46 protein-coding genes and 3 pseudogenes are annotated in these 49,511 nt (G+C 62.7%); 22 read left to right on the top strand and 27 right to left on the bottom strand.

The features are described 5' to 3' along the window. Positions 1-55 precede the first annotated feature (55 nt). From ACYP5B_RS30050 to ACYP5B_RS30020, 7 genes are all read right to left on the bottom strand, one after another. Complete coding sequence (locus ACYP5B_RS30050; protein ID WP_459572087.1) at positions 56-979, bottom strand: LysR family transcriptional regulator; 924 nt, start codon at positions 977-979, stop codon at positions 56-58. Positions 980-1,025: 46 nt separating this feature from the next. Then, positions 1,026-1,709 carry a TetR/AcrR family transcriptional regulator gene (locus tag ACYP5B_RS30045; protein ID WP_400097967.1) on the bottom strand — a complete coding sequence of 228 codons (684 nt, stop codon included), beginning with the start codon at positions 1,707-1,709 and terminating at the stop codon, positions 1,026-1,028. Positions 1,710-1,830: 121 nt separating this feature from the next. Beyond that, on the bottom strand, positions 1,831-3,480 hold the full coding sequence (gene actP, locus ACYP5B_RS30040; protein WP_459572086.1) for a cation/acetate symporter ActP: 1,650 nt from the start codon (positions 3,478-3,480) through the stop codon (positions 1,831-1,833). Next, positions 3,477-3,839 (bottom strand): DUF485 domain-containing protein, encoded by a 363-nt coding sequence (locus tag ACYP5B_RS30035; RefSeq protein WP_267602488.1) that lies wholly within the window; start codon positions 3,837-3,839, stop codon positions 3,477-3,479. Before ACYP5B_RS30035 ends, actP begins: the two co-directional genes overlap by 4 nt. Before the next feature lie 49 nt (positions 3,840-3,888). Next, positions 3,889-5,112, bottom strand: a complete 1,224-nt coding sequence (locus tag ACYP5B_RS30030; protein ID WP_459572085.1) for an FAD binding domain-containing protein — start codon at positions 5,110-5,112, stop codon at positions 3,889-3,891. 2 nt (positions 5,113-5,114) lie between these two features. Further along, the gene (locus ACYP5B_RS30025; RefSeq protein ID WP_400097972.1) at positions 5,115-5,603 is read right to left on the bottom strand and encodes a VOC family protein; all 489 of its coding nucleotides are present in this window, start codon (positions 5,601-5,603) and stop codon (positions 5,115-5,117) included. Positions 5,604-5,756: 153 nt separating this feature from the next. Then, positions 5,757-6,914: an FAD binding domain-containing protein gene (locus ACYP5B_RS30020; RefSeq protein WP_459572084.1), complete on the bottom strand. Its 1,158-nt coding sequence runs from the start codon at positions 6,912-6,914 to the stop codon at positions 5,757-5,759. A 227-nt stretch (positions 6,915-7,141) separates the two neighbouring features. Here ACYP5B_RS30020 and ACYP5B_RS30015 point away from each other — a divergent pair, with 227 nt between their 5' ends. The 4 genes and pseudogenes from ACYP5B_RS30015 to ACYP5B_RS30000 all read left to right on the top strand — a co-directional run bounded on the left by ACYP5B_RS30015 (position 7,142) and on the right by ACYP5B_RS30000 (position 9,767). Further along, the gene (locus ACYP5B_RS30015) at positions 7,142-7,792 is read left to right on the top strand and encodes a DsbA family oxidoreductase (protein WP_459572083.1); all 651 of its coding nucleotides are present in this window, start codon (positions 7,142-7,144) and stop codon (positions 7,790-7,792) included. Positions 7,793-7,850: 58 nt separating this feature from the next. Next, entirely contained in the window at positions 7,851-8,492 is a 642-nt protein-coding gene (locus tag ACYP5B_RS30010) for a DsbA family protein (protein WP_459572082.1), read from the top strand. 375 nt (positions 8,493-8,867) lie between these two features. Further along, positions 8,868-8,999 (top strand): annotated as a pseudogene (locus ACYP5B_RS30005) (IS5/IS1182 family transposase); the annotation flags it as partial. Between the two features lie 444 nt (positions 9,000-9,443). Next, positions 9,444-9,767: an H-NS histone family protein gene (locus tag ACYP5B_RS30000; RefSeq protein ID WP_459572081.1), complete on the top strand. Its 324-nt coding sequence runs from the start codon at positions 9,444-9,446 to the stop codon at positions 9,765-9,767. A gap of 133 nt (positions 9,768-9,900) precedes the next feature. On the opposite strand, the gene ACYP5B_RS29995 is transcribed toward ACYP5B_RS30000, so the two are convergent. The 3 genes and pseudogenes from ACYP5B_RS29995 to ACYP5B_RS29985 all read right to left on the bottom strand — a co-directional run. Next, entirely contained in the window at positions 9,901-10,470 is a 570-nt protein-coding gene (locus tag ACYP5B_RS29995) for an ankyrin repeat domain-containing protein (protein WP_459572080.1), read from the bottom strand. A 617-nt stretch (positions 10,471-11,087) separates the two neighbouring features. Then, complete coding sequence (locus ACYP5B_RS29990) at positions 11,088-11,738, bottom strand: dienelactone hydrolase family protein (RefSeq protein ID WP_400094566.1); 651 nt, start codon at positions 11,736-11,738, stop codon at positions 11,088-11,090. Positions 11,739-11,878: 140 nt separating this feature from the next. Continuing rightward, positions 11,879-12,168, bottom strand: a pseudogene (locus ACYP5B_RS29985) (tyrosine-type recombinase/integrase); the annotation flags it as partial. 247 nt (positions 12,169-12,415) lie between these two features. Here ACYP5B_RS29985 and ACYP5B_RS29980 point away from each other — a divergent pair. Next, a complete protein-coding gene (locus ACYP5B_RS29980) occupies positions 12,416-13,195 on the top strand; it encodes a GntR family transcriptional regulator (RefSeq protein ID WP_400094567.1) in 780 nt (259 codons plus the stop codon). A gap of 582 nt (positions 13,196-13,777) precedes the next feature. Here the strand turns inward: ACYP5B_RS29980 and ACYP5B_RS29975 are convergent. From ACYP5B_RS29975 to ACYP5B_RS29955, 5 genes are all read right to left on the bottom strand, one after another. After that, entirely contained in the window at positions 13,778-14,827 is a 1,050-nt protein-coding gene (locus ACYP5B_RS29975; protein WP_459572079.1) for a YncE family protein, read from the bottom strand. Positions 14,828-14,885: 58 nt separating this feature from the next. Beyond that, the gene (locus ACYP5B_RS29970; RefSeq protein WP_459572078.1) at positions 14,886-15,590 is read right to left on the bottom strand and encodes an energy transducer TonB; all 705 of its coding nucleotides are present in this window, start codon (positions 15,588-15,590) and stop codon (positions 14,886-14,888) included. 21 nt (positions 15,591-15,611) lie between these two features. After that, entirely contained in the window at positions 15,612-16,022 is a 411-nt protein-coding gene (locus tag ACYP5B_RS29965; RefSeq protein ID WP_459572077.1) for an ExbD/TolR family protein, read from the bottom strand. A 13-nt stretch (positions 16,023-16,035) separates the two neighbouring features. After that, positions 16,036-16,686, bottom strand: coding sequence for a MotA/TolQ/ExbB proton channel family protein (locus tag ACYP5B_RS29960; protein ID WP_318233777.1), 651 nt, complete (start codon positions 16,684-16,686; stop codon positions 16,036-16,038). A gap of 92 nt (positions 16,687-16,778) precedes the next feature. Next, positions 16,779-19,484, bottom strand: coding sequence for a TonB-dependent receptor (locus ACYP5B_RS29955; RefSeq protein WP_459572075.1), 2,706 nt, complete (start codon positions 19,482-19,484; stop codon positions 16,779-16,781). A 507-nt stretch (positions 19,485-19,991) separates the two neighbouring features. On the opposite strand from ACYP5B_RS29955, the gene ACYP5B_RS29950 reads away from it, so the two are divergent. The 4 genes from ACYP5B_RS29950 to ACYP5B_RS29935 all read left to right on the top strand — a co-directional run bounded on the left by ACYP5B_RS29950 (position 19,992) and on the right by ACYP5B_RS29935 (position 24,610). Continuing rightward, entirely contained in the window at positions 19,992-20,651 is a 660-nt protein-coding gene (locus tag ACYP5B_RS29950) for a response regulator (protein WP_459572074.1), read from the top strand. Continuing rightward, positions 20,644-21,981, top strand: coding sequence for an ATP-binding protein (locus ACYP5B_RS29945; protein ID WP_459572073.1), 1,338 nt, complete (start codon positions 20,644-20,646; stop codon positions 21,979-21,981). The genes ACYP5B_RS29950 and ACYP5B_RS29945 overlap by 8 nt, the downstream gene beginning before the upstream one ends. 241 nt (positions 21,982-22,222) lie before the next feature. Beyond that, positions 22,223-24,178 (top strand): PhoX family protein, encoded by a 1,956-nt coding sequence (locus ACYP5B_RS29940; RefSeq protein ID WP_459572072.1) that lies wholly within the window; start codon positions 22,223-22,225, stop codon positions 24,176-24,178. A 171-nt stretch (positions 24,179-24,349) separates the two neighbouring features. Beyond that, complete coding sequence (locus ACYP5B_RS29935; RefSeq protein WP_459572071.1) at positions 24,350-24,610, top strand: hypothetical protein; 261 nt, start codon at positions 24,350-24,352, stop codon at positions 24,608-24,610. Between the two features lie 502 nt (positions 24,611-25,112). On the opposite strand, the gene ACYP5B_RS29930 is transcribed toward ACYP5B_RS29935, so the two are convergent. The 10 genes from ACYP5B_RS29930 to ACYP5B_RS29885 all read right to left on the bottom strand — a co-directional run bounded on the left by ACYP5B_RS29930 (position 25,113) and on the right by ACYP5B_RS29885 (position 35,684). Then, a complete protein-coding gene (locus ACYP5B_RS29930) occupies positions 25,113-26,183 on the bottom strand; it encodes a porin (protein ID WP_459572070.1) in 1,071 nt (356 codons plus the stop codon). Between the two features lie 339 nt (positions 26,184-26,522). After that, a complete protein-coding gene (locus tag ACYP5B_RS29925; protein WP_459572069.1) occupies positions 26,523-27,887 on the bottom strand; it encodes a 3-hydroxyacyl-CoA dehydrogenase in 1,365 nt (454 codons plus the stop codon). Between the two features lie 8 nt (positions 27,888-27,895). Beyond that, positions 27,896-28,693, bottom strand: a complete 798-nt coding sequence (locus ACYP5B_RS29920; protein WP_459572068.1) for a crotonase/enoyl-CoA hydratase family protein — start codon at positions 28,691-28,693, stop codon at positions 27,896-27,898. 51 nt (positions 28,694-28,744) lie between these two features. Then, entirely contained in the window at positions 28,745-29,713 is a 969-nt protein-coding gene (locus ACYP5B_RS29915) for a PDR/VanB family oxidoreductase (RefSeq protein WP_400094573.1), read from the bottom strand. Positions 29,714-29,763: 50 nt separating this feature from the next. Beyond that, a complete protein-coding gene (locus ACYP5B_RS29910) occupies positions 29,764-31,047 on the bottom strand; it encodes a Rieske 2Fe-2S domain-containing protein (protein WP_459572067.1) in 1,284 nt (427 codons plus the stop codon). Positions 31,048-31,071: 24 nt separating this feature from the next. Next, complete coding sequence (locus ACYP5B_RS29905) at positions 31,072-32,055, bottom strand: tripartite tricarboxylate transporter substrate-binding protein (RefSeq protein WP_400094575.1); 984 nt, start codon at positions 32,053-32,055, stop codon at positions 31,072-31,074. A 37-nt stretch (positions 32,056-32,092) separates the two neighbouring features. After that, a complete protein-coding gene (locus ACYP5B_RS29900; RefSeq protein ID WP_459572066.1) occupies positions 32,093-33,331 on the bottom strand; it encodes a Rieske 2Fe-2S domain-containing protein in 1,239 nt (412 codons plus the stop codon). 2 nt (positions 33,332-33,333) lie between these two features. Next, a complete protein-coding gene (locus ACYP5B_RS29895) occupies positions 33,334-34,338 on the bottom strand; it encodes an amidohydrolase family protein (protein ID WP_459572065.1) in 1,005 nt (334 codons plus the stop codon). 5 nt (positions 34,339-34,343) lie between these two features. Then, positions 34,344-34,745, bottom strand: a complete 402-nt coding sequence (locus tag ACYP5B_RS29890; RefSeq protein WP_400094579.1) for a RidA family protein — start codon at positions 34,743-34,745, stop codon at positions 34,344-34,346. A 12-nt stretch (positions 34,746-34,757) separates the two neighbouring features. After that, positions 34,758-35,684, bottom strand: coding sequence for a GntR family transcriptional regulator (locus ACYP5B_RS29885; protein ID WP_459572064.1), 927 nt, complete (start codon positions 35,682-35,684; stop codon positions 34,758-34,760). Between the two features lie 298 nt (positions 35,685-35,982). Between ACYP5B_RS29885 and ACYP5B_RS29880 the strand changes: the two genes are divergently transcribed. Genes ACYP5B_RS29880 through ACYP5B_RS29820 form a run of 13 tightly spaced genes read left to right on the top strand, consistent with a single transcriptional unit; the run spans position 35,983 to position 48,668 of the window. Beyond that, the gene (locus ACYP5B_RS29880) at positions 35,983-38,133 is read left to right on the top strand and encodes an acetate--CoA ligase family protein (protein ID WP_459572062.1); all 2,151 of its coding nucleotides are present in this window, start codon (positions 35,983-35,985) and stop codon (positions 38,131-38,133) included. A gap of 9 nt (positions 38,134-38,142) precedes the next feature. Then, positions 38,143-39,351, top strand: a complete 1,209-nt coding sequence (locus tag ACYP5B_RS29875; protein WP_400094584.1) for an acyl-CoA dehydrogenase family protein — start codon at positions 38,143-38,145, stop codon at positions 39,349-39,351. Between the two features lie 14 nt (positions 39,352-39,365). Beyond that, the gene (locus tag ACYP5B_RS29870; RefSeq protein WP_459572061.1) at positions 39,366-40,493 is read left to right on the top strand and encodes an acyl-CoA dehydrogenase family protein; all 1,128 of its coding nucleotides are present in this window, start codon (positions 39,366-39,368) and stop codon (positions 40,491-40,493) included. 43 nt (positions 40,494-40,536) lie between these two features. Next, a complete protein-coding gene (locus ACYP5B_RS29865) occupies positions 40,537-41,517 on the top strand; it encodes a tripartite tricarboxylate transporter substrate-binding protein (RefSeq protein ID WP_459572060.1) in 981 nt (326 codons plus the stop codon). Between the two features lie 42 nt (positions 41,518-41,559). Continuing rightward, positions 41,560-42,723, top strand: a complete 1,164-nt coding sequence (locus ACYP5B_RS29860) for a thiolase domain-containing protein (RefSeq protein ID WP_459572059.1) — start codon at positions 41,560-41,562, stop codon at positions 42,721-42,723. 5 nt (positions 42,724-42,728) lie between these two features. Continuing rightward, a complete protein-coding gene (locus ACYP5B_RS29855) occupies positions 42,729-43,172 on the top strand; it encodes a Zn-ribbon domain-containing OB-fold protein (protein ID WP_459572122.1) in 444 nt (147 codons plus the stop codon). 26 nt (positions 43,173-43,198) lie between these two features. Next, entirely contained in the window at positions 43,199-44,404 is a 1,206-nt protein-coding gene (locus ACYP5B_RS29850; RefSeq protein ID WP_459572058.1) for a CaiB/BaiF CoA transferase family protein, read from the top strand. 16 nt (positions 44,405-44,420) lie between these two features. Further along, positions 44,421-45,419 carry a DODA-type extradiol aromatic ring-opening family dioxygenase gene (locus tag ACYP5B_RS29845; RefSeq protein WP_400094591.1) on the top strand — a complete coding sequence of 333 codons (999 nt, stop codon included), beginning with the start codon at positions 44,421-44,423 and terminating at the stop codon, positions 45,417-45,419. Positions 45,420-45,451: 32 nt separating this feature from the next. Then, positions 45,452-46,108, top strand: coding sequence for an RraA family protein (locus tag ACYP5B_RS29840; RefSeq protein ID WP_400094592.1), 657 nt, complete (start codon positions 45,452-45,454; stop codon positions 46,106-46,108). Between the two features lie 4 nt (positions 46,109-46,112). After that, positions 46,113-46,775: an RraA family protein gene (locus ACYP5B_RS29835; protein ID WP_318233801.1), complete on the top strand. Its 663-nt coding sequence runs from the start codon at positions 46,113-46,115 to the stop codon at positions 46,773-46,775. A 2-nt stretch (positions 46,776-46,777) separates the two neighbouring features. Continuing rightward, positions 46,778-47,440, top strand: a complete 663-nt coding sequence (locus ACYP5B_RS29830) for a 4-carboxy-4-hydroxy-2-oxoadipate aldolase/oxaloacetate decarboxylase (protein WP_400094594.1) — start codon at positions 46,778-46,780, stop codon at positions 47,438-47,440. A gap of 6 nt (positions 47,441-47,446) precedes the next feature. Continuing rightward, entirely contained in the window at positions 47,447-48,217 is a 771-nt protein-coding gene (locus ACYP5B_RS29825) for an enoyl-CoA hydratase/isomerase family protein (protein WP_400094595.1), read from the top strand. A 22-nt stretch (positions 48,218-48,239) separates the two neighbouring features. Beyond that, positions 48,240-48,668 (top strand): PaaI family thioesterase, encoded by a 429-nt coding sequence (locus ACYP5B_RS29820; protein ID WP_459572057.1) that lies wholly within the window; start codon positions 48,240-48,242, stop codon positions 48,666-48,668. Between the two features lie 48 nt (positions 48,669-48,716). On the opposite strand, the pseudogene ACYP5B_RS29815 reads toward ACYP5B_RS29820, so the two are convergent. After that, positions 48,717-48,824: pseudogene (locus ACYP5B_RS29815) on the bottom strand (IS6 family transposase); the annotation flags it as partial. A 179-nt stretch (positions 48,825-49,003) separates the two neighbouring features. Continuing rightward, positions 49,004-49,511 (bottom strand): amidohydrolase family protein (locus ACYP5B_RS29810; protein WP_459572056.1); only part of this gene is annotated, 508 nt, incomplete at its 5' end.

The raw sequence follows: 49,511 nt of genomic DNA, 5'->3' as shown, positions 1-49,511 counted from the left end.
CGCAACGTTGCGTTGCGCTGGCGGCAAGGGGGAAGGGGGAAGGGGGAAGGGGGTGTCAGCCGCCTGCTTCGCTCCGGCCGGTCGGGCCGGGAATCCGCGAGAGAAAGTCGAGGAAGGCGGCGATGCGCCGCGAGCCGCGCTGGTTGGGCAGGTAGAGCGCGGTGATGGCCGAGCTGGCGCGGTTGGGGTTGACGGTCCAGTCTTCCAGGAGGGCGGTCAGCCGCCCGCCCTGGATATCGTCGTCGACCAGCCAGTCGGGCAGCAGGGCGATGCCGCCGTCGGCCAGCGCCAGTTCGCGCAGCACTTCGGCGTTGTTGCTCTTGAAGGTGCCCGGAACGGGCACCTGGATCTCCTCGGTGCCGCGCAGCAAGGTCCACACCTGCTGGCCCGCGCCGTAAGTGAAGCGCAGGCACGCGTGCCCAGCCAGCTCCGCAGGTGCGGTGGGGATGCCGTGCTGCTGCAGATAGCCCGGGCTCGCCACCAACCTGCGCCGGAACGTGCCGATCTGACGCGCCACCACCTCGTCGAGCGTCGCGGCGCTGCCCAGGCGGATGGATAGATCGATGCGTTCGCCGAGCAGGTCGACAATCTCGTCGGTCAGCGTTACCTCCAGTTCCAGCTTCGGATACTGCGCGATCAGGCTGCCGAGGAACGGCGCGATGCAGCGGCGCCCGAACGCCACTGGCAGCGACACGCGAAGCTGGCCCACAGGTGTATCGCCGCGGTCGGCGATAAGCGCATCGGCTTCCGCCACCGCGTCGAGGATCTTGCGCGCCCGCTGGTAATAGGCAGCGCCGGCTTCGGACACCGTCACCTGCCGCGTCGACCGGTTCAGCAGCACGGTGCCCAGCTCCTCCTCCAGGCTGTCCATCATGCGGGTCACCGATGACGTGGCCAGGTTGACCCGGCGCGCGGCGGAGGAGAACCCCTTGGCGTCGACCGTCTCGACGAACAGCTTCAATGCCAGCAGCTTGTCCATAGGTAAGACTCCAGCGGTAAGGGGTGTCGTCTATCCCTGCAGGGGCTCAGTTGCCAGGCTTGTCGGGCGCGCGCAGGGAACGCATGACAGCAGGCGCGCCGTGGAGAAACATGTCCACCTTGCGGCGGATCACGGCGCCGATGTCCGCGGGCACCTTGAGGCCATAGACCCATTTGCGCACGCCGAGATAGAAGATGGCCGCGTGCAGGCCCCAGATCATCTCGACCTCGGCGTCCAGCTCGGCCGCATTGCGCGGCTCTGGGATGCCGTACGCGGCGCGCACCTCGGCCAGCACGGGCAGGAAGACCTTGCTGCGCAGCTTGTTGAGGTACTTGTTGTTGATGCCTTCCCGCGTGAGGCCGGCAAAGATGAAGACCCGGATCCATTCCTCGCGCAGGATCACGGAGGCATAGTCGAGGTAGAACGCATACAGACGTTCGGTCAGCGGCGTGGCGCGATCGGCGATCTGGCGTTCCCAGTCGGGCCGCCATTGGAACACTTCGCTGTAGACCCGATCGATCAGCGCCTCCTTGCTGGAGAAGTAGCGGTACAGCAAGGGCTGGGTGACGCCAATCTGCTTGGCGAGATCGCGCGTGCTGCCGGAGAATCCGTTGCGCGTGAAGTGTTCGATGGCCTTCTGCACGATCTGCTGCTCCCGTTCTTCGGGGAGCAGCCGTTTTGCGGTCTTGGCCGGGGCAGCGGGCTCCGGCGGCGTTGCGTCTCGTTTCATTCGATCACCTGTGACAGGCACGTCCCTTGCGGGGCGCTTGCGGCATTGTACCAATCGGGTGATAAATTGCGAGACGCGGCCGGGCTGCCGGCAGTGCGGCCGGCAGCACAGGGCACGGGACCTACCGTGGCTTGACCAGCCCGAGCTCGCAATCGACCAGCTGATTGTTGAAGGCGCCGCGTTCACGCGCACCGCGCGCAGACCGATCGGTGACCGAGAACACGTAGATGCCGGCAAAGGCCACCAGCATGGAGAACAGCGCCGGATATTCGTAGGGGTAGATGGCGCTCGCATGGCCGAGCACCTGCACCCACACTGTCGGGCTCAGCACCGTCAGCACCACCGCGGTCAGCAGCCCGAGAGAGCCGCCCACCACGGCGCCCCGCGTGGTCAGTCCGCGCCAGTAGATCGACAGCAGCAGCACCGGGAAATTCGAGCTGGCGGCGATCGAAAAGGTCAGGCTGACGATAAAGGCAATGGTCTGCTTCTCGAACAGGATGCCTAGCAGGATGGACAGCACGCCGAGCACCAGTGTGGTCATCCGGGAGACACGCATCTCCTCCTTGTCGGTGGCGCTGCCCTGGCGCAGGACCTTGGCATAGAGGTCGTGCGAGATGGCGGAGGAGCCGGCCAGCGTCAGCCCCGCCACCACGGCCAGGATGGTCGAGAACGCCACAGCGCAGATGAAGCCGAGGAAGAGGTTTCCGCCGACGGCATGGGCCAGGTGCACGGCCACCATGTTGACGCCGCCGATCACTGCGCCGGAAGGCGTGTGGTAGGCCGGCTCGCTGGCCACCAGCGCGATGGTGCCGAAGCCGATGACGATGATCAGCGCGTAGCCGAGGCCGACGATGCCGGTGGCATACAGGATGCTCTTGCGTGCCGCCTTGACGTCGCCGACGGTGAAGAAGCGCATCAGGATATGCGGCAAGCCGGCGGTGCCGAAGATCAGCGCCAGGCCGAGCGATACCGCCGAGACTGGGTCGGAGACGAGCCCGCCCGGGCTCATGATGGCCGCGTGCTTGCCGTGGGCCTCGATGGCCTGCGCGAACAACGCATTCAGGCTGAAGCCGAAGCGGCTCATGACCATGAACGCCATGAAAGCGGCGCCCGCGAGCAGCAGCACCGCCTTGATGATCTGGATCCAGGTGGTGGCCAGCATGCCGCCGAAGAACACATAGACCACCATCAGCACGCCGACCAGCACGACCGCCGCCGTGTAGCTGAAGCCGAACAGCAGCTCCACCAGCTTGCCGGCCCCCACCATCTGCGATACCAGGTACAGCAGCACGATGACGATGGAGCTGGACGCGGAGAACGCGCGGATCGGGCGCTGCTGCAGGCGGTAGGAGACCACGTCCGCCAGCGTGAAGCGGCCCAGGTTGCGCAGCGGCTCGGCGATCAGGAACAGGATGATCGGCCAGCTGGCGAGAAAGCCGATGGAGTAGATCAGGCCGTCGTAGCCGCTGGTGAAGACCAGCGCGGAGATGCCCAGCAGGGAGGCCGCCGACATGTAGTCGCCGGCAATGGCCCAGCCGTTCTGCAGTGCGGTGATCTTGCCACCTGCTGCATAGTGGTCGGCCACGCTGTGGTTGCTCCTGGCGGCCCAGCGCGTGACCACCAGCGTGGCGGCGACGAACACCAGGAACATGGCGATGGCGATGACGTTCATGCCCTGGCCCACCGAGCTCTGTGCCGCGGACGCTGGCAAGGCCGCAAGCAGCAGGGCTGCGGCAGTGGCGGAGATGGAGAAAATGGCGGTTCGTTTCATTTTGCTGCCCCTTGCTTGAGCTCGCCGATGCGCTGGTCGTACACGGTGTTGGTGCGATGCACGTACACCGCCACCAGCAGGAAGGTCAGCGCGAACATGCCGAAGCCCACGGGAATGCCCACGCTCATGGGCTGGCCCAGGGTCAGCTGGCGGCCCAGCAGCGCGGGCCGGAAGGCGAGCGTGAGGATGTAGCCGAAGTACACCGCCAGCATGATGGCGGTCAGGGCCCACGCGAACCTGCGCCGCGCGCGCACCAGGGACTGGAATGCCGGATCGGCGAGCAGGGGATTCGGTGGGGGCGCGGCGAGCGCGGCGCTTTCGCGGGCGGCTGCGGCAAAGGTGGGGGCGGTGTGTTCCAAGGTTGTCTCCGTTGGGGGCGGTTGGTCTGGCGGGGGGGCGGCGGCGCGCTCAGAAGCGCGTCGACACCGCCGTCTCGCGCATCACGGCTTCCGGCGTGCGATAGCGCTCGGCCATCTGACGATCGGTCTCGTTCTTGAGCTGCGCCTGCATATAGGCGCCGAGGTGGCGCGCGTGCTGGACGATGGCCGCGCCCACCTGCACGCGCTCGGCACTGTAGCTTTCCAGTGCGGCACTGACGCTGTCATGCGCTTGCAAGGCCTTGACCAGCGAGATGGCGTCGCCCGCGGCCTTGGTCACGCCCATGCCGCAGTGCGGGCGTGCCACGAAGGCGGCGTCGCCGAGCAGCGCCACGCGGCCGAAGGCCATGCTCGGCACCTCGAGGTCGAAGATGGGCTGGAACAGCGGCTGCACGGCCTTGGTCACCACCTCGCCGAACTGGGGCGCCAGGTTGGCCAGCGCGGCTTCCTCCATGCTCGCCAGCACGTCCGGGCGGATCAACCCCGGCGGGATGCCGCCGGACCAGCGCTTGCCGCTGGCGTCGGTCAGCAGGTCGGGCAGGTCCACGTCTTCGCTGGTGGCGCGGTACCACACGAAGTTGTAGCGGCGCTCGCCAACCCGGGTGCTGTTGCCCTGGCCCGCCACCGGGTAGCCGAGGATCTGCTCGCGCGGCGGCAGGCAGAAGGCGAACTTCTCGAACAGCATGTCGCGCGTGGCTTCGCTCAGGCTCGTTTCGTCCACCAGGCCGCGCCAGGCGATGTACCCTGCGTACTGGAGCCGGGCCTCGGGCAACAGGCACTCGCGCAACGCGGAGCGGAATCCGTCCGCGGCGACCACAAGATCGGCGTGATGGACCGAGCCGTCGTCCAGCATCACCACGGCGTGACCGGTCTCGCTACGCACTGACACCACATTGGCGCCCGTGCGGTACGTGCCCCCGGTGAAGGCGGACCGCAGCACGTGGTACATCTTGCCCCATGCCGTCAGCGTTTGCGGCAGCTCACGCTGGGACAGGATGCTGCCGTCCTGGCCCAGCGTCAGCCGGGACTTCACCTGCACGCCGATGGAGTCGTCCACCTCGACCCCGGCGGCGGCCAGGGCCTCGAACAATTCCGGATGTGTGACGATGCCCGCGCCGCGCCCGGCAAGGGCTTCGGGAACACGCTCGCATACCTCCACCTCCCACCCGCCGCGGGCGAGCAGGTTGGCCGCGAACAGCCCGCCCAGCGAGCCGCCCACGATGATGGCCTTCGGCCGTGTAGATAGGGTTGTCATAGTCAGTCTCCTGCCACTGCGGGGAGGGGCGCGCGCGCGCCGTTGCCCGGGATTTCAAGGCCCGCCACCTCGGCGGCGGGGTAGTTCAGTTCGATGGTGACGCCGGAAGGGTCCTCGATGAATACCTGGTGCAGGCCCAGGCTGGGGACGGTGCGGTCGCGCCACGGGATGCCCTCGGCTGCCAGCCTTGCCCACATCTGCGCCACGCCGGTGGCCAGGAACGCGATGTGGTCGATGGTGCCGGTGCCCGCCGCCGAGGGGGCGCGGTCGCCGAGGTAGGCGGATAGCCCGTCAGGGTTGTCGGGGTCGACACCGATGATGTGGACCGTACCGAAGTCACTTTCGTCCCCGCCCATGTACAGCCATGCGCCGGGGAAATCGAAAGGCGGGCGATAGCCTTGCTTGAAGCCGAGAATGCGTTCATAGAAGGCGCAGGATTGCTCGAGGTCCGTGGTGCGGATCGAGAAGTGCGCGAGCTTGCGGATTGCCATGGTTGCCTCTGTTATTGATCGATCGATTAGTGATCGTTTGATAAATTGTAGGACGATTGGATGGAACGGCCAAGAGCGGGCAAGGGGAGTACTTACCCTGATCGGTGTAGTGCGTGCCGGCTGCGCCACTTCTGCGCAGCGCAGCTCTGCGCCTTAGTGCAGTGCGATCCCCATGATGCGGTTACCCATGCGGATGCCCCACTGGGTCATCTGTTCGCCTTGCGCGTGTTCGCCCTGCTGCCAGATCTGTAGCGCCTGGTCCGGGTCGGCCGTGCCGTCGAGCGCCTTGGCCAGCGCCACGGCATTGGCCGCGGCCTTGGCGGTGCTGCTGGCGGTATGGGGACGGGGAATGAAGGCGGCATCGCCGGTCAGCAGTACGCGGCCGAACACCATGCGCGGCACCTGCAGGTCCTGGATGGCCTGGACGAAGATCTGATCGGTGTTGTCGATCAGCGCGCGGAACGCGGGGTTGGCGCGCGCGGCGGCGGTCTGGCGAAACCAGCTCTCCTGCTCAGTCGACAGCATGCCCGGCGGGATCGAATGGCTGCGGCGTTTTCCGTTGCGATCGGTGAGCACGGCATCGAGCGCCACGCCGGGCTCGGCCTTCAGGTACCACAGCCAGTTGAAGCGGCGCCGTCCGGACGCCGTAGCGCCGTCGGCACCAGGCACCATGTACTGCAGCATCATCGAGTCGTGGTCTTGCTGGAACACGAAGTTCTCGTGCAGCAGTGGCCTGGCCGCTTCGGGCAGACGGCCTTCGTCGACCAGGCCACGCCAGACGACATAGCCGGCATAGCTGGGGGCGACGCCGGGCAGCACGATCCTGCGCACCGTGGAGCCGGCGCCGTCGGCACCGACCAGCAACTCACCGCACGCCTGGCGTCCATCGGCGAAGGTGGCGCAAACGCCGTGCTCGTGCTGCGCGATAGCGGTGAGCGCCGCGCCGCGGTGATAGTGCGCCGCCGGGAAATGATCCAGCAAGGCGGCATACAGCGCGTTCCACGAGGTCTGTGTCTGCGGCATGCGCTGGCGGTGGAGCACGTGGCCGCCGTGGTCCAGGAACAGCCGGTCGTGCGAGCGCACACCCAGCGCTCCGTGCGCCGCGATGCCGGCGAACGAGAACGCCCGCAGCACCTCCGGCTGCAACACAATGCCGCCGCCACGGCTGTCGAGGTCCGATGCCGAACGCTCGAACACGTCGACCTGCCAGCCCACGGCGCGCAGCGCGGTGGCGGTGAACAGGCCGCCCAGCGAGCCGCCTATGACCAGGGCCTTGCGCGGGCCGACGGAGGATGCGTCATTGGTGTTCATGTGTGGCTCCAGAGTGCGAGTGGATGGACTGCATCGTAGAAGCGTCCAGGCCCAGAGAGAATGCATGGCGGGGGCAAAGCAGTTTTGCGTGGGCGGCAACGGGGAGGGCGCCTTCGCCCCGCAAACCTGGCGTTGCGCGGCCGGCAACGCAGGTTTGCGCTGGCATGCCATTGCGCCGGTGCGGCCCGCCATCTACGCTGGCTCCATCACTTACGCAAGGAACCGTCATGAAACCCGTCGACACCCAGATCACCTTTGACTTCATTTGCCCGTGGTGCTGGATCGGCCATCGCAACCTGAAGGCCGCCATTGAGCGCATGCCGACCGAGGCCGCTCCCACGATTTCTTATGTGCCCTATGAACTCAACCCGGGCATGCCGCTGGAAGGCGCCGATCGCAAGGCCTATCGCACCGCGAAGTTCGGCAACTGGGCCCGCTCGCAGGCCATGGACGCAGAGGTGGCGATGATGGGCCGGCGCACCGGGCTGGATTTCAACTATGACCTGATCACGGTCACGCCCAATACCCGGCTTGCGCACCGGCTGATGGCATTCGCCCAACAGACCGGCGACGCAGCCATGGCGGAGGCGTTGTTCGATGCCATCTTCGCTGCGTACTTCTCCCGCGGGGAGCACATCGGCCGGGTCGATGTGCTCGTGCCGCTGGCCGTATCGGCCGGCTTCGATGCGCAAGCCGTGCGCAGCCACCTGTCGGGCACCGACGGCGAAGCGGAGGTCGTGGCGGCGCAAGCGAAGGCGCAGCGCGACGGCGTCCGCTCCGTGCCCACGATCCGGATCGGCAGTACCGCCATCGCTGGGGCGCAGCCGCCTTCGATCATGGAGAAGGCGTTGCAGGCGGCAGTCGGCGAAGCCCTTTGATAGCGAGCGCGCAGCACGCGCACCGGGCGGCTGCCGCAAAGAACCTGGAGAACACAAAATGAACAAGCAAGCGACCCTACATTACGTCTACGACCCGTTTTGCGGATGGTGCTACGGTCTTGCGCCGCTCGTGTCGGCGGCCGACGAAGCCGGCCTGAGGGTGGTGCCGCACAGTGGCGGCATGCTGGCGGGAGATCGGGCGCAGAACATGTCCGCCGAATGGCGGGATTTCGTTCGCCCTCACGAGGAGCGCATCACCGCGCTCAGCGGGCAGCCATTCAGCGAGACGTACCAGCAGGGCACGCAGTTCGACTACGACGTCAGGCTGGATTCCGGCCCGCCCACCGCGGCGATGCTGGCCGCCGAATGCATCGCCGGCGCCGGGCTGAAGATGCTTGAACGCCTTCAGGCTGCGTACTACCGCGAAGGACGCCCGATCGCCGAGCGCAAGGAACTGATCCAGATTGCCGACGAACTGGGGCTCGATGCAGCGTCGTTCGCAAACGCCTACGACAAGGCGAGTTTGACGCTGCCTGACCACTTCGAGCGGACGCAGGCGCTACTCGAGGAGATAGGCGGCCGTGGTTACCCGGCGCTGGCCATCGAGCAGGGCGGCAAGATCTCGAGGCTGCGTCTGGGGCAGTATTTCGGGAAGCCGGAGCAGTTCAAGAAGGCAATGGGAGAGGTTTTGGCACAATGAGCGCGTGCTTCGGCGCAAAAATATGTCGGAAATGAGGCCCTGGAAACGGCTTGCAGACGCCATCGTCGATGTTTCAACATGGATGGCGCAGGTGTGCACTTATGCTCGCTGTTCTAATTTGGAGCCTGCCTGGCGAGCAAAAGCTATGGTCACCATCTCGGGCTTCGGCATGTCCGGCTCGCCAATCCAAGCGGATAGAGCGCCAGCATGCTCGCGTTAGCTCACGGGTACGACATTTCTATTTGGCTCAAGTACGACATTACTATTTGGCCCTGACATGGCTTGTCTAGGCAAAGGCTGATTTAATCAGTGCGGCAGTCATCGTTGAGTGGCTCGTAAGCGTTGTCATGTGTGTGCCCGAGCGATGAATCAGAGATGAAGCGACAGATCAGTTTTGCGGAAGCGGAAAGCGACGGCAAGAAGCGCGTGACCCGTCGCCAACGACTGTCGGACGAAGCACTGGAAGATGCGCTGTACGACGGCATCGCGATGCGCACGTTTGCAGGAGCGGGCTTCAAACCACCCGATGCCGGTTGGCTTCCAGCCGATGCAATACGTGCGATGGCTTCTTCGAGACCCAGTCCCCGACCATTCGGCTTGTGGGATGCCAGCCATGGCAGTGGCATTGGGCAATTCCCCCCGGTGCCACGGTCATAGCCGGAGCCCTTGTAGGCTTCGAGTCGGCAAATTCAGCTCGGGGCAGCCAAGCATCGGCGAATAACTTGTTTGCGCATGATCCATCCTGCACATGATAGCTCGCGCTGAATTCACCCACTCAGCTGCTAGCGCGCCTTTCCTGACGGGGAAGAATAGGCCGGGAGGGGGGTGTATTCACAGAAGCTATCTCTGTTCCGGCTAAGATCATCCGGGCGGGCTAGATTCACAGCGTTAGTGAAAATATGGCGAAGTGCTGTAGGATAATTGAACTGTTATCTATAGACGGAGACCGAGATGGCTACCTACAAGCAATTGCTGGCAGAAAAGGAAAAGCTGGAAACCCAGCTCGCCGAAGTTCGTCAAAGCGAGGTCGCTGGAGTCATTGAGAAAATCCAGGCTTTGATGGCAGAGTACGAACTCACCGTCGATGACTTGGCGCCGAAACGACGCCGTGGACGCCCGGCGGCTAGTGACAAGCCTAAGGCTGCGGCGAAAGAGAAGGCCTCGCTGCCGCCAAAGTATATGGACGCCAAGACTGGTGCCACCTGGACCGGCCGTGGTCGGGCACCGGCGTGGCTAGGGAAGAATCGCGACAAGTTTCTGATTGCAGAGGCATGAGCCTGTTCACCATGGTCGGGTGATAGCGGTGAGCCGGAAACGAGCGGGACGCCGCCGCGGTGGCATCCCATTTGATGACTTGCATGGTGGGCGAGGGTGACAGTGCTCGGTGCGGGTCGATGGTTGAGCTGCGCTACAGCCGTTCGCTCACTTCATGGGCAGCCAGCAACTGTGAGATCCCGGACAACCCCATTGCCTCGGCCATCTCGCGTGGGGTTTCGCAGTCGTCGATGCGCGTCCGGCTAGCTGCGTCCGCACCAGCCGCCAGCAGCATCTCTACCGCAGGCAAATTGCGCACGCTCACGGCCAAGTGCAGTGCGCTGTAGTCGTTGATGCCGCGCTGCGCAGGATCGGCGCCGAAGGCCAGCAGCAGCCTGAGCACCTCGATCACATCCGTTCGTGCGGGTGCGCCTGGCCGGGCGAGACTACATGAAAGCGCCGCAATCAGCGGTGGAAAGCCCGCGTGATCCACCGGCCGGGGATCCGCCCCGATCTCGAGCAGGGTGCGGATAAGGGACAGCGGGCTATGGTAGATCGCGTACTCCAGGCAAGCCCCAATCCCCGGCGGCATGGGTCCGTTGGGAATGCATGCCGGATCATCAACCGCCGCCCGCAGCGCGTCGAGGTCGCCGGTGCAGAAGGCCGCATGGATCTTCACGAACCGCCGGTATCCCACGCATCGCTCGATGTCTGGCTTCTTCATTCTTCATTTCATGTCGCCTGATCTGGCACCATTGTAGCTTTCGGGAGGGAGCCTCGGGGCGAGGATCAACGCGGCGATTTCGCTTGGCTGCTCACGTGGGCACGGTGGGTGATGGTCCATGGCGAGCATCCTTTGATCATAAAAATGCAATTAATCGCCAGGATTCCTACCCCAACCTTAAACCGAGGTTTGGCAGCACAAGCTACCTGCCTGGGGAGGGGGCCGGACGGGCTCTCAGCATCAGGGGGACGCCCATCCTTCACTGACGCACCTGTGTGGCTTCGTGCCGTGCAGCGTCCTCGCTGTGCAAATCGGCGCAGGTGGTGCCGAATCCCATACCACGCGGTGGCGAACGTCGTCCTGTCCGCCCACCGTGCAGCAGAACTAAACCGCGATTTTTCCGGGCGTGGGGGAAGCGGGTTATTTCACGAACGTGAATGTATTTCGCGGGAGTTTCGGACCGGAGTCATACCGACGCTTCGTGCGGATCGACTTCGGGCACGCCTCGCGGCTAGGCGCGAATAATGGCAGGAGTACGCGCAGACCAGGATTGCCCCATGCCAGGGCAGGGCTTCGCTAGGCATTCCGGGTACGCCGCGCCGGCATGGCTGGTTGCTCTATGCCTTGGCAAGATGGCGCTCAAACCATTGGGTCGCCAGCCGAGCGACCGTTTCCAGTGCACCGGGCTCTTCGAACAAGTGGGTGGCACCAGGCACAATGTCAAGTTCCTTTTGGCATATAAGCAAGGCAAATGCCGACTCATTTCGTTCGATCACGCTTGAATCGAGCCCTCCAATGATCAACAAGGTAGGCGCAAGCAACTTTGCGAGAGCGTCACGACCCGCCAAATCGACTCTGCCACCTCGTGAGACGATAGCGTGGATTTGGATTGGCGACGTGCTCGCGGCACGGATTGCCGCGGCGGCGCCAATGCTTGCCCCAAAATAGCCCAACGGCAGCGGTATCGCCTGCTGCTGTGCCACCCACTTTGTCGCCTGCACTAGCCGCTCAGCCAGGAGATCAACGTCGAAACGGGTGGCCGGGATGCTGTCCTCCTGCGGCAATAGGAGGTCCATCAGCAGCGTTCCCATGCCGCTTCGATTGAGTTCGGCGGCCACGTACTTGTTCCGCGGGCTATGTCGGGAACTGCCGCTACCATGCGCAAACAATACCAAGGAGCCGGCACCCGGCGGCAGTGTGAGTATGCCCTGCAGGTACACGTTCCCGGCCGGGATCACAACTTCCCGTGCCGCTGAGTCAGTCCACATGGCGCGATCCCTCATCAGATGCGCTTTGACGCGTGCAGCCTTACAGCCGCTTCCTTCCCTGATCACTATAGTAGGGCGGACGGAGCAGCGTGGCGAGTTGCCGTCTCGTATCGGCATCGGTGCGCCAGCCGCCAACGCTCTCACGGCCATCCAATCCGGTGGGCGTTCCCGGTAGCCTGATGGCGGACGTCGTCCTCCGTATGCAGGTAGCCGCTGGTGGTCGAGATGGAGGCGTGCCCGAAATTGTCCCGCCCAAAGCGCAGGTCGAGCTGCTGATCGGTCATGTGGATGCCGGCGGTGTGACGCAACCAGTGCGCTGACGCGCTGGCCAGCACGTCAGTTGGCCTTCCCAATCGGGGCCGCGTGCAAGCAGACGTTCGGCCGCCATCGCGAACACTTCCTTGAACACCAGGTGCAGGGCGCCGCGACAAGGGCCGTTCCTTGTCGGCGATCGGCAGAGCGGTACCACCGGTGAAGATAGAGGCGCGCGAAGTACTATGCAGCACCCACAGATCAACCGTTGGAATGCCAATGGTATCATTTGGTATACTTAGATGGGGATTTGGCCTTTCGAACGCATGTGCCGTGCAGAATGCGTTGTCTGGTTCGTGCAGTATGTGATTTCCTGTAGCCTTCGCTTACCAATATTCCCTATGACACTACAACCAAAACAGAGTATGGCCGCCGAGATCAAGGCTGCCATCGAGGCAGAGATCGAGAGTGGTAAGCTACCGCCGGGGGCGCTGCTGGACGAGCGCACGCTGGCTGAGCGCTTTGGTGTCTCCCGCACGCCGGTGCGCGAGGCATTGCAGCAGCTTGCGGTACAGAATCTCGTGCGCATCGCTCCCCGCGTCGGCGTCTTCGTGTCACGGCTGTCGGTCACGCAACTGCGTGAAACGCTCGAGTTGCTTGGCGAACTCGAGGCCGTCGCTGCCAAACTTGCGGCGCGGCGGATGGACGACGAGCAGCGGTCGTTGCTCGAGACGAGCATGGCGCAGTGCGTCGAGGCGTCCAACGATAACAATGGGAAACGATTTGCCGAGGCCAATGCTGCGTTCCATGACCTGATCTATTCCGGCAGCCACAACGAATACCTTGCCCAGCAGATTCACGGCATCCGGCGTCTGATGCAGCGCTATCGGCCAAAGATTTTCCTGACGCCGGCGCAACGGCAGAAAGCATTGCAAGACCATCAGAAACTGGCTGATGCGATTCTCCATGGCGACGAGATCGCGGCGCATGACGCCATGCTCCAGCATGCGCCGGTGGGAACCACCGGATTTTCCGAGTTTCTCTCGACGCTGCCGGCGAGTTACCTCGAAAACGAGGTGGGGCAGGGTGGTTCGCCCTCCGCGGCAACATCCGGCACCAAGCGGCCGAGGGGTGGCGGTACCTCCGAGGAAGGCGACGCCAAGCCCAGGGCCAGACGCGGCCTGAGCCGCGCCACTGTTAGCTGATTTCGCATGCCCCCAAGGGGTGGGCTGAGGTTTGCCCACAAATCGGCGCCATCGATAAGGCCGCGTCACTTGTAAACACAATCCGACGAGACGCCAGAAGTTTGCAAGTGCCGCTCAAGTCATTGAAAGTAAACACTTTTCCTGGGCGCTGTTGTCGCTTTGGGTGGCCAAAGATGTGTAAAACCGCATGCCTTTGCCCTGGTCTGCGACCCGGAGGGCGCAACGCTCGGCTCGGTCGCAGTAGCACGCGATGTCACTACGCGAATCGAACAGGAGAAATCCGCCGCCCGTTACGATGGCGCCAACTAGTGCGGAATAAGCCAAAACAGGAAGCCACAGTGTTGGCAGCCGTGCCCCACACGCTTGGAGGCTTCAGCATACAAGATGTGCTCTTTCAGCCCACGGTTTTCCGCGAAGAATGCAGAAAGAACCCGTGCGGGCAGGGCGCCGAGCACGGGCTGTGAGTACAGCTTCCGCAGTGTAGGGTGATCTTCGGAATATTGAGCCGGATTTCACGCGTCAGACGTCATGGGCGGCGCCGCGTTACGGCTTCGAATGAAGGAAGCAAAACGCACTGCTTCTTCAATCGTTCACCCTAAAGATCTGAAGTCCGGCCTCATTACTTTGCGCACCTTTTGTGTGTACGACATAGAACTGCTTCAGCGAAGGCACATAAACTGATGTCTTACCCCCGAAGGTATCGACATGCTGAATCAGCCGATAATTATCGGGGTCATCCTGTGAAAACACATCCGCCCCATCAGCTCCCGAGACGATGAGGCGACGGTGCGCAGCATCGAAGGTCATATCGTCGGAAATATTCACCGTCTTCATCGTGCTGATAAGTCTACCGCTGTTCGAGTCGATAACGAAAAGCATGCCGGGGTCCCGCGAACCAATGAACAGGCGATGATGTTCCTCATCAAAAGCCATTGCTGCGTTTGAGTTCAGGCCAGGATATGTCAGGGTCTTTACCACCGATCTGCTATTGAGGTCGATTACACCGATCTGGCTCTTGTCGCGCATGTTCACAAATAGCCTGTTCGATTTATGATCAATTAGCATCGCCTTGAGGGTCTCCGCTTCAACGCGGATCCGTCCGATGACCTCCTTTCGATCAACTGATATCAGACTGACGTAGGAGAACTTGGATTTGGCACGGCGACCGCCATTTCCGAGGTAAAGCGTTCGCGAAGCGGGATCGTAGGTCCCGGCATCGGGCCCGGGCTCCAATGCGATTCGTTTGACAAGATGCAGATCCGTGGGATCGAGAACGTCACAAGATGCATTATTCGCATCTGCCACGAACAGTTCATCGTTGTCAGGAATAAATTGCAATAGATGTGGGCTCTTCGAAATCCCGGTGGCACTCAAAAGATGCTTGCCGGTTTTGAGGTTGAATACTTCGATCGAGCCATATACCTCGGAAGGGACATACAGAACATTCCGTGCGTAGTCTATCGCAAAATGGTCAAAATCACCACCTGTGACTTCATGGATGGGTATATTCTTTACCAAACTAAGAGGTTCATGCGGTGTATTGGAACTCGGCAGGGAAGTTGCTGTGCTACATCCGCCAATAGCCAACGCTATGGAGAGATTGATCGAAAAGAGAAAATTACGTTTTAACATGGATGGTTGCAGTGAATGTGATTAATCTGGATCAAAAATTGCGAATCAGGAAGTCTTGCTAGTTCAGTATGAAGTTAAAGGTTTGATCTGCGACCACAACATCATCTGAATTGTTCTCGCATTGATAGCGCATCATTGCACTCCTTACTGCTGCATCAAATATCCCGGGTGGGGTGGATTTGATGATATCGACGTTGATCACCTTGCCTGACTTGATCTTGGCTCTGGCCACAACCCGGCCTTCAATGCCGGCCGCCAATGCCTTTGGTGGCATCTCAGGTGGCACCTGGACGGGGCACGCCAATGTCATGGCGACCGGTGGAGACGGCGTGCGGACGGGCGCCGGAGCTGCCGCCGGAGTGGCAACTGCCGCTGCTTCCGGACTAGGCCGTTCGGCTGGCGCAATCATCGGCTCGGGCGTAGGGGGAGCTACGTCAGGAACGGGCTGAGGATTGATATGCTTTGGCTGTGTCATGACGATCTTTCGCGGAATCGTCTTCTGAACGACCGGCTTCTGCTTGACCATCTCCTCAACTGGCGCAGGGGGTTTTGGCGGCTCCGGCTTCACCATTTCCACCCGCATGGGTACGTCAAGCGCCACTGGTGTCTTCTGTGCCATTGCCATGCCGCCCAGGATGCCAAGCAAGACAGCTTCGATCAGCAAGCCGCCAAAAGTCGCTCGGGCCCAGGACGTGGGGTGCGTTGTGTCCGCATCTCCTGTCGGCCATAAGGCGCTCGGAAGGATATTGCTATCTGGATGCATGTTGTATTTGCTCCCAGGCGGTCATTTTCCACTTGTTGCCAGCGCAACCGATGTGATACCAGCTGTCCGTGCAACATCCATCGCTTTTACGATCTTCTGATACTCGGTGCCCTCATCTCCCATAATGATGACGTCCACCTTCTTTTCCGCCCTGAGGGACTTCAATCGATTGACAAGTTCGGTTTCCGAGATGGGCTGGGAATCTACAAAGAGCGTGCCCTCCTTGTTGACCCCGAGTGTCAATTTTGCACTTTCAATTGGCGCGGCGGTCGATGACTGTGGCAAGTCCAGCTTCAAACCGCTTCCCTGGATCATACTGAGCGTCGAGAGCATAAAGAAGACCAGTAGAAACATCATGATGTCGATCATTGGAATGATCTCAATCCGAGGCTTCGATTCGGAACCAAAATAATGACTACGAGAGTTTTTCATGATCGGCTTGGTATCAGTGATGGCCTACGGCGGAGAGTCTAGCCTCAATATGGGGCGTCCCGGCCAAACGGATCGCAAGCATTGATTGAATCAAATCCATCTGGAGAAGGACATTCCGCACTTGCTTATTGAAGTAGTTCAAAAACACAAGGCCGACGATCGCGATGGTCAGACCGAAGCCGGTCGCAATCAAGGCATTGGCGATGCCGCCGGAAACCGCCAGCGGATTGCTGGTTCCGGATGCTCCCAGCACGTTGAAGGAGCTGATCATCCCCGCGATGGTCCCAAACAGGCCGACCAGGGGACCGAGGGTGACTGCGGTGTCGAGTATCCACAAGTTGCGGTCGAGTTTTGGCATCTCAAACATGATGGAGTTCTCGATCTCACGAACGAATTCGGCTTCCGAGTTCCCATGGTTCTTGATTCCCGAGCGAACCACCGCAGCCTGGATCGTGCCGTCATATTGTTTCGCGATCTTCTGGATATCGACAATATTGCCACGCTCGACTCGCTGCAGCTCATAGCGGAGATTTTCCGCGCGGCTCACACACTTCGAGAAAAAGCTGAGCCGTTCAACGATGATGGTGGTGGCAATCAACAGAATGATGGCAAGCAGGGGAAGCAAGCCGTAGGAATCCGTGATGAGCTTGGTGAGATTGTGCATTTGTTGCTCCTGAGAGAAGGTCGTCAAACCGTAAGAAGAAAGATTCCGATCTCTCAATAGCGTCATGAGAGATCGGAAAGAGGTCGTAGAGATCAGAACTTGCCGGTTACGCCAACCATCAGGGCTTTGCCGAAGGTCTCGCGCTGGATTACGCGATTGCTCGAGCCTTCGGTAATCGTGTGGGGAGTATCCAGAAGATTTCTTCCCAGGAAGTAGATGGAGAAGTTCTTGTCGATGGCATACGTTGCGCTGACGTCTGCAGACAGGCGAGACTCTGTATATTGATCCAGCGACGAATTGGCACCCACGAACAATAGATTTCGGCCAACGTAGGAGGCTGCAGCGCGCAGGGCGACCCTACCGTGCTCCCAATACACTGCTGCGTTGAACGTGTTGCGGGACGTGGAGGGCAACTGCTTGGATTCACCCGGACGAATTTCGCCACGTGCATCCACAAAGGTATAGTTAAAACTCGTTCCTACACCGCTTAGCCATCCAGGCAGGCTGGTATATTTCTGATCGTAGTTGAGTTCGAATCCAAGTGCGCGGGCCTTAGCAATGTTGGCATAAGTCACCACTTGGGTCGCACTTGACTGCGGTCCCAAGGCGGCAGCGACTACCGGGTTGGTAATTCCACCGAACCGGGTCGCTCCGACGATATAGTTGGATAGCTCTTTGTCAAACACGCCGACCGATACAATGCCGCCCTGACTGAGGTAATGCTCAAGGGATACATCCGGGTTATTCGATGTGATCGGCTTCAGGTTTGCATTACCTTGAGTGACGACATTGTTTGCGGCATCGATCGTTGCTGCCGGGTTGGTCTGATTAAAGCCAGGCCGAGCGATTGTGGAGGAGAAGCTGGCACGACCGATCAACGCGGGCAGAATCTCGTAGCGTGCCTGCAACGATGGGAACACGTTGGCATAGCTGTTGCTGGCAGAAACCGGTACCAGCGTCGAACCATTGGACGTAATGGTTTGGCCTCCTCTTTCGCCGGTGAAGCCCTGCCCGCTGGTCGGTACGCTGGCATTGCCGTTATATTGAGCGTGCGTTGCTTCAATGCGCACACCGGCGAGAATGCCTAACTTGCCGAACGTCAGGCGTTCCTGACCATACACGGCATATACATCCTCCTTGTTGTCCTGCTGGACGGCGCCGCCGGCAAAGCGGTTGGCTGCGGGGTCGGTTGCGAAGCCTGCACCGGTGCCGTTCGCGAACAGACCGCGCGAAAATTCTTGGCTGATGTTATATCCGTTAGCGTAGTGACCGTCGTAGTAGGTGATTGGCGATCCATAAATTGCCTGCGCCATGTTTACGCCAGGAACGCTGGTGGACGTGTACGGATCAAAGGTATGACTATTCGTGCGCAGTCGAACCGCAGCACCAAACTTCATTTCTTCGTCGTCCGCGCCGGTGAAATGCGTGGGCATGGCGTAGTTGGTGCCCGCAGACCATTCTTTGGTCAGGAAAGTCTGCGTGTTGTTGGTGTAGCTGGCCAGCGTGTATGCATTCGGGTCAAGCGGATTTGCTCCGATTACCGTATAGGATGGAAAGCTCGAATCGGCCTGGTTGTAAGTGATTGATGCGTTTTTTGGTTTGCTGGTGTATGTCGGAATGGTGTCGTAGGGCCGGAAGTCCTTGCCCTCGGTGTGCGCGACGTTGTAGTCCAGCTTGCCCGTACCGACCTTGTTTTCGCCGCCGAGCTGGAAGACGTTGAGGCTCACCTGTTCCCGCATATAGCGCAGGGTCTTGTCGAACTGCTTGATCCCGGATGTGATGCTTCCGTCGGCGTTCTGCGTCGATGCCCCCGTAGTTTTGAACACCAATCGGTCGCGAACGACGTCTTCGGTGTAGCCGGAGTACAGATAGCGTGCATACCAGCGGTTATCTGCATTAGGCTGATACGCAATTTCGCCGCCAGCACCTTGAGTTGTGCGATGAAACTGATAGAAGGCCTGCGTCATATTGGACCATGCCAGATTCGGGGCAGGCGCCTTGTCTGTGAAGCTCGCGCGTCGGTCATCAGTACCCAGCGCATCCTTGTAGTAGGAGAGCGACCCGACAAAGGAGAACGGCTTGTCTCCGTATCCAGTGAGGCCTGTGCCACCTTCAGCGCCAGCTGGGGCCTGATCACGACCGCCGAAGCGGATACCGCCGGTAACTGCGAGATCCGTGACGCCCGTGCCGCGCGAGTTCTGACGGCCCGTACCAGCCCGGAATTCGACAAAGTGATCACGTCCCAGTGGAATGGCTTTGGGCGTAATTTCGATCGTGCCACCCAGCGCCTCCGCATCTTGTTCCGGCTTGTTGGTCTTGGTGATGGTCAGCGAGCCGATCATGCCGGTCGGGAATGTGTCGAACGCAAATGCGCGACCGCCGTTCTGGGGGCTGACTGGATTGGTAGGGGGCAGGCGGATACCGCCATAGGTCGTACTGGTCAGATCCGAATCGAGGCCTCGAATATTGACCCATCGGCCTTGACCCGTGTCGACTGAAAGGGACGCGCCGGGAAGACGGCCGGCTGCTTCGCCGGCGTTGATATCGGGAAGCTTGCGGATCTCTTCCTGCGTAACGGTGTTGATCAGATTGGGGGCTACTTGCTGTTTTGCTCGCGACACAGCCTCGGGGGAGCGCTGCGACTTCACGCTAACGTCCGTCAGCGATGTGACATCTTTGTCGCTGGCAGGTTGAGAGCTTGTCGCGTCAGCAGCCATGGCCATAGTGAACACGGAGTTCATCATCAATCCAGATATCAGGACGGCAAGCTTCTTTTTCTGAGGACTTTCTAAATACATTTGGTAATTCCGTTTTCCGGCTCGGTTAGGTGAATCGTTCATTGCTGACAACTGGTATTCGCCACTAGAATTTATGTTTTCGTAATATTCATATTGATTGAGCGCTCCCTCCTCAAATTGCAGATTGATAGCAATGGGTTAATTTCCAGGTCAGCCAGAGTGGCGAGCAGATATCTTTCTGCTGATTTCCCGGACGAGACTTTCCGTCCTCTCGCAAGCCGCCGCATCCGCATGCGCCGGAACGTTTCGATGCTGAGTGCACTGTGAAGAACTCGGTGTCCGAGATCGCCTGAGGGTGTGCTTCTTGCGCACTCCCGTCAGTCGGCAACCCTTCGTTCGCTGGGTACGGCGCCACTCGATGTAACTAGGGCGGATGGTAGGGGACGAAAATTAAGTGAAAATTAGCTGAAGAAAAGGGCGGCAATGTAATGAAAGTGTCAAGGACACGTCACGGAGAGGTGTTATTACTTCATTGCCCCTCGCTGCCGACCACATCACTGAAAGACGATGCGATTACTTCTGGTTGAAGACGACCCCATGCTTGGTAGTAGTATCCGCAAGGGCTTCTATCGTTATGGTTTTATTGTCGACTGGGTGCAGGATGGTCTTGCCGCGGAAGTGGCGCTTGCCACAGAATCCTATTCGATGATTCTTCTGGATCTTGGCTTGCCGAAGAAGTCGGGGCTGGATGTCTTGAAGAAGTTCCGCTCAGCCAAGAACAATGCACCAGTGATTATTCTGTCTGCGCGCGATGCGGTAGCTAATCGGATCGAAGGCTTGGACGCCGGCGCGGATGATTATCTGGACAAGCCATTTGACCTGGACGAACTGGCGGCGCGTATTCGCGCGCTGCTGAGGCGAAGCAGCGGGCGGACCAGTTCAGTGTTGCAGCATGGTGACATCACTTTCGATCAAGCCAGGACGGCCGTGTACTACCACGGGAAGAGCATCGTCCTTGGCGCGCGTGAGTTGGCACTTTTATCTGCGCTTATGGAAAATCCGGGGGCTATCTTGTCTCGCACTCAATTGATGCACAGGATATATGGATGGAGTGATGATATCGAGAGCAATACCATTGAGGTTCATATTCACACACTGCGAAAGAAGTTATCACCTGGTGTAATACAGAATATACGCGGGATAGGTTACAAATTGGCTGATGAGTAAATATCAATTGTCGATCAAGAATAGGTTGCTGATTTGGCTGCTTTCCACGCTGATTGTGATAAGTTCTGTCTTCATCATGCTTACTTACGCCAATGAGCGGATCGCGTTGAGAGACAAGATGAACGACAGGTTGAAGCAGATAGCGATGTCGATATCGCCAAACCTGAAGAAGGCTGATTTGCGGCAGATCAACCTAAAGTTGCACCATGACAAAGATGATTTCGTCCTGCAAATATGGGACAGTGAAGCGGAACTTATTTATCAGTCACAGTCCGACTTTACTATGCCAAGGTACGATCGGCCTGGCTTTAGCATAGCGGAGTGGCGCGGGGAGAGATGGAGGGTGTTCGTGAGGATCCTGGATAAGAATACCATCCAGGTTGCGCAATCGCTTAACGCCAGGAAGGCGATCGCAGAATTCCATGCTTTGCATACGATCATTCCGTTGATATTGTTCATTCCAGTGATTGCCTTGTTCATACCGCTGTGTGTGAATAGAGGGCTGAAATCGCTAACCCGGCTTTCAAATGAACTCGACTCAAGGAATTCCAATACGCTGGGGCCGCTTTCGGCGGACGACCAGCCCGCCGAGCTTGCTCCACTCAAGAAGGCTATCGACACGCTCTTGATCCGTTTAGGCGATGCGTTGGACATTCAGAGGAAATTCATAACCGACGCTTCGCACGAGTTACGTACGCCTTTGTCGATCCTGCAAATCCAGACTCAATTGGTTGAACAGGCATTGGGCACCGGACAGGAGCAAATTGCGCTCGCGGATCTGAAGGCTGGAATTAAACGGACTAGCCATTTGGTTGAGCAGCTTTTAATGACTTCTCGCCTCGAATCGAGTGCCTCTCGCGATCCGTTCAAGACGCTATATCTGGAGGAGATTGCGCGTGATGTGATGATAGAGCTGATTCCATTCGCAAACTCACGAGGCATTGACCTCGGCATGGAGCGCATGGAAAATGGAAGAATAATTGGTTGTGAATATCAGGTAAGATTATTGATACGTAATTTTATCGACAATGCAATTCGCTACACGCCACAGCTAGGCCGAGTGGACGTCAAGATAGTTCGCGATGATGAGAAGGTTCATTTGTCTATCGAAGATAGCGGGCCGGGGATTGCGGCCGAAGACAGGACGCGCGTGTTCGATCGCTTCTATCGATGCCTTGGACACGACGTGGCGGGCAGCGGCCTGGGATTGGCAATTGTAAAGCAGGTGGCGGTAAGCCATGATGCCGACATTCATCTGGATGTTAGCCAACGATTGGCGGGTCTATGGGTTACGGTAAGCTTCAGGCGAGACGCAGCCCTGATTATGTGATTTGCGCCTTGCGCGGGCTTGGCGTGCCCAGTCCCTGGCACAGGCTTGTGCTCATCCCCGTGTGGGGACGCCGAGTATGGCGCGCTTCATCTAATTTTCACTTAATTTTCACCACCTAACATTCGCCATTGATACCACCGAGTCGCGGTGTATCCATTGGACGCGCGGCGAGCGCAGTGCTCTCGTGCTCTCCTACGTGCTGTCTCAGCACGCAACACTCTCCTCCCATTGCAGGAACGAAATGCCCGACCAGCTCCTTACCTCCCGCCGGAATGCCCTGAAGATCCTGGCTGGTGCCCCCATGCTGCCGCTCGCAACCGCCACCGCCGGCCTGTTCGGCATGCACGGCGTGGCCGCGGCTGCGCCCTCGGCGCGCACTGGCTTCGCTGCTGCTGTCTTCACGGGCATGCCCGCGCCCGCGCTGACCAACCCCGCAGCTATGGCGACCACCGCCGTGGCATCGAGCCTGAAAGTCTCCTTTGCTGACGGTAGCAGCCAGGACTATAAGCTAGCCTACCAGCCGTTCTTCATCACCGGCGATCAGGTGCCGGATGGCAAGGGCGGCACGGTCCTGGCGGGCGGTTATTACGATATCAACAACCAACCGATTATCGATCGCTCGGTACCTGGAAAGGAGCGCCAGTTTTTTTCCGACTGCCCCGACGGCAGCTCGCTCCTGACCCTGCCGAGGGCTAATGTTCCCGGCGTGAAAGGCAAGCCGGTTTTCGCCGTAGTACAGTTCGAATACACCACGCGCGATCAGGGGCAGCATTCGATGTACGGCCAACTGCCCTCGCCGATCGCGGTGCTTACGCTGGACCAGGACCCGGCGACTGGCAAGCTCACCCTGGTCAAATACCACAATGTCGATACCTCGAAGGTGAACGGGCTGTGGATCACCTGCGGCGCCAGCTTGTCTCCCTGGCACACCCACTTGTCGAGCGAGGAATACGAGCCCGACGCATTTGCCATCAACCCAAAGCTGGCAGCGAATTTCAAGGGCTTTAGCCTCCATACCTTTGGTAACGAGACGCAGGCGAGGCCTTACCACTATGGTCACCTGCCTGAGGTGACAGTTCACGCGGACGGCACTGGCACCATCCGGAAGCACTACTGCCTAGGCCGCATCTCGCACGAAGTGGTCCAGGTAATGCCCGACCAGCGCACTGTGCTGATGGGCGACGATGCCACCAATGGCGGCCTCTTCATGTTTATTGCCGATCGCGCCGCGGATCTCTCTGCAGGCACGCTCTACGTGGCCAAGTGGGCGCAGACAGCAGGGGCCGGCGCAGGCGCCGCCACACTGGGTTGGATCCGCCTGGGCCACGCCACCAGCGCAGAGATTGAGGGCCTAGCCGACAAACTGGACCCGAGCGAAATCATGGATGTGAAAACTGCCGATCCGGGCGACCAGGGCTACACCAGGATCGCCTACAACGGCGCCTTCAACTGGGTAAGGCTCAAGCCCGGCATGGAAAAGGCCGCGGCCTTCCTTGAAACACATCGCTACGCCGCGCTGGTGGGCGGCAGTATGGGATTCACCAAGATGGAAGGCACTACCGTCAATGTCAAAGACAAGCTGCTGTACTCTGCCATGTCGCGCATCGAGAAATCGATGGTCAAGGGCGACCCGCATTCGGGCGACGTCGCCGTGGACAAGCGTATCGCCGCCGGCGCGGTCTACGCGTTGAATCTGAAGGGCCGGCAGAAGGACCGCAGCGGCGCGCTCATCGACAGCGAGTGGGTGCCGGTGGACATGGCCGCGCCCGCCATGCTGGTGGGCGAAGACCTGGCCGCTCCCGATGCGCTGGGCAACCTGGCTAACCCGGACAAGGTGGCCAATCCCGACAATCTCAAGTTTTCTGAGACGCTTCGGACGCTCTTCATCGGCGAAGACAGCGGCATGCACGTCAACAACTTCTTGTGGGCCTACCACGTCGACCATAAGACCCTGGCGCGGGTGCTGTCGTGTCCGGCCGGTGCCGAATCGACCGGGCTGCATGCGGTCGACGAGATCAATGGGTGGACCTATATCATGAGTAACTTCCAGCATCCCGGCGACTGGGAGTCACCGCTGCACGACAAGGTCAAGTCCGTGCTGGATCCGCTGGTACGGGCCAACTACAAGGATCGCTTCGGTGCCTCGGTGGGCTACCTCACTGGAGAAGCCCGCAGCGTGAAACTGAGCGAGCGCTGACCGGCGCGTGCCGGAGTCGTAGCCCCAAGCCTCTGCCGGCTGCCGCCGGCGGGCAAGGGCAAGCAGCGCAGGCAGCGAGATATTCGCGACAAAGAAAGCGTCAAATGGCTGGAGGGCCTTGAGCGTCTGGAAGCGCTTAAGGAGCAATGTCCAGACACGCGCTTGGTCAGCGTGAGCGATCGCGAAGGCGATGTCTATGACGTGTTTATCGCGCCGCGCTCTACCGGAGTCGACTGGCTGGTTCGCGCTGCGTGGAATCGGCGCGTCGAGCATCCCGAGAAGTATCTGTGGGACGCCGTGGAAGCGGCGCCGGCGCTGGGTCAGGCAATATTGAAAGTGCCCGGTTCGGGTAAGACGCCCGCGCGCAGCGCGCAATTGACGCTGCGCTGTCTGCCAGTGCAGTTGAGGCCACCGCGTTCGCGTCCCGGCTAGGAGGCGAATGTCGAGGTCTTCGTGATTCACGCGCTGGAGGCCGATGCGCCTGATGGGGTTGAGCCGCTCGAATGGATGCTGCTGACCTCGGTCCCCACGCATACGCATGAGCAAGCTCTGGAACGGCTGGCATGGTACGCGCGACGCTGGACCATCGAATCGTGGCATCGGCTACTCAAGAGCGGCTGCCGGGTCGAGGCTAGGCAATTCGGTGACCTGGATCGATTTGTGCGCGCCACCGCATTGTTCGCCGTCATCAACTGGCGAATTCTGTATGCGACGCTGCTCGCTCGACTGGATGGTGACTTGCCCTGTGAAGTGCCGCTGCAGCCGATCGAATGGCGTGCATTGTATTGCCGGGTCCATCAAACCAGGAAGACGCCCGCCAAGGTCCCGTCGTTGGCGCAAGCCGTATTGTGGATCGCTAAATGTGGGCAAACCTCAGAGGGGTGGGGGCGGGCATCGGCCCAAAACTCGCTCCGGCAGGCCGCCGGAGCTGCGCTTAGAACTTATGCCGCATGCCGATGGCAGCCCCGATCTGATTGTGCTCATTGGCGGCAAGCTGGTACGCAGCAATGGCACCGTTGAAGTTCTCGAAGTTCAGCGCGGCGTTCTTCGTGTATGCGGTGCTCAGGTAAACGTCGGTGCGCTTGGACAGGGAATAGTCCGCGACGAGCGTGAGCTGCCACGGATTGCTTGGGTTAGTGCTGCCAGTCGCCGTGCGCAGGGAGCGCAAGTTGTCGTAATACACCACGCCCGTCAATACCAGTGCTTGTGTTGCCTGGTAGTTCAAGCCAAGCCACCAGATATCATCGCGCGCGACCGTGCCGGCGGCCGTTGCGCCGTTCTTGCCGTAACGGTAGGCGGCTTGGGCGAGCAATTTCGGTGTGATCTGGTAACGCACGCCGACCGCTGCCTTCTGGGCCCGCGTGTAGTTGCCACCGGTCGCGGGGCCGTTCACATTGTCGTAGGCGACGGCGATGCCGCCTGATCCAAACGAGTAATCAGCGCCCGCGCCATAGCCGGCCGAGCCTTGCGTCGAACCGGGTTGCTCGCCGAAGCTCCAGTGCGCTTCGGTCGTCAGCGGGCCGAAACTGCCATGGTACTTCACCATATTGTTTTCTCGAAGCGACCCACCGGCAATTTGCGTCACTGGCTCGTACAGCGTCGCATATGCGGTGGGCGAGTAGTTCGCCATGATCAGGAAGAGCGACGTGTATTGCCGCCCGAGCGTCAGTTGATGGCTGCCGGACGCAAGCCCCACCCATGCCTGGCGTCCGAACAGCAGGCCGCCCTGCCCGGATGTGCCTGTGTCGATGTTGAAGCCACTTTCCAGGGCAAAGATCGCTTTGTTTCCGCCGCCGAGATCTTCGGCGCCACGCAAGCCCCAGCGGCTCGGGGACAGTCCTCCCGAATTCAGCGCTACCTTCGAATGGCCGTTGGCACCGCTGCCCAGGTTGTGATTGGTGTACTCGATATTGGCATCAACGACCCCATACAGGGTGACCGATGACTGGGCAAATGCCGCCATGCTTGCGATGGCGCATCCAACGCCGACGATACATTTCTTCATGAACCTTCTCCTACGTGTTGATCCAGGTTGCGCTTTGGTTTCCGTATTGGCGAATTCGCACCGCCGGATTCCATAATTGCACATTGGTATGTGTGTGGATGTTAGTGGTATACGTTAATGTTGTTATATGAATACGAAATCGCGGGTTTCGTACGAGCGAGGCCTGAGGAATGAGGTGGGCGCGGCAGCAGGGGATGCAATGCGCACGCGCTTTGGCGCGCGACCCGGACGCAAGCCCGGGTCGGATTTGCACCTCATCAGGCGGTGGAGCAAGCCAGGCGTGCCGAGTCCACTGCCTGCCCGCCGCGCGCCTATGGCGCCGGCCATGCCGTCTTGTTCTCAGGTGCGCATTTGTAGATCGGCAAAACGCCCGTTCTCTCGTGCCAGGCGCTCGAGGAGGGGAGCAGGCTGCCACCAGAAGCCATGCTGCTCGTGGAAGCGCTTGATGTCCGCGTAGACCTTGGCCAGCCCGATGCGGTCGGCGTAGTACATTGGCCCGCCGTGGTGAGCCGGGAAGCCATAGCCTGTGACGTATACGATGTCGATATCGCTTGGGCGCAGCGCGATGCCTTGCTCGAGGAGTCTCGCGCCTTCATTGATCATGCCGTAAAGGCAGCGTTTGATGATCTCCTCCTCGGAAATCGGCTGGCGCGCGATCCCCAGCCGGGCCGACTCGCGAACGATGAAGTCTTCGACCACCGGATCGCGCAGCGGCGTGCGGCTGCCCGGCTCGTATCGGTACCAGCCGGCTCCACTCTTTTGCCCGAGCCGTCCCATCTCCGTCAGCTTCATGATCAGGTCGTTCCAGCGCCGATCATTGGGCCGCGTCGCCATCTGGGCCTTGCGGGTCTGGTAGCCAACATCGTTGCCGGCCATGTCGTGCACGGCGAAGATGCCCATGGCATAGCCGAAGCGTGTCAGGGCCTGGTCGACCTCGTGGGGTAGTGCGCCTTCTTCGAGCAGGAAGTGCGCTTCGCGCGTGTAGTTGCGGAACAGCGCATTGCCGATAAAGCCGGGATAGATGCGCGCGAGCACGGAGATCTTGCCCATGCGCCGGCCGAGTTCCATCAGCGTGGCGATGACGTCCGGGGCGGTTCGCTGCGCGCGCACGACTTCCAGCAGGCGCATGACATGCGCCGGACTGAAGAAATGGGCGCCTACGACGTCCTGATGCCTTTGCGTGACCGCGGCAATCGCGTCGACATCCAGCCCGGAGGTGTTGGTGGCGAGGATAGCCCCCGGTTTGGCGATGGTGTCTAGTTGGCGGAATATTTGCTGTTTGAGCGCCAGGTCCTCGAAGACGGCTTCGATCACGAGGTCCGCGTGCCTTGCTTGTGCCATGTCGATCGAGCCGCTGATCAGGGCGATGCGCCGGTCCATTTCAGACCGTTCCAGCCGACCGCGCGAAACGCTGCCAGTGTAGTTGTCGCGCACCCGGCGCAGGCCGCCATCCAGGGCTTCCTGGCCGCTATCGATCAGGGTCACCGGAATGCCGATGTTGGCGAGCGCCATGGCGATGCCGCCGCCCATGGTTCCGGCGCCGATCACGGCCACGCTGCCGATCGGGCGCAGCGGCAGGTTGGCAGGGATGTCGGGAATTTTCGCCGCTTCGGCCTCGGCGAAGCGGATATGGGCTGCAGCGGCATCGCGCTCCGCTTGTGTGTCGGGCTGTGCGCGGGCGTCGTCAGGAGACATAGCGGTCATGGTCATATTCAGTCCAGTTGGGTTCCGGGGGCGACGAGCGGCTTGGCCCGCCCTTCGACGAATTCGCGCAGACGCTCGGCGGTCTCCGGGGAGCGCGCCATGTTGGAGTTCAGGTACTCCATGAACAGGCCGTCGTCGTGCGACAGGTCGTTGATGCGCGGCAATACGTTGGTGATCCGCCAGTTGGTGTCGGGTGTATTCCGCGCGATCGTCGCTGCCAGCTCACGCGCCTTATCGAGTGCATTGCCGGTCGGCACAACGTAGCGCACGATATGCTCGCGCTCGCCTTCGGCTGCCGTTAGCAGGCGGCCGGTCAGCATCATGTCGGCCATGACGGTGTAGCCGACCACCCGTTGTACGCGGACCGTGCCGCCTCCGCCGACGAAGATGCCGCGCTGGCCTTCGGGCAGTCCGAAGAACGCCGATTCGTCCGCCACGCGGATATGCGCCGCCGTGGCCAGTTCGAGGCCGCCGCCCACCACGGCGCCATGCAGCGCAGCAACGAACGGGATGGGGCCGCGGGCAATGATGTCGAACACCTCATGCCATGAATGGCGCCGGCGTTTGCGCGGGCGCACAGCCTCGCCGGCCGCGCGTGCCAGGGCTTCCTTCAGGTCCAGGCCTGCGCAGAAGTTGCTGCCATGTCCGAACAGCACGCCGACGTCGGCTTCTTCGCCGGCGCGTACGACGGCATCGCGCAGGGCGCAAATCACCTCTTCATTGATGGCGTTGCGCTTGTCGGGACGGTTCAGGCCGATCAGTGCGACCGGGCCTTCGAGTTCGTAGGTAACGAGTTCGGCGCTCATATCTGTAATTCCATTGAGTAGGGAAATCGGGGTTTCGTAGGTTCTGCAGGACTAGAGATCCAGCACCAGCTTGCTGCCCTTCGCGCCTGAACAGCAGATCATCATGCGTTGATTCGACGCCTTTTCCGCCTCGCTGAGCACCAGGTCGCGGTGGTCTGGCAGCCCTGCGAGCACGCGCACCTCGCAGGTGCCGCAAATACCCTCCTGGCACGAGTAGGGCGGCTCGATGCCGGCATTGAGCAGACAGTCGAGAATGGTCTGTCCGCTGGCTATCTCGATGCTGCGGCCGCTGCGCGCCAGTTCGACCGTGAAGCCGCCTGCGGTGGCGGCGCTCTCGCGCGCAGCGAAATATTCCCTGTGCACTCGCTCGGGCGGCAGGCCTGCGGTGGCTTGCTCGAAGGCGTCCAGCATGGGCATCGGGCCGCAGCAGTAGACATGGGCGCCGGCCGGCAGCGCGTCGGTGATGGCGGCGATGTCGAGCATGCTGCCGCCGGGCTCGCGGTCGAAGCTGAGCTGGAGCGTGGCCCCGGAATCGTCCCGCAGTGCCTGCAGGGTCTCGACGAAGGCGGCATTCTTGCGTGTGCGTGCCGCGTAGAAGAGCTGCCACGGCCGGCCCAGCGTCTGCAGGCGGCGGATCATGCCGAGGACCGGCGTGATGCCGATGCCGCCGGCAATGAAGACGCTCGACGCGGCCGCTTCCTCGAGCGGGAAGTTGTTGCGCGGCGCACTGACGGTCAGGGTGTCGCCCGGGCGCAGCACTTCGTGCAGATAGCGCGAGCCGCCGCGGCTCTGCGGGTCCTTGTTGACGCCGATCAGGTAGCGATGCCGTTCTTGCGGCGAGTTGAACAGGGAATAGTTGCGGATCAAGCCGTTGGGCAGATGCACGTCGATGTGCGCCCCGGCTTCGAACGGCGGGAGTTCCTTGTGCGGGGCTACCGGCCAGAGTTCGTAGCTGAGGATGCCTTCCGCTTCCCAGGTAATGGATTTGACCCTGACTTGCAGTGTCTCGGTAATGCTCATGGGTGTCTCCCGGGGTTGGGCCTGCGTGGGTTCGTGGCGGATGGCTCTGGCTAGATCTCGACCACGTCAATGTCCTTGAGCTTCACGCCCGTGGCTGCCTCGTAGGCGCGCTTGACCTCGTCCGGCTGGCCGGCGTGGAAAATGAAGTGGAACAACAGCTTGTTCCACTTCGGATGGTTGGCGTACTGCTCCAGCGCCAGGCCCTCCAGGAAGAAGGCGTGCGAGTCGCAGGGCAGCATCACGCGATGGTTGGCCTGCGGATCGCGGATCAGCCCCTTGGGATCCCGGCCCTGCGCCACGGCGTCGATATCGTCGAACAGGCGGCGGCGGATCATGGCGATGCCGCGGTCGCTGGCGCCGAGGTTCTCCTGGCTGCGGTCGGTGACACGGCCCTGGCCGACCCAGGCGATGATGTCCTGGTTAATGACATGGCTTGAGATCCATCGGCCGGTCCGCGCGTCGCGGATCGGACTGGTCCACGAAGGGATCACGGCTTGCTCGTAGGGCTCGGCCTCGCGTGGCACGCGGATGAAGGACCAGGTCACGCTCAGCATGTTCTCGTCGTCGACGGGAACACGCCATTCGAAATGGTCGCCAAGAAAGAACCCGTTGGGCCATAGGCAGACGCGGCCGATGGTCCATAGCGGATGGTGCTCGTCCGTGTCTTCGCTGATGCGTTTGTAGAGGAAGCCGTGCTCGAATTCCTCGAAATCGAGCCGCAGGTGCCGTGGCGCGTAGCCTGCGGAATCGCCGCGGAGCCGGCGGCCCCAGTTGGCGTGCATCCACTCGAAGTGCACCGGATCGATTGAGTTCTCTTGTGCTTGCAGCCAGTTGCAGGGCACCTCGGCAAAGACCACCTGGACGAAGCCGTTGCGCCAGCTGAACGGCTCCCAGTCCGGCAGCAGTGGTGCCGGCTGTGGACCCATATAGGCCCATAGCATGCCGGCCTTGGCCTGGACCTGGTAGGCCTTGAGGCGCACGCGCGCCTTCAGCCTGCCATGCGGATCGGCCATTTGCTCGAAGGGCTGGTCGACGCAGCGGCCCTGCTGGTCGTATTGCCAGCCGTGGTAGTTGCAGCGCAGCCCGCATTGCTCGACGTAGCCGTAGGCCAGGTCGGCGCGGCGGTGCGCGCAATGCCGGTCAACCAGGCCGTAGGTGCCGCTCAGGTCCTTGTAGAGCACCAGGTCCTCGCCCATCAGGCGCACCGGCTTGATGGGGTTGCGGTCCAGTTCGTCGATGCCGGCGATCGGGTGCCAGTGTCGCCTCAACACTTCGCCCATTGGCGTGTCCGGCCCCACTTGGGTCAGCTGACGATTCTTGTCCTCACTAAGCATTGGCGTGTTCCTGCGGGCGATTGGCTACTCCGGTTTGAAGCCGGACGCCTTGATGATGGGTTCCCAGGCCGCGAGCTCGGCGCGTTGCCTGCGGGCCATATCCTGGGCATCGATAAAGTCCGGCACTACCGCCAGGCGCTTCATCAGGAACTCGGTGGTTTGCGGCATGGACAGAATCTTGCGCAACGCCTGCTGCATCCGTTCGAGCTCGGCCCCCGGGGTTCCGGCTGGCGCCCACATTGCGGTCCAGCCGTCGCCGGAGGTCACGTTGATGCCTTGCTCGGCCATGGTCGGGATATCCGGGGCCAGAGGCGAGCGCTTCGCGCTGAAAATGCCGATCATCCGCACCTTGCCGGTGCGGTGGTACTTCAGCATGTCGTCCAGCAACGTCACGGCCGCGGGTACGTGGCCTCCCACCAGGTCGTTGATCAGGGGCGGCGTGCCCTTGTAGGGCGCCACCGACAGCGCGATGCCAGCCGCCCTGGCGAACTGCATCCCGAGAAAGTGGTTCATGCCGCCCAGGCCCGGCGTGCCGAAGACGGCGCTGTCGGGATGCTTCCTGACCCAATCCACGAATTCGCGCGCATTGCTGACGCCCGTATCCATCCGTACTGCCATCCCCAATGGGTAAGAGACCAGGCCGGCCACCGGAGCAAAGTCGCGCCAGAGCTTCCACCTGAGCTGCGGCCCGAAGACCAGTGTCTGGAAGGTCGGCGTTGCATTGGGTGCGATCATGTAGGTGAGGCCGTCCGGCTTCGCCGCCATCAGCACGTCCGCGGCGAGACGGCCGCCAACGCCGACATGGCTTTCGATGATGACCGGCTGTTCCAGGATCTGCGGCAGCCAGTCGGCGAAGTAACGGGCGATCGCGTCGGTGCCGCCGCCGGGCGGCAGCCCTAGCAGGATGCGGATCACGGGCTTTCCCTGCATGCCGGCGTACGCTGCGGCAGGCGCGGCGAGGCCCGCGCACGCCGCCAGCAGGAGCCGGCGTCGGCGGTAGCTTGTCATGCTTGTCTCCATATTTTCTTGTGACGGTGCGGATGGCTCAGGGCGTTTGCGTCAGCGTGCGCCAGTCGCTGCCTGCCGGCAGCACGCCACCGACGGACGCCGCCTTGGCGTAGTCGAGATCTGGGTTGTCGGCCAGCGTCGGCGTCTTGCCCGCCGTGAACTCGCGCACGGACTTGAGCAGAGCCTGCCGCACGCGCAGTACCGCGCCGTCGGCCGAGCAGAGCTGTTCGGTGGTGCGGTCCACGATGGGTCCCTGGCCGATAAACATGGCGAAGTCTTCGGTACCCAGGTGTTGCGGGAAACCGGTGGCATGGCCGCGCTTCATCAGTTCGCGGTTCTGGCCCCAGTTGTTCTCGGGCCCTCCCGGCGGGAGCGGCGGGAACCCCCACACATCTGGGGTGGCGGACATCACGGTCATGCCTAGTGGCCGGTGCGGGTTGAAATGCACGAACCACGCGCGGTGCGTGACATCGTCCACCGGCGTGGAGAAGAACACCGTGCCGGGGCCCTTGGCATCGGGCGCGCAGATGATGCCGTACCACGGCATGACGAAGTTGTTGACGCGCGCGTACATCTTGTCGTCGGGCAGGGCGCGCACGGCGGCGTAGCGGTAGCCGTACGGCATGTCTTCGAATTCCAGCCGCGGCGCCAGCGCCTGGGTCATGTGCAGGCGCTCGTTGCCCGCGCCGGCGGTAATCTGCGTGGTGGATTCATGCAGCACGCCGACGTGTGAAGAGTCCATCGAGGCTTCCACGCCCTGCACCCAGTTGGTCGGCACTTCCTGGCTGGTGACCGAACGCTGGTCTTCCGGCAGGCGGGTGAACGGCAGGTCGGGAAATTTGGGCGGCTGTTCGCCTTTGCCCAGCCACACCCAGACAATGCCGCCGCGTTCCTCCACGCTATAGCGGTTGACGCGCACGTGCTTGCAGAACTGCGACTGATCGCCCACGTGGTTCGGCGCATCGATGACCTCGCCGCCGGCATTGAGCTTCCAGCCGTGGAAGAGGCAACGCAGGCCGTTGTCTTCGTTGCGGCCCATCAGCAGGGAAGCCTTGCGGTGCGGGCATTGCTCGTCGAGCACGCCGACATGACCGTCGGTGGCGCGAAACGCCACGTAGTTGGTGCCCAGCAGCCGCACGCGCACCGGTGCGCCGTCCGCCACCAGCTTGGCCGAGGGTACAGCCGGGATCCAGTAGTGCTGGCGAATCATCTCGCCCATCGGCGCGCCGTTTTCCACGCGGGTGAGCAGTTCGTTGTCTTCGCGGGTCATGGCCATGTTCAGCACTCCTCGTCTTTGCGGAATGCGCGCGAGTAGACGCGGGTGCAATTGCACTCGAAGATGTTCCTGCGCTGTTGCTCGCTGAGCCAGTCAATGCTCTCGATCACCGGCTTCATGTCGTCGTAGTCGCGCCCGGAAACCGGATCGCGCGCGCTGCCGGTGCCAGGCTTTTCCGTGCCGAACAGCACGTTGTCGGTGCCGGCCACCTTGAGCAGCAGCTCAATGGCTTCCTTGGAATAGTTGCAGGTGTCGAAGTACAAGCGCTTGAGCTGTTCGTCGAAGCTCACCGTATCGCCCTTGCGGACCGACCATGAGCGAAAACGTCCCATCTGGTAGGGAATCGCGCCGCCGCCATGTGCCACGACGATCTTCAGGCCCGGGTATGTGTCAAAGACCTTTGAGCCCAGCAGCGAGACGATGGCAATGCTCTCTTCGTTGATGAACTTCAGGGTATAGGACTCGCGCGCGCTGCAGCTGCCGGCCGAGTGGATCAGGCCCGGTACGTCGAGTTTGGTCATGGCATCGTAGAGCGGATACCAGAACGGATCACCGAGGCCGGGAGGCGTCGGGCCTTCGCCTTCGGTCGGGTCGGGGTTGATCAGGCAGCCGACAAAGCCGAGTTCCTTGACGCAGCGTTCCAGCTCGGGCACTGCACGCAGCGCCGGCGATTCGTTCATGTATTGGGGCAATCCCGCGACACCGCGGAAACGGTCCGGGAACAGCGCCACGAAGCGTGCGATCAGGTCGTTGCAATGGCGCGACCACAACTCGGTCACGCGGCCGGGCTTGACCGAGTGCATCTGCAAGTAGGGACGCGGCGAAATGAACTGCACGTCGGTGCCGACGTTGTCCATGCTCTGAACCAGTTCCTCGGCCACCTTGCGCACGGAAGCATCCGGCACCTTCGGCGTGGTTGACGGGTTGGCACGGCCTCCTACCAGCTCCGCCATGTAGCGGAAGCTTTCGGGAGGCATGACGATATGCGCGTGGGAATCGATGATCATGAGGTTCAGCCTTTGGTTTCGCTGGCCACAACGGCCATGCATTCAAGTTGCAGCAACATGCCGTGCTGGAGGTCGTGTACGACGATGTGCCGCGCGGGACGGTCGAGGGGGTCGGGGAAATAGTGCAGCCACTCACCGTTGACCGCCTCGCGCACGCTGTTGTCCTTCACGTAGACGGTGAGCTTGACCAGGTCGGCGAGGGTCGCGCCCCCGACTTCAAGCAGCCGCCGCAGGTTCGAAAAAGCCAGTTCCGCCTGCGCAGCGGCATCCGCCGGGAGTCTGCCGGTGGCGGGATCCTTGCCGGCAATCGCCGAGGAGCAGATGATGTTGCCCACGCGAGCGCCGACCGGGATCGGCGCGTTGTGCGCCAGGCCGGGGACATCGAGCGAGCGGAGCGTACGTGTCATGGAATGCCTCTGTCAGGGAGTTTCGGTGCTGGTTTCGCCTGCGAAGAAGTTCATCGGCACAGTGGCCAGGAACTCGGAAAAGCCGGTGGTACCGGCGGGCACGTGCAACAGCATCGCGGCGCCTGCCTGCAGTTCGTCACCGGACTGGATGGCGCGCGCGATCTCCTGGTGATCGCTCAGGGACCTGGCGATCTGGCTCCTGTTCAGGAAATCCTGGGTGCGGTAGCGCTGCAGGCGCCTGCGTGCCTGGCGGATATGCTCGGCCAGATACGTATTGCGGCAGCCCGCGTAAATTGCCTCGTGGAACAGGGCATTGGCGGCCGCATACGCTTGCTGGCCGCCTGTCTCCGCGGCTTGCCGGCAGTGGTGAATGCCCGCATCGAGCGCGGCGTGCAGGCTTTCGTCGGCTCGCCGGGCGGCCAGCCTGGCGCACAGCGACTCAAGTTCCCCCACGTATTCGAGCATTGCCCGCACTTTGCTGATCGAAAGCCGCGCCACCGTTGCACACTGACGCGGCGCGATGCAGACCAGTTCGCGCGCCGCAAGCTGCTGCAACGCTTCGCGAACGGGCGTGCGCGACACGTCGAAGCGCACCGCCAGCGCACGCTCATCCAGCGCGCTGCCAGGTGGCAGGATGCCCTTTTCGATTTCCTCCTCCAGCGTGGCGCGAATGTCTATGGCGAGGCCCGTGCGCGGCGCTGGATCGGCTGCCGCGGACAAGGCCATCCCCTCGCTGGGGAGAGGGCGGGTGCGAACGGAGGTTGAAGTCATCAGCGGTTTACGTTGAAGGTCACGGCCGGCGATAGACCGGGGTTGCCAAAAAATATACAACAACAGCTTTCTGGTATGCAAACAGAATATTTTTCTGGTGCCTGGAAAAAGGCAGTTGCTGCTGGGTTGTTGCTGGGTTGCGGGTGGAAAACAGCACTTGATCGACATGCTGCCAGTACTTCCGAGAGCACCTACAGCCATCCTGGTTCCTCCGGAAATGCCTTATAAACAAAGACCTTCGCGCTATCTTCGGGATCTGTGCCACCATCGATTGAAATCACTCGGTGACTGCCGGGCCAGGCATCGCTACCAGCCAGTATCACTAAGGGAAATCACTGAGAGATGGATTTCAATAGTTGCTTCTGGTGTATTGAAAACGGTGTTGTGGTATGCCACAATGGTCAAACACCTCGGTTGAGACCTTCCTGGTCGCGTCCGGAACCCCATCTCAAAAGGCCTTATTTCCATGCGCAGTCCTGCATCAGTCCGCGATCTTTCCGGTCTCGCCGCCATGCCGGTAGACCGTATCCTCAAGCCGCAATCGATCGCCATCGTCGGCGCGTCCGCAGACCCGCGTTCCTTCGGCGGTTTCGTGTTGGCCAATCTGGAGCGCTTCGGCTATGCGGGCGCCATCCACCTGGTCAGCCGCAGCAGCAGCGAGATCAACGGCCGGGCTTGCGTGAAGACGGTGGGGGAGTTGCCTGAGGGGATCGATCTGGCTGTGCTGGCGATTCCGGAGGCCGGTGTGCTAGAGGCCGTGCGTGGACTGGCCGCCCGCCACACGCATGCCGCAGTGCTGTTTGCCTCCGGCTATGCCGAAGCGGGCGAGGAAGGCCGGGCCAGGCAGGATGCGCTTGCCGCTGTGGCGCGTGATGCCGGGATGCTGCTGCTGGGACCCAACTGCATGGGTTTCACTAACTTCGAGGCCGGCGTGCCGGTGACCTTCGAGCCGGTGCAGTCCTATCCGTGCAACGGCCGCCCGGGCATCGGCGTGGTTGCGCAAAGCGGCGCCATGGCTGCCAACCTGCGCGATGCTGTGATGGGCCGTGGCCTGCCGTTGACGGCGACCGTCTCGACGGGCAACGAGGCCTCGGTCGGTATCGAAGACGTGCTGGCGTACTACATCGCTGATCCACAGACGCGCGTCATCGCGGTCTATGCGGAACAGGTGCGCCGGCCGCGGCTCTTCTTGCAACTGGCGCGCCAGGCACGCGCCGTCGGCAAGCCCATCGTGATGCTGATGCCGGGCAAGAGCGCAAGGGCGCGCGAGGCGGCGCAGTCTCACACCGGTGCGCTGGCCGGCGATCATGCCACCGCCTCGGTGGCACTGGCGCGCGAGGCGGTGGTACTGGTGAATTCCCTGGATGAGCTCTTTGACGCAGCGGCAATCTTGCTGCGTTTCCCGGTTCCGCCCAGCGGCGGGCCGGCTTTTATGACCGGGTCCGGCGCAATGAAGAATATTGCGCTGGACTTCTGCGACGGGCTTGGCCTGGAACTGCCCGCCCTGACTGCAGCGACGACGCAGCGCCTCACCGGCCTGCTGCCGGGCTATGCGGTAGCCGAGAACCCGCTGGACTACACCACGATCGGCGTACGCCAGCCTGGGCTGATCGGCGAGATCCTGCTCGCCATGCTGGCCGACGAGCACATCGGCAGCATGGTGCTGAGCATCCCGGCCGGCCCGGAGGTGGCGCAGCGCGATAAAGCCGAGCATATCCTGCCGGCCATTGCGCAGGCGGCCAAGCCGGCGGTGCTGGTGATCACCGGCGACAATGGCCCGATCGAGCCGTTCTTCGTGGATGCGATCCGCGCCAGCGGCGTGCCTTTCTTCCGCTCGCCTGACCGCGCGTTGCGCGCCCTGGCGCGCGTGGCGGCTTACGGCGAGGCCTTGCAGCGTGCCGCGCGTGCCAGCCAGGGTGCGGCGCGCGCGTTGCCGCTGCCGGCTCCCGTGCCGCCGTCGGGTGTGTTTGCGGAATACCAGGGCAAGGCCTGGCTGGCGGCCGCGGGTATCGCGGTGCCCGAGGGGGCGCTCGCTGGCAGCGCCGACGAGGCGGTGTGCATCGCCGCGCGGATCGGCTACCCGGTTGTGATCAAGGCGCAGGCCAGCGCGCTGCCGCACAAGAGCGATGTCGGCGGCGTGATCGTCGGCCTGGCCGACGAGGCGGCGTTGCGGGCGGGCTGGCACGAACTGCACGCCAACGTGGCATCGCACAGGCCCGACTTGCAGCTCGATGGCGTGCTGGTCGAGGCGATGGGCGCGCGCGGGCTGGAACTCGTGGTGGGCGCCAAGCGCGACGCCGACTGGGGGCCTGTCGTGCTGGTTGGCCTGGGCGGCGTGTGGATCGAAGCTTTGAAGGATGTGCGCCTGATTCCCGCCGACATGGCCGAGGCCGACATCGTGGAGGAACTCGGGCGCCTGAAAGCCGCGTCCTTGCTAAAGGGTATCCGCGGCGCGGATGCGGTAGACGTGCCGGCGGTGGCGCGCGTGGTAGCGCTGGTCGGCGAGCAGATGCGGGCCAGTCCCCAGATTACCGAGATCGACATTAATCCGCTGGTTGCCTATCCGGATCGCGTGCTGGCGCTCGATGCGCTGGTGGTCTGCAACCCCGCCGCCTGAGGAATACCCATGCAACTAGAATTTTCCGCCGCTGACGAAGCCTTTCGGCAGGAAGTCCGCGCCTTCGTCAAGGCCCGGCTCCCGGCCGACATCAAGCGCAAGGTGGAGCTCGGGCTGCGGCTTGAGCACGCCGACTATGTGACCTGGTTCCGCATTCTCGAGGCGCGCGGCTGGATCACGCCTGGCTGGCCTGTCGAGCACGGTGGCCCTGGCTGGAGTCACTTGCAGCGCTATATCTTCGATGAGGAGACGCTGCTCGGCGGTGCGCCGCGCATCATCGCCAGCGGCATCCAGATGCTGGGACCGGTGCTGATTGCATTCGGTACGCCGGAGCAGAAGGCCAAATACCTGCCGGACATTCGCCACAGCAATACCTGGTGGGCCCAGGGCTTCTCGGAGCCGGGTGCGGGCTCGGACCTGGCGGCGGTGCGTACCACGGCGGTGCTGGAGCCCGACGGCAGGCATTTCATCGTCAACGGGCACAAGGTCTGGACCTCATACGCGCACTGGTGCTCGATGATGTTCGCGCTGGTGCGCACCGACCCGAATGCGGCCAAGCCGCAAGAGGGCATTTCATTCGTGCTGATCGACATGGCTTCGCCCGGCGTCGAAGTGCGGCCGATCCGCATGCTTGAAGGCGGCACCGACCTCAATGAGTGCTATCTCGACAATGTGCGGGTGCCGGTCGAGAACCTGGTGGGCGAAGTCAACAAAGGCTGGTCCTACGGCAAATACTTGCTCGGCCATGAGCGCACCGGCATCGCCGGCATCGGCTCGTGCAAGCAGCAGCTTGCGCGTGCTCGCGTACTCGCCGATGAGCAGGGCCTGGGCGACGACGCACTGCTGCAGTCTCGTCTCGCGCAGTTCGAGATCGAGTTGATGGCGCTGGAGTACACCGCGCTGCGCATGCTCGGGGCCAACCAGCGCAGCCGGGTGCCAAGCGTGGAGGCATCCATGCTGAAGGTGCGCGGCACCGAACTGCGCCAGGCGATCTATGAACTGTTGGTCGAGGTGGCGGGGCCGCATGCCGTGCCCTTTGACGAAGCGGCGCTGCTTGGTGCGCCAGGCTACGAGCAAAGCACGCCGGGCGATGCAGCCAGTCCGCCCTCGGTGGCGGCGCTGGCGGCGAATTATCTCGATTCGCGCAAGCTGTCGATCTATGGCGGCGTCAACGAAGTGCAGCGCAACCTCATCAGCAAGGCCTTTCTCGCGGCCTGAACCAGAACCGGACCATGGATTTCTCCTTTACCGACGACCATATCGCCTTGCAAGACGCGGTGCGCCGCTTTTGCGATGGCGAATACCCCGCGCACCAGCGCGGCAATCCGGAAGCGCCGGAGCTTGGCGCCCAGCGCTGGGCCAGCATGGCCGAGCTGGGCCTGCTGGGCCTGCCTTTCGACAGCGAATTCGGCGGCAGCGGCCAGGGCACGGTCGAACTGATGCTGGTGGCGCAGGAACTGGGGCGGTGCCTCGGCGGCGGTGCCTGGCTGTCGAGCGTGGTGCTGGCCGGGCAGTTGCTGGACCAGGCGGGTACGGCGCAGCAGCGCAGCCGATGGTTGCCGGCGGTGGCATCCGGCAAGTGCAAGCTGGCGCTCGCCGCCAGTGAGCCCGACTCGCGCTACGCCTTGTCGCGGGTGCGCACCCGGGCACAGGCGAGCGCCGATGGCTGGCGCATCGAGGGGCGCAAGACGCTGGTGCTCGAAGGCGGCGGCGCCGATGCATTCATCGTGGTTGCGCGTACTGCGGGAGACGTGGCCGATGACGACGGACTGACGTTATTCCTGGTGGACGCGAAAACCCCCGGCGTAGCGGTACGTGGTTTCGCCACGCTGGATGGCCGCCAGGCCGCCCATGTCGTGCTGGATGGCGTGGAGGTCGGCAGCGATGCCATGCTTGGCGAGGCTGGCCGCGCGTTGCCGCTGATCGAAGCCGCCACCGACCGCGCCAGCGCCGTGTTGTGCGCCGAAGCGGCCGGTGCGCTGGAAGCGCTGATCGATCTCACTGCCGAGCACCTGAAGACGCGCAAGCAGTTCGGCACGACGCTGGCCAAGTTCCAGGTGCTCCAGCACCGCGTGGCCGACATGCTGATCGCGCTCGAACAGAGCAAATCGATGGCTTGCGCCGCCGCCATGGCAGTGGATGGGGGCGACCCCGCGCGGCGGCGCCGGCTGGTGTCTGCCGCCAAGGTCGTGATCGGCCAGGCCGGGCGCCAGGTGGGCCAATGGGCAATCCAGCTGCACGGTGCAATGGGTATGACCGACGAATGCCGCGCTGGCCACTACGCCAAGCGTCTGCTGGTCATCAACCAGCTCTTCGGCGACGCGTCGCATCATCTGCAAAGGTTTGCGCAACGGCCGTAGAGCCGAGCGTTTCCCGAAAAAGACGACAGACAGGAGACAAGACATGGCTTTCATCCGATCCATCAAGACTACGTTCTGCGTAATGGCCCTGGGACTGGCGTTTGGCGCCCAGGCCCAGAGCAAGCTTCCCATTCGCCTGCTGGTAGGCTTCGCGCCCGGCGGCTCTACGGACACCGTGGCGCGTGTGCTCGCCGACAAGCTGCACAGCGTGCTGGGCCAGACGGTGATCGTCGAGAACAGGCCGGGCGCCGGTGGCCGGATGGCCACCGAGGTGCTGAAGAACAGTGCGCCGGACGGGCTCACCTATATGGTCGCGCCCAACGCCACCAGCATCTTCCCGAGCCTGCTCTATCCACCGTCGGTGCTCAAGTACGACCTGCTGAAGGACCTGGCGCCCGTGGCCGTGGTGGTGTCGTATCCGTTGGCGCTCGCCGTCAGCAGCAGGACCGGCGCCACCAACGTCAAAGAGTACGTGGACTGGGTCAAGAGCCATCCGAAGGAGGGCGTGTTCGGCACAGCGGGGCTCGGCGGCCAGACCCACTTCACCGGACTGCAGTTCGCCAAGGCCGCCGGGTTGCAGCTCAATGTCGTGCCGTACCGCGGCAACGGCCCCTTGGCCACCGACCTGCTCGGCGGCCAGCTGCCGGCTGCCGTGATGACCGCGGGCGACATCGCGCAGCATCAGGGCGGCGGCCAGGTCAGGGTGATCGGCGTGTTCGGCGACAAGCGCTCACCCGTCATGCCGGATGTGCCGACCGTCATGGAGCAGGGTTTCAAGGTTGCGACAGGCGATGCCTGGGCCGGCGTCTGGGCGCCGGGCAAAACCCCCAAGGCCGAGATCGAGCGCATGCAGGCCGCGCTAAAGCAGGTGCTGGCGTTGCCCGAGGTACGTAGCATCCTGATGAGCAAGGCCGCCTTGAACCCGGACTTCCGTTCGGCCGCCGAGCTCGACCAGCTCCAGCGCAAGGAACTGGCCTACTGGGGACCAGTGATCAAGGCTAGCGGCTTCACCCCCGAGCAGTGACGCATCCCGCGCCTGCTTTCCCACCTACATTTCAAGAACGCCATGAGTCTGAACGGAAGCGCTTATATCGTGGGGGCGTACGAGCATCCCACCCGCAAGGCCGATGAACTGTCGGTTGTACGGCTGCACGCGGACGTCGCCAAGGGCGCGCTGGAAGACGCCGGCCTGAGCAAGAACGACATCGATGGCTATTTCTGCGCTGGCGATGCACCAGGCCTGGGCACCACGACAATGGTCGAGTACCTTGGGCTCAAGGTGCGGCACGTCGACTCCACGGAGTGCGGCGGCTCGGCGCCCATCCTGCATGTTGCGCACGCGGCGCAAGCCATCGCTGCTGGCCGCTGCAATGTAGCGCTGATTACGCTGGCAGGCAGGCCACGCGCCGCCGGTGCCGCGCTGTCACTGAAAGCGCCCGATCCCGACGCGCCGGAGCTTGCCTTCGAGCTGCCCTTCGGCCCGGCCACGCAGAACCTCTACGGCATGGTTGCCAAGCGCCATATGTACGAGTTCGGTACCACCAGCGAGCAATTGGCGTGGATCAAGGTGGCGGCGTCCCATCACGCCCAGCACAATCCGCACGCCATGCTGCGCAACGTGGTGACGGTGGAAGACGTAGTGAACTCGCCGATGATCTCGGACCCGCTGCACCGGCTCGATTGCTGTGTGATGAGCGACGGCGGCGGCGCCTTGATCGTGGCGCGGCCCGAGATCGCGAAGCAGCTCAAACGCCCGCTGGTCAAGGTGCGCGGCACCGGCGAAGCGCCCAAGCATGCAATGGGCGGCAAGATCGACCTGACATGGTCGGCAGCTGCCTGGTCAGGCCCGGCTGCGTTTGCCGAAGCCGGCGTCACGCCTGCCGACATCAAGTACGCCTCCCTTTACGACAGTTTCACCATCACGGTGCTGATGCAGCTTGAAGACCTGGGCTTTTGCAAGAAGGGCGAGGGCGGCAGGTTTGTCGCGGATGGCGGTCTCATTGCCGGGGTGGGACGGCTTCCCTTCAATACGGATGGCGGCGGGCTGTGCAACAACCATCCGGCCAACCGGGGCGGTGTCACCAAGGTAATCGAGGCGGTGCGGCAATTGCGCGGCGAGGCGCATCCCGCCGTGCAGGTGAAGCACTGCGACCTGGCGATTGCCAGCGGCATTGGCGGTGCGCTCGCCTCGCGCCATACCGCGGCCACGCTCATTCTGGAAAGGGTATGACTACGATGAACACATCCCAGGCCACGCCGGCTGTCAAGTCCGCTGCAGCGCCAGCCGCGCCATCCGGCCCGCGCAAAATTCCGGCGCCGCGCGCGCTGCCCGAGAGCCTGCCGTTCTGGAACGCGGCCGACGATGACCGTTTGCTGGTCAAGACCTGCGCTGACTGTGGCGAGACGCATTTCTACCCGCGGGACATCTGCCCCCACTGCCTGAGCGAGCGGACCGAATGGACCGGCGCGGCCGGCACCGGCACGGTGTATTCGTTCAGCACCATGGGCCGCGGCGAGGCAGCCTACACACTGGCCTTCGTGACCCTGGATGAAGGCGTCACGCTGATGAGCAACCTGGTCGATTGCGATCCTGCGCTTGTCACCATCGGCCAGCGCGTCAAGGTGGTGTTCAAGCCAAGCGAAGGCGGACACGCCGTTCCCATGTTCACCCCTGCCTGAGAGAAACGTCCATGAAGGAGATATCCATGCAGGACAAGTCCGAGCGCAAAGGCGCGTTGTCCCGGTTCACCGTTATCGACGCCTCGCGTGTGCGCGCCGGCCCGACTGCCGTGCGAGTGTTCGCGGACATGGGCGCGCGCGTGATCAAGCTCGAGATCCCGCCCGGCGCGCCGGGTGGCGACGACATGATCGGCGGGCGCGATCATAACCGCGCCGATTACGAAAACCTGCATCGCAACAAGGAAAGCCTGACCCTCAATATGAAGTCGCCCGAGGGGCTGGCGATCCTGCACGAGCTGGTCCGGCGCGCCGATGTGTTCATCGAGAACTTCCGCCCCGACGTCAAGGACCGCCTGGGTATCGGCCCCGAGGCGCTGCGCGAGATCAACCCGCGCCTGGTCTACGCCAGCATCTCCGGCTTTGGGCAGGATGGTCCCTATGCGCGCTGGCCGGGCTTCGACTCGATTGCCCAGGGCATGGGTGGCCTGATGAGCGTGACCGGCAAGCCAGGGGAGGGACCGATGCGGGTTGGCATACCGATTGCCGATCTGTGTGCGGGGCACTTCTGCGCAATGGGGATCCTCACGGCACTGCTGGAGCGCGAAGCATCCGGTGAGGGCCAGTGGGTGCAGACCTCGTTGCTGGAAGCGCAGATTGCCATGCTCGACTTCCAGGCCGCGCAATGGCTGATCGACAAGAAGGTCCCGGTGCAGAGCGGCAACGAGCATCCGCTGACCGTGCCGACCGGCGTGTTCGCCACCAAGGACGGCTACCTCAACATCGCAGCGATCGGGCAGACCATGTGGACGCGGCTGTGCGAGGCACTGGAGGTTTCGCACCTGGTGACCGAGCCCGGCCTGGGAACGGATCCGGAGCGGGTACAGAACCGCGCGCGCGTCAATGCCGCCATCGGCGAGGCCTTGCTGGGCCGGACCACCGCGCAATGGACCGAGCGCCTGCTCAAGGCCGGCGTGCCTTGCGGGCCGATCCACAACATCGATCAGGTCTTTGCCGACCCGCAGGTCCGGCACCTGGCCATGGCGTGGCCGATGGCGCATCCGGAACTCGGCGACATCTCGCTGGTCGGCCAGCCGATTCGGCTGTCGCGCCATCCGCGCGAAGCCCAGGCCCGTCCGGCGCCCGAGCAGGGCTGCGACACGCAGGCGATCCTGGCCGAACTCGGCTATTCCGAGCAGCGCATCGAAGCGTTGCGTGCCGGTTTTATTGTTTGATTCCAAGGACATAGCAATGGCAAGACTCGTTGCCGCATTCGGCTCGTCGCACAGCATCATGCTGGTCTCCCAACGCGAAGACTGGCAACACGGTTTCCGCCAGATCGATCCCAAGAACCCGCATTACTACGATCGCGCTGGCAATCCCACCACGTATGAGACGTTGCTCGCCAACGCGCCCGCCGAGGCCGATGCGATGGTAACGCCCGACCGGATGGGCGAGCGTTACGACCGCGTCGAGGCGGCCATGGATGAACTGCGCGAGCGCATCCAGGCGGCCAGGCTGGACGTGCTGCTTGTGGTCGGTGACGACCAGACCGAGCTGTTCCGCACGACCAACAACCCGGCCTTCGCCATCTACTACGGAGAGACGATTCGCAACGCCCGCAGCGAACTGGGGACCTCGGACGGCTGGTACAAGAAGGCGCGCATGGCACGCCAGGAACCCGAGGCCGACCGTGACTACCCGGTGCATGGCGAAATGGGACGCTGGATGATCCGCGAGCTGTGCGATCGCAACTTCGACATCGCGGCCATGGACGGACTGGAACGCGGGCAGTTCGAGGGCCACGCCTTCTCGTTTATCCACCGGCGCTATCTGCAGGACACCAGCCTGCCGATCGTTCCGGTGATCGTCAACACGTTCGATCCGCCCAACCAGCCTACGCCGCGCCGCTGTGTGCAGCTTGGGGCCGCCCTGCGCGAGGTCATCGCCGCCTACCCGGAAGACTTGCGCGTCGGCGTGCTGGCTTCCGGCGGTCTGAGCCACTTTGTCGTCGACGAGGCGCTCGACGAGTCAATCATCAAAGCGATCAGCGAGAAGAACATCGACTATCTCGCTTCGCTGGACCCGAGGCAGTTGCAGGCCGGCAGCTCGGAAATCCGCAATTGGCTGATCGTCGTCGAAGCGGTCAAGGAGCTGGACCTCGAATGGGTGTCCTACACGCCCGGCTACCGCAGCCCGGCACTGACCGGAACCGGCCTGTGCTTCGCCGCCTGGCGCACCTTGCCGTGATGCCGCTATCTTATTCACTACAGGACACCGCTATGACAGACACCAACGTACAACGCCTGCGCCGGCTCGATTGCTGCGCAGTTTCCGATGCGCTGGATAAGCTGCAACTGCCCGGCGCGGTTACCGGGCTGCCGCAGCGCTCCGGCGCCGGCCGCATCGCGGGCCGGGCCGTCACCGTCAGGCTCGGCACCGGAGAGCCGCCACCTGGCCCGCCCCGTCACCTGGGATGCACGGCCATCGAGGAGGCGGGGCCGGACCACATCATCGTGGTCGAACAGCAGAGCGGCATCGAGGCTGGTAGCTGGGGTGGGCTGCTGTCGCTGGGCGCGAAGGCGAGAGGCGTCGCGGGTGTGGTGGCCGACGGCCCGGTGCGCGACATAGACGAAGCCCTGGCCTACGACTTCCCCATCTTTAGCCGCAGCCTCACCGCATTCACTGCTCGCGGTCGTGTGGTCGAAAAGGGAACCAACGTGCCGGTGCAGATCGGCGCGGTCAAGGTGAAGGCAGGTGATTACGTGCTGGCCGATCGTAGCGCGGTGATCTTTATCGCCGCACGCGACATCGAGCGCGTGCTCGAGGCCGCGGAGTCCATCGTTGCTAAGGAAGCCAGGATGGCCAAGGCGATTCTTGCGGGAACCCCGATCAGTGAGGTGATGGGGGGAAACTACGAACACATGCTTACGGATTGAGAGAATGAGCGATACCAAGGATATCAACGTCGAACGCGCCGGCAAGCTCGATACCGCAACCCTGAGCGACGCCCTCGACAAGCTGGGCATTGTGGGCCAGTGCTACCGGATCAAGCCACGCAGCGGCAGCTTCCGCATGGCTGGCCGCGCGTACACGCTCTTGTACGGTCCGGCATCCAATCCGCCGGGTACGGTGGGCGACTATATCGACGACGTGCCCCCCGGGCACGTGCTCGTGCTCGACAACGGCGGGCGGGACAATGCCACCGTATGGGGCGACATCCTGACCGAGATCGCGCATCGCCGCGGCATCGCCGGCACCGTGATCGACGGCGTGTGCCGCGACGTCGCCCTGTGCACGGAGCTGGGCTACCCGGTGTTCAGTAAAGACCACTGGATGCGTACCGGGAAGGACCGGGTGCAGGTCGAAGCCGTCAATATCCCGGTCAACATCGGCGACGCGCGGGTGCAGCCCGGCGACATCGTGCGCGGCGACGCCGACGGCGTGGTGGTGATCCCAAAGGAACACGAAGCCAGGGTGCTTGACACAGCGGAAGCGGTGGAACGAGCGGAGAACGCGATCCGCGAAGCGGTGCGCGGCGGCATGCGGCTCGATGAAGCGCGCCGGCAGTTCCGCTATCACCAGTTGCAGACCAGGGAGGCATGAGCATGAAAGAGCATGACGCTGAAAGTACCACCCGCCGCGAGTTCACACGCGTGGCGCCTGACGTGGTCGAGGCGGCGCGCGCGCTGCCGACCGCGACCCTGCACGAGGCGGGCGGAAAGATCGGCGCGCTGCCTTCGGCCATCAAGCCGGTCGCGCCTGAGTTCCGCCTGTGTGGCCCGGCGCTGACGGTGCATTCTCCCGGGGGCGATAACCTCTGGCTGCACCGGGCGCTCGACCTCGCCCGGCCCGGCGACGTGCTGGTGGTCCACGCCAGCGGCGTCTACGAACATGGCTACTGGGGCGAGATCATGACCACCGCCGCCAAGGTGCGCGGCCTGGCAGGCCTGGTGATCGACGCGTGCGTGCGCGATGGCGTGCTGCTCGAGCAGATCGGATTCCCGGTCTTTGCGCGCGGCTTGTGCATTCGCGGCACCGGCAAGGACTACGGCGCGATCGGTTGGCTCAATGAGCCGTTGTTGATTGGCGATTGCCGGATCGCGGCGGGCGACCTGGTGGTTGGCGATGGCGACGGTGTCGTTGTGCTGCCGCGCGGCCGGGCCGCCGAGGTAGTGGAAAAAGCCCGGCGGCGCGAAGCCGACGAGGCGGCAATCCTTGCGCGCGTCGAGGCGGGCGAGTCCACCATGCAGATCTATGGCTTTCACTGAGGCCGCATGAGCACAACTGTCACTGGCCAGGCGCCCGAGCTTGTCATCGACGGCCATGTGGCCACCATCACGCTGCGGCGTCCGGCGGTAGCAAACCGGCTTGAGCTTGAAGATCTTGACTTGCTGCGCGCGCACCTGGCAGCCATCGATGCCCGCCGTGAGGTGCGCGTGCTGCGCTTTGGCGCAGTGGGCCGGCATTTTTGCAGCGGCTTCAATATCGGCAATGTGGCCGCGGGCGACGCCGGCGCACGCTTCGAGGCACTGGCCAACGCGCTGGAGCAGGCGCGGCCCGTCACCATCGCCGTGCTGAACGGCGGCGTGTACGGGGGCGCCACGGACCTGGCGTTGGCCTGCGACTTTCGCATCGGGATGCCCGCCTGCGAGATGTTTGTGCCGGCGGCGCGATTGGGGTTGCTGTTCTACCGTAGCGGACTGGAGCGTTATGTGTCGAGGCTGGGCTTGCCGACAGCCAAGCGGCTGCTGCTCATGGCAGACAAGTTCAATGCGCAGGAGATGCTGGCCTGTGGCTTCCTGGACCGGTTGGCTTCATCAGCCGAAGCACTGGAACAGATGGTCGTGGAACTGAGTGGCACGCTCGCGGGCATGGCGCCGCTCGCGCTGCTGGGCATGAAGAAGCATCTCAACCAGATTGCCGCGGGCAGGCTGGACGCTGACGAGATAGCCCGCGATATCGCACAGGCCGACGCGTCGGATGATTTGCGTGAAGGCGCGCTGGCATGGCAGCAAAAGCGCGCGCCGCGGTTTAGGGGATGCTGATGGCGAGAGCCGGGAGGATTTCATGACGATGTCGCTGGATAGCTATTTCGCCAGACTGCAGCGTGGCGCCATTGCGCCACCGCCGATTTCGACCACGCTGGGCGGAAGGATTGTCGCAGTGGATCTCAGCGCAGGGACGCTCGAATCGGAGTATGTGGCGACCGCCGCTTTTCTGAACCCGGCCGGGCAAGTGCAGGGCGGCATGCTTAGTGCGATGCTGGACGATGCGACGGCCTTCCTGGTTACGGCCACGCTGGCCGAACATGAATTTTGCGCCACGCTGAACCTCAATGTCTCGTTCCTGCGCCCAGCGCGAACCGGTCCTCTGCTTGGGCGTGCCAGCCTGGTTCGCCGGGGCAAGGAAGTGTGCAACGTCAGTGGGGAACTGCTGCAGGATGGCAGGCTTGTTGCCACCGCCACTGCAACTTGCATAATAGTTGGGACGAAGTGAGTGGAGTACCGCAGGCGTTGTCACGTTGACGATCACGGGCCGCAGTATCGGCAGGCGGGTGATGCCAGTGAAAATGCGCCACGCGTCGAACCGCGCAGCAAGCTGCTTGCGATAGAACGATGGGCGCAACAGATCACGCTTGAGCGCATACGGTTGAAGGGATACAGTTCGATTGACCGCATCAGTTGCCGCGGATGTCGCTCCACAGCACGCTGCCATCCTCATGCATCCAGACCGGACCCGCGCTCCATTCGCCCCCCGAGGCCAGGCACTCCAGCTCTGCACCGGCCTTGCCAAGGCGGACGCCCGCGAGTCATAGGCGATGACGGGAGCCATCAGTTGCTCACCTCATCATGGATGGAGTAGGGAAGGGAAGAGGGATCAATGCGGTAGAACTTCAAAGCGTTCCCGCACATCACGGCATGTCGCTCGGACGGCATGAGTCCGTCCAGCATGCGCAGGACCCCGTGCACCAGATCACCGTAACTGATCCGTAGCCCGGCCACCGGAAAGTTACTCGCGAACATGCAGCGCTGCCAGCCGAAGATGGCGACGGTGTCGCGCACGATGGCGGCGTTGGCGTGCCAATCCCAGGCCTGGTCGCGCAGTCCGAACTCCGAGAGTTTTACGTGCACGTTGGATTCCCGCGCGAGCACTGCCATCGATGCACGCCAACGGCGCAATCCGTCCTCGCTGCGGTCCCAGGCGAAACCGTGGTGATTGAGTACGATCGGCACACCGGGAAACGCCCGCGCCACCTCCGCGGCATCCGCCAGGTGCCAGGCGGGCACGCGCAGGTCCCAGCTCAGCCCGTACCGCTCGAGCAGGGAGAATCCCCGCAGC

Source organism: Cupriavidus sp. 8B, from assembly GCF_054589115.1.
This window is presented reverse-complemented; position numbering and strand designations above follow the sequence as displayed.

Coding starts and splice junctions, on each gene's coding strand:
- ACYP5B_RS29835 (WP_318233801.1), top strand. CDS start 46,113: ATGAGCGATACCAAGGATATCAACGTCGAACGCGCCGGCAAGCTCGAT.
- ACYP5B_RS29965 (WP_459572077.1), bottom strand. CDS start 16,022: ATGAAAAACTCTCGTAGTCATTATTTTGGTTCCGAATCGAAGCCTCGG.
- ACYP5B_RS30015 (WP_459572083.1), top strand. CDS start 7,142: ATGAAACCCGTCGACACCCAGATCACCTTTGACTTCATTTGCCCGTGG.
- ACYP5B_RS30025 (WP_400097972.1), bottom strand. CDS start 5,603: ATGGCAATCCGCAAGCTCGCGCACTTCTCGATCCGCACCACGGACCTC.
- ACYP5B_RS29825 (WP_400094595.1), top strand. CDS start 47,447: ATGAGCACAACTGTCACTGGCCAGGCGCCCGAGCTTGTCATCGACGGC.
- ACYP5B_RS29980 (WP_400094567.1), top strand. CDS start 12,416: ATGGCCGCCGAGATCAAGGCTGCCATCGAGGCAGAGATCGAGAGTGGT.
- ACYP5B_RS29910 (WP_459572067.1), bottom strand. CDS start 31,047: ATGCTTAGTGAGGACAAGAATCGTCAGCTGACCCAAGTGGGGCCGGAC.
- ACYP5B_RS29900 (WP_459572066.1), bottom strand. CDS start 33,331: ATGGCCATGACCCGCGAAGACAACGAACTGCTCACCCGCGTGGAAAAC.
- ACYP5B_RS29860 (WP_459572059.1), top strand. CDS start 41,560: ATGAGTCTGAACGGAAGCGCTTATATCGTGGGGGCGTACGAGCATCCC.
- ACYP5B_RS29880 (WP_459572062.1), top strand. CDS start 35,983: ATGCGCAGTCCTGCATCAGTCCGCGATCTTTCCGGTCTCGCCGCCATG.
- ACYP5B_RS29915 (WP_400094573.1), bottom strand. CDS start 29,713: ATGAGCATTACCGAGACACTGCAAGTCAGGGTCAAATCCATTACCTGG.
- ACYP5B_RS30010 (WP_459572082.1), top strand. CDS start 7,851: ATGAACAAGCAAGCGACCCTACATTACGTCTACGACCCGTTTTGCGGA.
- ACYP5B_RS29925 (WP_459572069.1), bottom strand. CDS start 27,887: ATGACCGCTATGTCTCCTGACGACGCCCGCGCACAGCCCGACACACAA.
- ACYP5B_RS30000 (WP_459572081.1), top strand. CDS start 9,444: ATGGCTACCTACAAGCAATTGCTGGCAGAAAAGGAAAAGCTGGAAACC.
- ACYP5B_RS29950 (WP_459572074.1), top strand. CDS start 19,992: ATGCGATTACTTCTGGTTGAAGACGACCCCATGCTTGGTAGTAGTATC.
- ACYP5B_RS29890 (WP_400094579.1), bottom strand. CDS start 34,745: ATGACACGTACGCTCCGCTCGCTCGATGTCCCCGGCCTGGCGCACAAC.
- ACYP5B_RS29905 (WP_400094575.1), bottom strand. CDS start 32,055: ATGACAAGCTACCGCCGACGCCGGCTCCTGCTGGCGGCGTGCGCGGGC.
- ACYP5B_RS29895 (WP_459572065.1), bottom strand. CDS start 34,338: ATGATCATCGATTCCCACGCGCATATCGTCATGCCTCCCGAAAGCTTC.
- ACYP5B_RS29885 (WP_459572064.1), bottom strand. CDS start 35,684: ATGTCGATCAAGTGCTGTTTTCCACCCGCAACCCAGCAACAACCCAGC.
- ACYP5B_RS29820 (WP_459572057.1), top strand. CDS start 48,240: ATGACGATGTCGCTGGATAGCTATTTCGCCAGACTGCAGCGTGGCGCC.
- ACYP5B_RS29970 (WP_459572078.1), bottom strand. CDS start 15,590: ATGCATCCAGATAGCAATATCCTTCCGAGCGCCTTATGGCCGACAGGA.
- ACYP5B_RS29960 (WP_318233777.1), bottom strand. CDS start 16,686: ATGCACAATCTCACCAAGCTCATCACGGATTCCTACGGCTTGCTTCCC.
- ACYP5B_RS29865 (WP_459572060.1), top strand. CDS start 40,537: ATGGCTTTCATCCGATCCATCAAGACTACGTTCTGCGTAATGGCCCTG.
- ACYP5B_RS29845 (WP_400094591.1), top strand. CDS start 44,421: ATGGCAAGACTCGTTGCCGCATTCGGCTCGTCGCACAGCATCATGCTG.
- ACYP5B_RS29875 (WP_400094584.1), top strand. CDS start 38,143: ATGCAACTAGAATTTTCCGCCGCTGACGAAGCCTTTCGGCAGGAAGTC.
- ACYP5B_RS29830 (WP_400094594.1), top strand. CDS start 46,778: ATGAAAGAGCATGACGCTGAAAGTACCACCCGCCGCGAGTTCACACGC.
- ACYP5B_RS29855 (WP_459572122.1), top strand. CDS start 42,729: ATGAACACATCCCAGGCCACGCCGGCTGTCAAGTCCGCTGCAGCGCCA.
- ACYP5B_RS30020 (WP_459572084.1), bottom strand. CDS start 6,914: ATGAACACCAATGACGCATCCTCCGTCGGCCCGCGCAAGGCCCTGGTC.
- ACYP5B_RS30045 (WP_400097967.1), bottom strand. CDS start 1,709: ATGAAACGAGACGCAACGCCGCCGGAGCCCGCTGCCCCGGCCAAGACC.
- ACYP5B_RS29975 (WP_459572079.1), bottom strand. CDS start 14,827: ATGTTAAAACGTAATTTTCTCTTTTCGATCAATCTCTCCATAGCGTTG.
- ACYP5B_RS29995 (WP_459572080.1), bottom strand. CDS start 10,470: ATGAAGAAGCCAGACATCGAGCGATGCGTGGGATACCGGCGGTTCGTG.
- ACYP5B_RS29945 (WP_459572073.1), top strand. CDS start 20,644: ATGAGTAAATATCAATTGTCGATCAAGAATAGGTTGCTGATTTGGCTG.
- ACYP5B_RS29930 (WP_459572070.1), bottom strand. CDS start 26,183: ATGAAGAAATGTATCGTCGGCGTTGGATGCGCCATCGCAAGCATGGCG.
- actP (WP_459572086.1), bottom strand. CDS start 3,480: ATGAAACGAACCGCCATTTTCTCCATCTCCGCCACTGCCGCAGCCCTG.
- ACYP5B_RS30030 (WP_459572085.1), bottom strand. CDS start 5,112: ATGACAACCCTATCTACACGGCCGAAGGCCATCATCGTGGGCGGCTCG.
- ACYP5B_RS29870 (WP_459572061.1), top strand. CDS start 39,366: ATGGATTTCTCCTTTACCGACGACCATATCGCCTTGCAAGACGCGGTG.
- ACYP5B_RS29990 (WP_400094566.1), bottom strand. CDS start 11,738: ATGTGGACTGACTCAGCGGCACGGGAAGTTGTGATCCCGGCCGGGAAC.
- ACYP5B_RS29940 (WP_459572072.1), top strand. CDS start 22,223: ATGCCCGACCAGCTCCTTACCTCCCGCCGGAATGCCCTGAAGATCCTG.
- ACYP5B_RS29955 (WP_459572075.1), bottom strand. CDS start 19,484: ATGTATTTAGAAAGTCCTCAGAAAAAGAAGCTTGCCGTCCTGATATCT.
- ACYP5B_RS29850 (WP_459572058.1), top strand. CDS start 43,199: ATGCAGGACAAGTCCGAGCGCAAAGGCGCGTTGTCCCGGTTCACCGTT.
- ACYP5B_RS29920 (WP_459572068.1), bottom strand. CDS start 28,693: ATGAGCGCCGAACTCGTTACCTACGAACTCGAAGGCCCGGTCGCACTG.
- ACYP5B_RS29840 (WP_400094592.1), top strand. CDS start 45,452: ATGACAGACACCAACGTACAACGCCTGCGCCGGCTCGATTGCTGCGCA.
- ACYP5B_RS30050 (WP_459572087.1), bottom strand. CDS start 979: ATGGACAAGCTGCTGGCATTGAAGCTGTTCGTCGAGACGGTCGACGCC.